The sequence below is a fragment of the Kitasatospora sp. NPDC004723 genome, from assembly GCF_040609255.1.
Taxonomy (GTDB): domain Bacteria; phylum Actinomycetota; class Actinomycetes; order Streptomycetales; family Streptomycetaceae; genus Kitasatospora.
The window spans coordinates 1-56,126 of sequence record NZ_JBEXJT010000010.1 but is presented as its reverse complement, the minus strand read 5'-3'; the positions used below and the strand labels follow the sequence as shown (position 1 = coordinate 56,126).

The 56,126-nt window shown below is 75.1% G+C and carries 51 protein-coding genes and 2 pseudogenes (1 of these 53 running past the window's edge); 23 read left to right on the top strand and 30 right to left on the bottom strand.

What is annotated here, in order from left to right; all coding sequences use genetic code 11:
- Positions 1-8 carry the 5' end (the start) of a PadR family transcriptional regulator gene (locus ABZW10_RS13780; protein WP_355363741.1) on the bottom strand. 631 nt of this gene lie to the left of the window's left edge, so 8 of the gene's 639 nt are visible here — the first part of the coding sequence; its start codon is at positions 6-8; the stop codon falls past the left edge of the window.
- 117 nt (positions 9-125) lie between these two features.
- Between ABZW10_RS13780 and ABZW10_RS13775 the strand changes: the two genes are divergently transcribed.
- Positions 126-1,097 carry an endonuclease/exonuclease/phosphatase family protein gene (locus ABZW10_RS13775; RefSeq protein WP_355363737.1) on the top strand — a complete coding sequence of 324 codons (972 nt, stop codon included), beginning with the start codon at positions 126-128 and terminating at the stop codon, positions 1,095-1,097.
- Between the two features lie 13 nt (positions 1,098-1,110).
- Here ABZW10_RS13775 and ABZW10_RS13770 read toward each other — a convergent pair whose 3' ends face one another.
- The 4 genes from ABZW10_RS13770 to ABZW10_RS13755 all read right to left on the bottom strand — a co-directional run bounded on the left by ABZW10_RS13770 (position 1,111) and on the right by ABZW10_RS13755 (position 9,790).
- Positions 1,111-2,379, bottom strand: a complete 1,269-nt coding sequence (locus ABZW10_RS13770; RefSeq protein WP_355363734.1) for a PP2C family protein-serine/threonine phosphatase — start codon at positions 2,377-2,379, stop codon at positions 1,111-1,113.
- Positions 2,380-2,570: 191 nt separating this feature from the next.
- Positions 2,571-5,783 carry an ATP-dependent DNA helicase gene (locus ABZW10_RS13765; RefSeq protein WP_355363732.1) on the bottom strand — a complete coding sequence of 1,071 codons (3,213 nt, stop codon included), beginning with the start codon at positions 5,781-5,783 and terminating at the stop codon, positions 2,571-2,573.
- Between the two features lie 96 nt (positions 5,784-5,879).
- Positions 5,880-9,302 (bottom strand): ATP-dependent DNA helicase, encoded by a 3,423-nt coding sequence (locus ABZW10_RS13760; protein WP_355363730.1) that lies wholly within the window; start codon positions 9,300-9,302, stop codon positions 5,880-5,882.
- Between the two features lie 131 nt (positions 9,303-9,433).
- Positions 9,434-9,790, bottom strand: a complete 357-nt coding sequence (locus tag ABZW10_RS13755; RefSeq protein WP_355363728.1) for an MGMT family protein — start codon at positions 9,788-9,790, stop codon at positions 9,434-9,436.
- Between the two features lie 134 nt (positions 9,791-9,924).
- Between ABZW10_RS13755 and ABZW10_RS13750 the strand changes: the two genes are divergently transcribed.
- Positions 9,925-12,711: a lysylphosphatidylglycerol synthase transmembrane domain-containing protein gene (locus tag ABZW10_RS13750; protein ID WP_355363726.1), complete on the top strand. Its 2,787-nt coding sequence runs from the start codon at positions 9,925-9,927 to the stop codon at positions 12,709-12,711.
- A gap of 54 nt (positions 12,712-12,765) precedes the next feature.
- Here the strand turns inward: ABZW10_RS13750 and moeZ are convergent, their stop codons facing one another.
- From moeZ to ABZW10_RS13725, 5 genes are all read right to left on the bottom strand, one after another.
- Positions 12,766-13,944, bottom strand: a complete 1,179-nt coding sequence (gene moeZ, locus ABZW10_RS13745) for an adenylyltransferase/sulfurtransferase MoeZ (protein ID WP_355363725.1) — start codon at positions 13,942-13,944, stop codon at positions 12,766-12,768.
- A 264-nt stretch (positions 13,945-14,208) separates the two neighbouring features.
- Positions 14,209-15,207 (bottom strand): NAD-dependent epimerase/dehydratase family protein, encoded by a 999-nt coding sequence (locus tag ABZW10_RS13740; protein ID WP_355363724.1) that lies wholly within the window; start codon positions 15,205-15,207, stop codon positions 14,209-14,211.
- A 157-nt stretch (positions 15,208-15,364) separates the two neighbouring features.
- The gene (locus ABZW10_RS13735) at positions 15,365-16,369 is read right to left on the bottom strand and encodes a hypothetical protein (RefSeq protein WP_355363722.1); all 1,005 of its coding nucleotides are present in this window, start codon (positions 16,367-16,369) and stop codon (positions 15,365-15,367) included.
- Positions 16,369-18,006 (bottom strand): DUF3492 domain-containing protein, encoded by a 1,638-nt coding sequence (locus tag ABZW10_RS13730; RefSeq protein ID WP_355363720.1) that lies wholly within the window; start codon positions 18,004-18,006, stop codon positions 16,369-16,371. Before ABZW10_RS13730 ends, ABZW10_RS13735 begins: the two co-directional genes overlap by 1 nt.
- 439 nt (positions 18,007-18,445) lie before the next feature.
- Complete coding sequence (locus tag ABZW10_RS13725) at positions 18,446-19,372, bottom strand: alpha/beta hydrolase (protein ID WP_355363718.1); 927 nt, start codon at positions 19,370-19,372, stop codon at positions 18,446-18,448.
- Between the two features lie 233 nt (positions 19,373-19,605).
- Here ABZW10_RS13725 and ABZW10_RS13720 point away from each other — a divergent pair, with 233 nt between their 5' ends.
- The 3 genes from ABZW10_RS13720 (at position 19,606) to ABZW10_RS13710 (ending at position 21,115) form a co-directional block, all read left to right on the top strand.
- Positions 19,606-20,268, top strand: coding sequence for a TetR/AcrR family transcriptional regulator (locus tag ABZW10_RS13720; protein ID WP_355363716.1), 663 nt, complete (start codon positions 19,606-19,608; stop codon positions 20,266-20,268).
- A 131-nt stretch (positions 20,269-20,399) separates the two neighbouring features.
- On the top strand, positions 20,400-20,627 hold the full coding sequence (locus ABZW10_RS13715) for a DUF3107 domain-containing protein (RefSeq protein WP_355363714.1): 228 nt from the start codon (positions 20,400-20,402) through the stop codon (positions 20,625-20,627).
- A gap of 158 nt (positions 20,628-20,785) precedes the next feature.
- Complete coding sequence (locus ABZW10_RS13710) at positions 20,786-21,115, top strand: hypothetical protein (protein WP_355363712.1); 330 nt, start codon at positions 20,786-20,788, stop codon at positions 21,113-21,115.
- Between the two features lie 40 nt (positions 21,116-21,155).
- On the opposite strand, the gene ABZW10_RS13705 is transcribed toward ABZW10_RS13710, so the two are convergent.
- A complete protein-coding gene (locus tag ABZW10_RS13705; RefSeq protein WP_350546751.1) occupies positions 21,156-21,887 on the bottom strand; it encodes a ferritin-like fold-containing protein in 732 nt (243 codons plus the stop codon).
- A 540-nt stretch (positions 21,888-22,427) separates the two neighbouring features.
- Between ABZW10_RS13705 and ABZW10_RS13700 the strand changes: the two are divergent.
- The 5 genes and pseudogenes from ABZW10_RS13700 to ABZW10_RS13680 all read left to right on the top strand — a co-directional run.
- Positions 22,428-24,257, top strand: a pseudogene (locus ABZW10_RS13700) (DEAD/DEAH box helicase); the annotation flags it as partial.
- Positions 24,258-24,421: 164 nt separating this feature from the next.
- Positions 24,422-25,327 (top strand): alpha/beta fold hydrolase, encoded by a 906-nt coding sequence (locus tag ABZW10_RS13695; RefSeq protein ID WP_355363709.1) that lies wholly within the window; start codon positions 24,422-24,424, stop codon positions 25,325-25,327.
- A gap of 371 nt (positions 25,328-25,698) precedes the next feature.
- Positions 25,699-25,845 carry a hypothetical protein gene (locus tag ABZW10_RS13690; protein ID WP_350563393.1) on the top strand — a complete coding sequence of 49 codons (147 nt, stop codon included), beginning with the start codon at positions 25,699-25,701 and terminating at the stop codon, positions 25,843-25,845.
- 388 nt (positions 25,846-26,233) lie between these two features.
- Positions 26,234-26,872 carry a DUF6758 family protein gene (locus ABZW10_RS13685; protein WP_355363707.1) on the top strand — a complete coding sequence of 213 codons (639 nt, stop codon included), beginning with the start codon at positions 26,234-26,236 and terminating at the stop codon, positions 26,870-26,872.
- A 98-nt stretch (positions 26,873-26,970) separates the two neighbouring features.
- Positions 26,971-27,831 carry a PHP domain-containing protein gene (locus tag ABZW10_RS13680; RefSeq protein ID WP_355363705.1) on the top strand — a complete coding sequence of 287 codons (861 nt, stop codon included), beginning with the start codon at positions 26,971-26,973 and terminating at the stop codon, positions 27,829-27,831.
- A gap of 33 nt (positions 27,832-27,864) precedes the next feature.
- Here ABZW10_RS13680 and ABZW10_RS13675 read toward each other — a convergent pair whose 3' ends face one another.
- Positions 27,865-28,506, bottom strand: a complete 642-nt coding sequence (locus ABZW10_RS13675; RefSeq protein WP_355363703.1) for a suppressor of fused domain protein — start codon at positions 28,504-28,506, stop codon at positions 27,865-27,867.
- 490 nt (positions 28,507-28,996) lie between these two features.
- Here ABZW10_RS13675 and corA point away from each other — a divergent pair, with 490 nt between their 5' ends.
- Complete coding sequence (gene corA, locus ABZW10_RS13670) at positions 28,997-30,121, top strand: magnesium/cobalt transporter CorA (RefSeq protein WP_355363701.1); 1,125 nt, start codon at positions 28,997-28,999, stop codon at positions 30,119-30,121.
- Here the strand turns inward: corA and ABZW10_RS13665 are convergent.
- The gene (locus tag ABZW10_RS13665) at positions 30,118-31,011 is read right to left on the bottom strand and encodes a DMT family transporter (protein ID WP_355364029.1); all 894 of its coding nucleotides are present in this window, start codon (positions 31,009-31,011) and stop codon (positions 30,118-30,120) included. The genes corA and ABZW10_RS13665 overlap by 4 nt on opposite strands.
- 233 nt (positions 31,012-31,244) lie before the next feature.
- Between ABZW10_RS13665 and ABZW10_RS13660 the strand changes: the two genes are divergently transcribed.
- The 4 genes from ABZW10_RS13660 (at position 31,245) to ABZW10_RS13645 (ending at position 35,156) form a co-directional block, all read left to right on the top strand.
- A complete protein-coding gene (locus tag ABZW10_RS13660; RefSeq protein ID WP_355363699.1) occupies positions 31,245-31,805 on the top strand; it encodes a hypothetical protein in 561 nt (186 codons plus the stop codon).
- A gap of 186 nt (positions 31,806-31,991) precedes the next feature.
- Complete coding sequence (locus ABZW10_RS13655) at positions 31,992-33,311, top strand: CBS domain-containing protein (RefSeq protein ID WP_355363697.1); 1,320 nt, start codon at positions 31,992-31,994, stop codon at positions 33,309-33,311.
- Positions 33,301-33,939, top strand: coding sequence for a DUF1003 domain-containing protein (locus ABZW10_RS13650; RefSeq protein ID WP_355363695.1), 639 nt, complete (start codon positions 33,301-33,303; stop codon positions 33,937-33,939). Before ABZW10_RS13655 ends, ABZW10_RS13650 begins: the two co-directional genes overlap by 11 nt.
- Before the next feature lie 56 nt (positions 33,940-33,995).
- Entirely contained in the window at positions 33,996-35,156 is a 1,161-nt protein-coding gene (locus ABZW10_RS13645; RefSeq protein ID WP_355363693.1) for an Mrp/NBP35 family ATP-binding protein, read from the top strand.
- 72 nt (positions 35,157-35,228) lie between these two features.
- Here ABZW10_RS13645 and ABZW10_RS13640 read toward each other — a convergent pair whose 3' ends face one another.
- From ABZW10_RS13640 to sigE, 4 genes are all read right to left on the bottom strand, one after another.
- Entirely contained in the window at positions 35,229-35,903 is a 675-nt protein-coding gene (locus ABZW10_RS13640) for a hypothetical protein (RefSeq protein ID WP_355363691.1), read from the bottom strand.
- 255 nt (positions 35,904-36,158) lie between these two features.
- A complete protein-coding gene (locus ABZW10_RS13635) occupies positions 36,159-36,611 on the bottom strand; it encodes a sec-independent translocase (RefSeq protein WP_355363689.1) in 453 nt (150 codons plus the stop codon).
- A gap of 141 nt (positions 36,612-36,752) precedes the next feature.
- Positions 36,753-37,754, bottom strand: coding sequence for a zf-HC2 domain-containing protein (locus tag ABZW10_RS13630; RefSeq protein ID WP_355363687.1), 1,002 nt, complete (start codon positions 37,752-37,754; stop codon positions 36,753-36,755).
- The gene (gene sigE, locus ABZW10_RS13625) at positions 37,751-38,608 is read right to left on the bottom strand and encodes an RNA polymerase sigma factor SigE (RefSeq protein WP_355364026.1); all 858 of its coding nucleotides are present in this window, start codon (positions 38,606-38,608) and stop codon (positions 37,751-37,753) included. The genes ABZW10_RS13630 and sigE overlap by 4 nt, the downstream gene beginning before the upstream one ends.
- A 218-nt stretch (positions 38,609-38,826) precedes the next feature.
- Between sigE and ABZW10_RS13620 the strand changes: the two genes are divergently transcribed.
- On the top strand, positions 38,827-39,459 hold the full coding sequence (locus ABZW10_RS13620; protein WP_355364023.1) for an O-methyltransferase: 633 nt from the start codon (positions 38,827-38,829) through the stop codon (positions 39,457-39,459).
- Between the two features lie 133 nt (positions 39,460-39,592).
- On the opposite strand, the gene ABZW10_RS13615 is transcribed toward ABZW10_RS13620, so the two are convergent.
- The gene (locus tag ABZW10_RS13615; RefSeq protein WP_014137929.1) at positions 39,593-39,760 is read right to left on the bottom strand and encodes a DUF3117 domain-containing protein; all 168 of its coding nucleotides are present in this window, start codon (positions 39,758-39,760) and stop codon (positions 39,593-39,595) included.
- Positions 39,761-40,057: 297 nt separating this feature from the next.
- On the opposite strand from ABZW10_RS13615, the gene ABZW10_RS13610 reads away from it, so the two are divergent.
- Positions 40,058-40,858, top strand: a complete 801-nt coding sequence (locus ABZW10_RS13610; RefSeq protein ID WP_355363685.1) for an enoyl-CoA hydratase-related protein — start codon at positions 40,058-40,060, stop codon at positions 40,856-40,858.
- A gap of 3 nt (positions 40,859-40,861) precedes the next feature.
- On the opposite strand, the gene ABZW10_RS13605 is transcribed toward ABZW10_RS13610, so the two are convergent.
- Entirely contained in the window at positions 40,862-41,455 is a 594-nt protein-coding gene (locus ABZW10_RS13605; RefSeq protein WP_355363683.1) for a DNA-3-methyladenine glycosylase I, read from the bottom strand.
- On the bottom strand, positions 41,452-41,904 hold the full coding sequence (locus ABZW10_RS13600; RefSeq protein ID WP_355363681.1) for a DivIVA domain-containing protein: 453 nt from the start codon (positions 41,902-41,904) through the stop codon (positions 41,452-41,454). Before ABZW10_RS13600 ends, ABZW10_RS13605 begins: the two co-directional genes overlap by 4 nt.
- A 156-nt stretch (positions 41,905-42,060) precedes the next feature.
- Here ABZW10_RS13600 and folP point away from each other — a divergent pair, with 156 nt between their 5' ends.
- A complete protein-coding gene (gene folP, locus ABZW10_RS13595; RefSeq protein ID WP_355364020.1) occupies positions 42,061-42,873 on the top strand; it encodes a dihydropteroate synthase in 813 nt (270 codons plus the stop codon).
- 18 nt (positions 42,874-42,891) lie between these two features.
- Here folP and ABZW10_RS13590 read toward each other — a convergent pair whose 3' ends face one another.
- Together ABZW10_RS13590 and dapE are read right to left on the bottom strand one after the other, a co-directional pair.
- On the bottom strand, positions 42,892-43,701 hold the full coding sequence (locus ABZW10_RS13590) for a TIGR00730 family Rossman fold protein (protein WP_355363679.1): 810 nt from the start codon (positions 43,699-43,701) through the stop codon (positions 42,892-42,894).
- Between the two features lie 99 nt (positions 43,702-43,800).
- A complete protein-coding gene (gene dapE / locus ABZW10_RS13585) occupies positions 43,801-44,874 on the bottom strand; it encodes a succinyl-diaminopimelate desuccinylase (RefSeq protein WP_355363677.1) in 1,074 nt (357 codons plus the stop codon).
- A 136-nt stretch (positions 44,875-45,010) separates the two neighbouring features.
- Here dapE and ABZW10_RS13580 point away from each other — a divergent pair, with 136 nt between their 5' ends.
- On the top strand, positions 45,011-46,033 hold the full coding sequence (locus ABZW10_RS13580; protein ID WP_355363675.1) for a hypothetical protein: 1,023 nt from the start codon (positions 45,011-45,013) through the stop codon (positions 46,031-46,033).
- Positions 46,034-46,345: 312 nt separating this feature from the next.
- Positions 46,346-46,459 (top strand): annotated as a pseudogene (locus ABZW10_RS13575) (ATP-binding protein); the annotation flags it as partial.
- Positions 46,460-47,242: 783 nt separating this feature from the next.
- On the opposite strand, the gene dapC reads toward ABZW10_RS13575, so the two are convergent.
- Positions 47,243-48,406 carry a succinyldiaminopimelate transaminase gene (gene dapC / locus ABZW10_RS13570; protein ID WP_355363673.1) on the bottom strand — a complete coding sequence of 388 codons (1,164 nt, stop codon included), beginning with the start codon at positions 48,404-48,406 and terminating at the stop codon, positions 47,243-47,245.
- Between the two features lie 20 nt (positions 48,407-48,426).
- Positions 48,427-48,753, bottom strand: a complete 327-nt coding sequence (gene fdxA, locus ABZW10_RS13565) for a ferredoxin (RefSeq protein WP_030061559.1) — start codon at positions 48,751-48,753, stop codon at positions 48,427-48,429.
- Between the two features lie 265 nt (positions 48,754-49,018).
- On the opposite strand from fdxA, the gene ABZW10_RS13560 reads away from it, so the two are divergent.
- Positions 49,019-49,930, top strand: coding sequence for a GNAT family N-acetyltransferase (locus ABZW10_RS13560; protein WP_355363671.1), 912 nt, complete (start codon positions 49,019-49,021; stop codon positions 49,928-49,930).
- A 91-nt stretch (positions 49,931-50,021) separates the two neighbouring features.
- Positions 50,022-50,903, top strand: a complete 882-nt coding sequence (locus ABZW10_RS13555; protein WP_355363669.1) for a transglutaminase-like domain-containing protein — start codon at positions 50,022-50,024, stop codon at positions 50,901-50,903.
- A gap of 26 nt (positions 50,904-50,929) precedes the next feature.
- On the opposite strand, the gene ABZW10_RS13550 is transcribed toward ABZW10_RS13555, so the two are convergent.
- Entirely contained in the window at positions 50,930-51,562 is a 633-nt protein-coding gene (locus ABZW10_RS13550; protein ID WP_355363667.1) for a response regulator transcription factor, read from the bottom strand.
- A gap of 11 nt (positions 51,563-51,573) precedes the next feature.
- Positions 51,574-51,756 carry a hypothetical protein gene (locus ABZW10_RS13545; protein ID WP_355363665.1) on the bottom strand — a complete coding sequence of 61 codons (183 nt, stop codon included), beginning with the start codon at positions 51,754-51,756 and terminating at the stop codon, positions 51,574-51,576.
- Positions 51,757-51,828: 72 nt separating this feature from the next.
- Between ABZW10_RS13545 and ABZW10_RS13540 the strand changes: the two genes are divergently transcribed.
- Complete coding sequence (locus ABZW10_RS13540) at positions 51,829-52,776, top strand: MerR family transcriptional regulator (protein ID WP_355363663.1); 948 nt, start codon at positions 51,829-51,831, stop codon at positions 52,774-52,776.
- Between the two features lie 48 nt (positions 52,777-52,824).
- Here ABZW10_RS13540 and ABZW10_RS13535 read toward each other — a convergent pair whose 3' ends face one another.
- The 4 genes from ABZW10_RS13535 to ABZW10_RS13520 form a co-directional block, all read right to left on the bottom strand.
- Positions 52,825-52,953 (bottom strand): hypothetical protein, encoded by a 129-nt coding sequence (locus tag ABZW10_RS13535; protein ID WP_355363661.1) that lies wholly within the window; start codon positions 52,951-52,953, stop codon positions 52,825-52,827.
- Positions 52,954-53,038: 85 nt separating this feature from the next.
- Entirely contained in the window at positions 53,039-54,280 is a 1,242-nt protein-coding gene (locus ABZW10_RS13530; protein WP_355363659.1) for a histidine kinase, read from the bottom strand.
- A gap of 8 nt (positions 54,281-54,288) precedes the next feature.
- A complete protein-coding gene (locus ABZW10_RS13525; RefSeq protein WP_355363657.1) occupies positions 54,289-55,011 on the bottom strand; it encodes an ABC transporter permease in 723 nt (240 codons plus the stop codon).
- Entirely contained in the window at positions 55,008-55,994 is a 987-nt protein-coding gene (locus tag ABZW10_RS13520; RefSeq protein ID WP_355363655.1) for an ABC transporter ATP-binding protein, read from the bottom strand. Before ABZW10_RS13520 ends, ABZW10_RS13525 begins: the two co-directional genes overlap by 4 nt.
- Positions 55,995-56,126: the final 132 nt, after the last annotated feature.

Below are 56,126 nucleotides of genomic sequence, written 5' to 3'. Positions count from 1 at the left end.
ATGGACATACCGAGTATGTATACCGGGTATGCTCGACGGGTCAAGCCGGAGGGGTCCGTCCGGGGGCCGGTCAGGGAGCCGACCGGGGGTCCGGCCGTCACCGGCGCCGGGTAACGTCGGGGGGCGTGAGCCAGTTGCGCATCGCCACCTTCAATCTGTTGCACGGTCAGCCGCTCGCGCCCGACGGCGCCCCGCGGCCCTTCCCCGCCGACCCCGGCGGGCCGCTCGCCGAGGCCGTGGCCGCGCTGGACGCCGACGTGCTGGCGCTCCAGGAGGTGGACCGCGGCCAGGCCCGCTCCGGCGGCACCGACCAGACCGCCGTCGCCGCCAAGGCGATGGGCGCGGCCGACTGGCGGTTCGCCGCCGCGCTGCACGGCCGCCCCGCGCCGGTGGCCGGCTGGCTGCCGGAGGCCTCGGCACCCGCCGGGATCCGGGTGTACGGACCGGCCGAGGTCGGCGACGACGCGCCGCCCGCCTACGGCACGGCACTGCTGACCCGGCTGCCGGTACAGCACTGGCGGGCCCGCCGGTTCGCGCCGGCGCCGTTCGGACTGCCGCTGCGGGTGGCCGGGCGGCGCGGGCTGACGCCGGTGCCGGACGAGCCGCGGGCCGCGCTGGCGGCCGTCCTGGAGGGCGCGCACGGCCCGTTCACCGTGGTGGCCGCGCACCTGTCGTTCGTGCCGGGCTGGAACATGGCGCAGCTGGCGGCGATCCGCCGGTGGATCGCCGACCTGCCGCAGCCGTACCTGGTGCTGGGGGACTTCAATCTGGTGGGCGCGGTGCCGCGCACGGTGCTGGGCGGGGCGAGCGCGCTGGAGCGTTCGGCGCCGCGGGTGCGGGTGCGGGAGCTGCGGGCGGCCCGCCGGGCCCGGCCGGCGCTGGTGGAGCCGCGCCGGCGGCGGGTGCGGGAGCCGCGGGCGCGGCTGCAGGGCTGGTCGGACCTGGTGCGCACGCCGACCTACCCCTCGCACCGGCCGGCGGTGCAGTTCGACCACGTTCTGGCGGTGGGGGTGCCGCGCTCCGCGGTGGGGGCGACGTCCGCGCCGCGCACGGGGGTCTCGGACCACCGGCCGCTGCTGGTGCGGGTGTCCCTCTAGGCCTCTGCCCCGGTCACTGCCGGGACAGGTGCCCGTTCTGCTGGGGGACCATCGGCAGGGGCGGGGCGGGCGGGGTGAGCGGGCGGTCAGGGTCGGCGGGGGCGTGCGCGGCGGTGACGGCGGCGGCGGGGGCTCCGGCGGCCGGCGGGGGCTCGTACTGGAGGAGCAGCATGGCGGCGTCGTCGCCGAGCTGGCGCCCGACGTGGCGCACCACGTCCTCGTGCAGGCGGCGCAGCACGTCGACGGGGCCGCCGCCGTGGGCGCAGCGCGGGAGGCGTTCGGCGAGCGGGTAGAAGGCGCCGGCCCGGTCGCGGGCCTCGATGACGCCGTCGGTGAAGAGCAGGACCCGGTCGCCGTGGTGCAGCGGGACGCGGTGGACCGGGGGGCGGACGTCGGCGGGGTCGAGGACGCCGAGCGGGGGCACCGTCTCGGCGAGTTCGAGCGGGCGGGCGGCCTCGGTGCCGCGCAGCAGCAGCGGGGCGGGGTGGCCGCAGTTGACGATCTCGGCGGTGCCGTCGGGGCGCACGCCGATGAGGACCAGGGTGACGAACTCCTCCTCGACACCGGGGTGGTCGTTCTCGTGCAGGGCGCGGTCGAGGCTGTCGGCGAGCCAGCCGGCGACCCGGTCGAGGGCGGCCTCCTGGTGGGCGGCCTCGCGGAAGGCGCCGAGCACGGCGGCGGCGGTCTCGACGGCGCCCAGGCCCTTGCCGCGCACGTCGCCGACGACGGCGCGCACGCCGTGCCGGGTGTTGACGACCTCGTAGAGGTCGCCGCCGATGCGGGCGTGGGCGGCGGCGGCCGCGTAGTGGACGGCGGCGCGCACGGTGCCGATCCGGTCGGGGACGGGGCGCAGCAGGACGCGGCGGGCGATCGAGGCGACGAGCTGGGCGTCGGCGAGCAACTGCTCCTGGCGCAGCCTCAGGGTGGCGCTGACCCAGCCGATCGCGGCGACGAGGACGATGGCGAAGACGGTGGCGCTGTGCACGGACTCGCCGAGCACGCCGTTGCGGAAGGCCATCAGGAACGCGGCGGCCTCGGTGAGGGCGCCGATGGCGAGGGGGTACCAGGTGCGGCGGCTGACCACGGCGGCCAGCGCGGGGACGGCGGTGAGCGCCGGTTCGACGGTCACCGCGGCGTCGGTGAAGTAGTCGAGGACGACGACCAGCACCATGCCGATGAACGGCAGCGACAGTGCCGTCCTCGGCCAGGTGCCGGTCGCGCCGGGTGCGGCCCCCGGGGCCGGCCCGGCGAACCGTTCTCTGATCCATCCGGTCGCGCTCAACTTCGGTTTCTCCAGCAGAAGACGCCGATGCCCTGGGGCACCTGCGGTGATGACTGAGGGTTAGGGAATGCGGGCGTCGCTGGCGGCCGGAGTTCGGGGGTTGACCGGTTACCGACCCCACAATATGCGCGAAACGTGCACTACGCACAGGTTTCGCCCGATGCCGTGATGACTTGAATGCTCTCCGTGACTCATTCTTCACTGTTCCCGATCAGGAGCCGTTCCAACTCTTTTCGGCCGGGAAGTCCTGCGGGTTGTTCGATTCGGCCGCTGCGGACGTACAGGAACGAGGCCGTGACCTGCTCCAGGGGAACGCCCGCCTGTTCGGCCCAGGCCAGCCGGTAGACGGCGAGTTGGAGCGGGTCGGCGGTCTCCTCCCGGTGCGTCTTCCAGTCCACCACTTCGTAGCGTGACGCGCCGCCGATTTCTGACCCGTCGTCACCGTCACGATAGACCGCGTCGATCCGGCCGCGCACCACCCGGCCCGCCAGTACCAGGTGGAAGGGCGCCTCGACCCGCAGCGGCTCGCGGTGCGCGTACGGGGTGCGCAGGAACGCCTCCTTGAGGCGCTCCAGGTCCTGCTCGTCCTCGATGCCGTCGTCGTCGGCACCGGGCAGCGCACCCGGGCCGATCAGCATCAGCGGTTCGATCCGGGACTGCACCCAGGCGTGGAAGCGGGTGCCGCGCCGGGCGGCGGGCTGCGGCGGGCGGGGCATCGGGCGGGCGAGGTCGTGCGCGAAGCCGTCCGGGTCGGCGGCCAGCCGCATCAGCTGGGTGGCGGAGAGCGAGGCGGGCAGCGGCACCTGCCGCACCCGGGTGCGGGAGCGCTCCAACTCGCCGAGCAGCGCGGTCAGGTCGCGGTCCCAGGACTCCACCAGCCGGCGGTCCTCGGGGGCCATCGGCTCGGGCTCGGGGGCGGGCTCCCCGGCCAGCCGGCGGTGCACCACCCCGGCGACCCGGCGGCGGGCGTGCTGGGCGGCCGGGTCGAGCGGCAGCGGCCAGGGGCGTTCGACGGGCGCGGCGAGCGCCGGGTTCTCCTCGCCGTCGGCGGGCGGCTCGGCCCAGGCCGCGATCTCGCCGTTGCCGGGCCGCTCGGCGTGCTCGCGCACCTGCTCCAGGAAGGCGGACGGGCCGCGCGGGGACTTCTGGCTGGGCCCCCACCAGTGGCCGGAGGCGAGCAGCAGGGCGCGCGGGCGGGTGAAGGCCACGTAGCCCAGGCGCAGTTCCTCGACCGCGGAGTGCTCGGCGAGAGCGGCCCTGAACTCCTTCACGGACTTGGCGTTCCAGCCGCCGCGCACGTCGGGCAGGGTGGCGGCGTCGCCGCGCAGGGCGTGCGGCAGGACGCGCTTGGTACTGGTCCAGCGCTCGCGCGGGGACGAGGACGGGAAGGCGCCCTTGACCAGACCGGGGACGGCGACGACGTCCCACTCCAGGCCTTTGGACCTGTGCGCGGTGAGCACCTTGACGGTGTCCTCGCCACCGGGCAGGCCGGCGTCCAGGCCGCGGTCGTGCTCCTGGGCGGCGCGCAGGAAGCCCAGGAAGGCGGCCAGGCCGGGGTCGCCGTCGAGGTCGGCGAAGGAGGCGGCGACGTCCAGGAAGGCGTGCAGGGTCTCCCGGCGGCGGGCGGCCAGCGCCTGCGGGGAGGCGGCGAGTTCGACCTCCAGGCCGGTGACGGCGAGGACCCGGTGCAGCACGTCCATCAGCGGCTCGGCGAGCGAGCGGCGCAGCTCGCGCAGTTCGCGGGCGAGCCGGGCGAAACGGACCCGGGCCTCGGCGGAGAAGGGCAGCTCGTCGGCCTCCCGCGCGTCCAGGAAGGTCTCCAGGGCGTCGGCGAGCGAGACGACCTCGGTGGGGTCGGTCTCGGCGACGGCGGCGGCGAGCGCCTCGACGCCCTCGGGGCGCTCGGTGCGCACGAGTTCGGCGGCGCGCCGGCCGAGCAGGGCGAGGTCGCGCGGGCCGATCCGCCAGCGCGGGCCGATCAGCAGCCGCACCAGCGCGGCGTTGGCGGTCGGGTCCTGGAGCACCTCGCAGACCGCGACCAGGTCGGCGACCTCGGGCAGGTGGAGCAGCCCGCCGAGGCCGACCACCTCGACCGGCACCTCCCGGGCGACCAGTGCGGCGTGCACGTCGGGGAAGGCGGCGCCGCCCCGGCACAGCACGGCGATCCGGCCGGGGGCGGTACCGGTGCGCACCAGGTGGGCGATCTCGTCGGCCAGCCAGTCGATCTCCTCGGCGTGGCTGGGCAGCAGCGCGGCCCGCACCCGGCCGTCGGTCTCGGCGCCGGGGGCGGGGCGCAGCGCCTCGACGCCCTCGTGCATGGCGCGCAGCGGCGCCGCGAGTTCGTTGGCGAAGGCGAGCAGCCGTCCGCCGCTACGGCGGTTCTCGCTGAGCGCGTACCGGTCGGCGAGGGTCCCGTCGGCGTTCGGGAAGTGGCGGGGGAAGTCGTCGAGGTTGGCGACGGAGGCGCCGCGCCAGCCGTAGATGGCCTGGCAGGGGTCACCGACGGCGGTGACGGGGTGGCCGGGGGCGGTGCCGTCGGGGCCGGCGCCGAACAGTCCGGCGAGCATCAGGCGCTGGGCGACGGAGGTGTCCTGGTACTCGTCGAGCAGCACGACCCGGTACTGGTCGCGCAGCAGGGCGCCGACCTCGGGGCGCTGCTGGGCGAGGCGGGCGGAGGCGGCGATCTGGTCGCCGAAGTCCATCAGGCCGGCGGCGGTCTTGCGGCGCCGGTAGTCCTCGACCAGGCGCAGCAGTTCCAGCCGGGCGCGGGCGGTGGCGGGCACGGCCCGCAGGTCCTCGTTGCCGAGCCTGACGCCGGCGAGGGCGTCGAGCAGGTCCTCGTCGAAGGCGCGCAGGGCGGCGGGCTCGACGAGGTGCTCGGCGAGTTCGCCGTCGAGGGCGGTGAGGTCGGCGACCAGGTTGGTGAAGGTGCCGGTGAGCGCGGGGAAGGGGCCGCGGGCGGTGCGCAGCACCTTGGCGGCGAGCTGGAAGCGGGTGGCGTCGGCGAGCAGCCGGACGTCGGGTTCGATGCCGATGCGCAGGCCGTGTTCCTTGAGCAGGCGGCCGGCGAAGGCGTGGTAGGTGGAGATCTCGGGTTCGCCGAGCGCCTCGCCGTCCTCGGGATCGGTGACCTCGGCACGGTGCAGGGCGGCGCGGACGCGTTCGGCGAGTTCGCCGGCGGCCTTGTTGGTGAAGGTGAGACCGAGGACCTGTTCGGGGCGCACCGCGCCGGAGCCGACCAGCCAGACGACCCGGGCGGCCATCACGGTGGTCTTGCCGGAGCCGGCGCCGGCGACGATGACGGCCGGCCGCAGCGGGGCGCCGATGGCCGCCATCTGCTCCCGGTTGAAGGGGATGCCCAGCAGCTCCTTGAGCTGGTCGGGATGGCTGAGCACGGCGGTCACCACGCAACGGTAGCCGGGGTCACCGACAGCCGGGGGGCCGCTGTGGCGACGGCCACGTGCCGCGTCCGCCACATCCGGTGTCCACCGGCCGTTGCGCTACTCGACGAGCTGGGCGCCGTCGCGCTGGGCGGAGCAGCTGCGGCGGAAGGCGCAGCGGTCGCAGCCGCCGCCGGTCTGCGGGACGAACCGCTCGGCGAGGATCCGCCCGGCGGCGTCGGCGAGCAGGTTCTCGATCCACGGCTCGCCCTCGGGCGGGTCCTGGCGCTGCACCTTGGGCGCGTCGGCGGCGGCCTTGTCGGGCTTGCGCAGCTGGACGAGTTCGGCGCCGCCGGACTCGGGGGAGGCGGCGTCGAAGCCGGGCAGCCCGTTGAGGGCGCCGGAGCGCACGGCGAGCTGGTAGACGGCGAGCTGCTTGTGCTCGGGCAGGGACTTGTCGGTGGGCGTCTGCTTGCCGGTCTTGAAGTCGACGACGTAGGCGCGGCCGGCCTCGTCCTTCTCGACGCGGTCCATCGAGCCGCGGATGCGCACCTGGACGCCGCCGGCGTCGAGGGTGACGTCGAAGCCGTGCTCGGTGGCGACGACGTCGCGGCCGCGGGCCATCACGTGCCAGGCGAGGAAGCGCTCCAGGGCGGCGCGGGCCTCGGTCTTCTCCTGCTGGGACTTCCAGGGGGCGTCGAAGGCCAGCGCGTCCCAGACGGTGTCCAGGCGTTCCATCAGCACGGCGAGGTCGGCGGGGGTGCGGCCGGAGCCGACCTCGTCGGCGAGGGCGTGCACGACGTTGCCGAAGCCCTGCGCGGCGGAGGAGGTGCCGCGGGCCTTGACCTCCTTGTCGAGGAACCACTGCAGCGAGCAGTTCTCCAGCTGTTCCAGGCCGCTGCCGGACAGCCGCACCGGCAGGTCGGCGGAGCGCAGCGGGTCGGGGGCCGCGGTCGGGTCCTCCAGGCCCCACCAGCTCTCGGGGCGGGCGGCGGGCACCAGCGGGCGGTCCTCGTCGTCGGTGGCGAGGGCGAGGACGGCGAGCCGTTCGGCGGCGGCGCGGCGCAGTTCGGGCGAGCGGGCGGGGTCGACGGTGACCGCGCGCAGCTCGGCGACCAGCGCGGGCACGGCGAGCGGGCGGCGCGGGCGGTGGGTGACGTCCTCGACGGTGACCGGCGGGGTACGCCGCAGGACGCGGCCGGTGCGCGGGTCGACGTCCTCGCGGTAGAGCTCGCGCAGGAAGCGGGACGGCTGGTCGCCGTCGTCGGCGGGGGCCTTGACGGCGGTGACGACGAGCCGGTCCTTGGCGCGGGTGGCGGCGACGTAGAAGAGGCGGCGCTCCTCGGCGAGCAGCGCGGCGGGGGTGAGCGGTTCGGCGAGGCCGTCGCGGCCGATCCGGTCGGCCTCCAGCAGGGAGCCGCGGCGGCGCAGGTCGGGCCAGAGGCCGTCCTGGACGCCGGCGACGACGACCAGGCGCCATTCCAGGCCCTTGGCGCGGTGAGCGGTCATCAGCCGGACGGCCTCGGGGCGCACGGTGCGCACGGTGAGGGTGTCGGCGGCGATGTCCTGGGCCTCCAGTTCGGCGAGCAGGTCGAGGGCGCCGCGGTGGCCGGTGACCTGCTCCTCGGCGCGGGCGGCGGTCTCGAACAGGGCGCAGACCGCGTCGAGGTCGCGGTCGGCGTTGCGGCCGGCGGCGCCGCCGCGCAGGGCGGCCCGCTCCAGGCGCTCGCGCCAGCGCCGGGAGCCGTCCCACAGCTGCCAGAGGGCGTCCTCGGCGGTGCAGCCGCCGGCCAGGGACTCGCGGACCTTGCGCAGCAGGGTGCCGAGGTCGTGGGCGCGGCGGGCGTACGGGGCATCGATGACGGCGAGGCGCTCGGGTTCGGCGAGGGCCTCGCGCAGGAGTTCGCCGGCCGGGCGGGGCACGGCGGCGGGCGCGCTTCCGGCGCCGTCGGCGGACCCGTCCGCGGACCCGGCGCGCAGGGCGGCGCGCTCCTCCTCGCGCAGGGTGCGGCCGAGGCGGCGCAGGTCGGCGCCGTCGAGGCCGCCGAGCGGGCCGGTGAGCAGGGCGTGGGCGAGGTCGGTGGTGAGCGGGTCGGGCGTGCCCGGGCCGCCGCCGTCCGCGGCCTCGCCGTCCTCCCCCTCCTCGCCGTCCCCGCGGTCCTCTCCGCCGTCCTGCCGGTTCCGGACGGCCTGCTCGGCGCAGACCCGCAGCGCGAGCAGCAGCTGGGCGACGGCCGGCTCCTCGCGCAGCGGCAGGTCGTCACCGTCGATCTCCAGCGGGACGCCGGCCGCGCCGAGCGCCCGCCGCACCCCGGGGATGGACCGGGCGCCGGCCCGGACCAGGACGGCCATCTCGCCCCACGGCACGCCGTCCTCCAGGTGGGCGCGGCGCAGCAGGTCGGCGACGGAGTCCAGTTCGGCGCCGGGGGTCGGGTAGGTGGAGACCTCGACCCGGCCGCCCTCGCGGGCGGGCAGCGGGGCGCGGTGCTGGGCGAGCTTGTCGGCGGGCAGCCGGCCCATCGGCATCCGGCGGGTGAGTTCGCGGGCGGCGGCGAGCAGCACGGCGCCGGAGCGGCGCGAGACCCGCAGCACCTTGACGTCGGCGGGGCGGCCGTCGGCGTGCCGGAAGGTCTGCGGGAACTCCAGGATGCCGTTGATGTCGGCACCGCGGAACGCGTAGATCGACTGGTCGGGGTCGCCGACGGCGACCAGTTCGCGCCCGCCGCCGGCGAGCCGGCTCAGCAGCCGGACCTGGGCGGGGTCGGTGTCCTGGTACTCGTCGACGAAGACCGCGTCGTAGCGCTCGCGCAGGTCCCGCTCGACCTCGGGGCGTTCGGCGAGCAGCACGGCCCGGTGCACCAGCTCCGCGTAGTCGAGGACGCCGCGCAGGTCCAGCACGTCGAGGTAGTCGGCGAGGAAGTGCGCGGCGGCGGCCCAGTCGGGGCGCCGCACGCCCTCGGCGAAGCGGGCCAGCTCGGCCTCGCCGAGGCCGAGCTCGCGGCTGCGGGCGAGCACGGCGCGGACCTCGTCGGCGAAGCCGCGGGTGGTGAGGCAGGCGCGCAGGTCGAGCGGCCAGGCGATCCGGGACCGGCCGCGCCGGGCGTCCTCGGCGCCGCCGGCGAGCAGCTCGCGGACCATGACGTCCTGCTCGGGGCCGGAGAGCAGGCGCAGCGGCTCGGCGTAGTCGGCCGGGTCCTGGTGGGCGCGGAGCAGGGCGTAGCAGAAGGAGTGGAAGGTGGTGGCCTGCGGGGCGGCGGCGCGGGCGCCGGCGGCGGTGGCGGAGAGCCGCCCGGCCATCCGGTCGCGCAGCTCCATGGCGGCCTTGCGGCTGAAGGTGAGGACGAGGATCCGCTCGGGGTCCGCGCCGTTCTCGATCCGCCGGGCGACGGCCTCGACGAGGGTGGTGGTCTTGCCGGTCCCCGGCCCGGCGAGCACCAGCAGCGGGCCGCCCGCGTGCTCGACCACGGCGCGCTGGTAGGCGTCGAGCTCGGGCGGGGCGGGCGGCACGAGGGGGCTGCGCACCAGACGGTAGGGGGAGGTCACGGACGTCCTGGGGGTCGTGCTCGGGCAACTGCGGGCGGGCCCGCCGAGGGGCCCGCCGTATCGAGCCTACGGTCCTGCTCCGTCATTCCCGTCCGCGCACGGGATTCCGCCGGTCCCGGCCCCGGCCCCGGTCATCCCTCGACGGGCCCGCCGTCCCAGCGGGCGCGCCGCAGGTCGACCCGGGGCGGGTCGGCGAGCTCGCGCAGCGGGGTGCCCTCGTCGCCGTAGTGGGCGAGGGCGCGGTGCTCGTGGCCGGGCAGCAGCCGGCCGTCGGCACGGATCACCCGCCACCAGGGCACGGCGCCGCCGTACAGGGCCATCACCCGGCCGACCTGCCGGGGGCCGCCCTGGCCGAGGTACTCGGCGACGTCTCCGTAGGTCATCACCCGGCCGGGTGGAATCCGCTCGGTCAGGTCGAGCACCAGTTCGGCGAAGGGCGGCAGCTCGCCGGGGCCAGCGTCGTGGGTGTCGTCCGTCACCTGCGGCATTCTTCCGCATCCGGCCGCTCCGCGGGCCCGGTGGGCAGGATCCGCCGCGCCCGATCCGGCCCCTGTCCAGCGCGGGGAGCCGAGGCATGCCACCATCTTCGGGGCGGTGAGTGGTGATACGAGGACAAGACCAGATGACCGGGACGGCTGACGTGGGTGTGGACGAGGGCTCCGACGAGTCCTCCGACAGCATGCCCGCAGGCGGCGGCGGTGACGCCGACGCCGCGACACCACCGGAAGTCTCCCTGATCAAGGACCGGACGATCAAGAGCCCGCAGCCGGCCCGCCCCGCGACCGGGGCCCCCGCCGTTGTACCGAACCAGCCGACCGCGCCCGAGGCGGCGGGGCCCGCGCCGTCCGCGCCCGTGCCGTCCGCGACCGCCCCGTCCGCGTTGGTCCCGCCGGACGACCCCGGCCCGCGTCCCGGCCACGACCCGCTGGACGACGCCCCGCACCTGGACGTCGACGAACCGCTGCTCGCCGCCCGCGCGCACCGGCCCTCCGACCTCATCCGCTTCCTGGCCGGCGTCTTCGGCATCGTCGCGGTCTTCGTGCTGGCCGGGGTGGCGACCTCCACCACCACCGGCATCGAGATCGACATCGCCGAGAACGCGCCCCGTTTCTCCCCGGTGCTCTCCACCATCACCGGCCTGATCTCCAACGTCGCGGTGCTGGCCGTCCCGCTCGCCTTCGCGGTCGAACGGCTGATCAAGCGCGACGGCCTGCGGGTCGCCGACGGCGTGCTCGCCTCGGTGCTGGCCTACGGCGTCTCGCTGGGCATCGACTGGTGGGTCGCCGAGGGCGCCTCCGAGCACATCCGGGACGCCCTGACCCGCTTCCCGCTGGACTCCGTCGGCACCCTCACCGACCCGGTGCACGGCTACCTCGCCCCGGTGATCGCCTACATGACGGCCGTCGGCATGTCGAGCAGACCACGGTGGCGGGTCGCCCTGTGGGTGGTCGTCGTCTTCAGCGGCATCACCGAACTGCTCGGCGGCTACACCACCCCGCTGTCCTTGCTGCTCACCGTGCTGATCGGCTGGTCCGTCGCCTACGGCACCCTCTACGCGATCGGCTCGCCGAACATCCGGCCCACCGGCCAGCACCTGATGATCGGCCTGCGCAAGGTCGGCTTCACCCCGGCGAGCGCCCACCGCGCCCCCGACGCCCCCGGCGGCACCCGCCGCTACCTGGTCGCCCAGCAGAGCGGCCCGCCGCTGGACGTCCACATCGTCGACCGCGAGCAGCAGGCCTCCGGCTTCTTCTACCGGGCCTGGCGGCGGCTGCGGCTGCGCTCGGTGGCCGTGCGGCGCAGCCCGCAGTCGCTGCGCCAGGCGCTGGAGCAGGAGGCGCTGATCGCCTACGCGGCCGCCGCCTCCGGGGCCCGCGCCCCGCAGCTGGTCGCCACCTCCGAGCTGGGCCCGGACGCCGCGATCCTGGTCTACGAGAACGTCGAGGGCCGCACCCTGGACGACCTCGCCGACGAGGAGGTCACCGACCAGGTGATGGCCTCGCTGTGGGAGTCGGTCGCCGCCCTGCACGAGCGCCGGATCGCCCACCGCCGGCTGACCGGCGAGTCGCTGCTGGTCGTCGACGAGAAGGCGGCGTGCCTGGTCAACCTCTCCGGCGGCGACATCGCCGCCACCGACCTGACCCTGCGCATCGACGTCGCCCAGCTGCTCACCACCTTCGCGCTGCGGATCGGCCCCGAGCGGACCGTCGCCACCGCCAACGCGGTGCTCGGCGCCGAACGGGTCGCCCAGGCGCTGCCGCTGCTGCAGCCGGTCGGCATGAGCCGCTCGACCCGCGTCGACCTGAAGAAGGTCACCAAGGAGCGCAAGGCCGCCGCCCGGGCCCGGGCGCTGGAACAGGTCGCCGCGGGCGAGCGGACCCAGCAGCAGGCCGAGGAGGACATCGCGGCCGCCGGCGAGGACCTGCTCAGCCGGATCCGCGCCCAGATCCTGCAGATCGCCCCCGAGGCGCCGATGGAGCCGGCCAAGCTGGAGCGGCTCAAGCCGAAGAGCCTGATCATGGTGGTCGCGCTCACCTTCGCCGCCTACCTGACGCTGACCACCGTCAAGCCGGCCCAGCTCAAGCTCTCCCAGATGGACTGGGCGTGGGCGGCGGCGGCGCTGGCCGCGGCCGCGTTCTCCTACGTCGCCGCGTCGATGAGCCTGACCGGCTTCGTCCCGGAGAAGCTGCCGTTCCGCCGCACCGTGGCCGCCCAGCTCGCCGGGTCCTTCGTGAAGCTGGTCGCCCCGGCGGCGATCGGCGGCATCGCGCTGAACACCCGCTACCTGCAGAAGGCGGGCATCCGCTCCGGCCAGGCGGTCGCCTCGGTCGGCGCCTCCCAGCTGGCCGGCCTGGCCGGGCACCTGCTGCTGCTGTTCAGCTTCGGCCTGATCACCGGCAGCCAGACCAACGGCGACCTCTCCGCCTCCCGCGCGGTGATCATCGGTGTGCTGAGCGCCGCCGTGCTGGCCCTGGTGGTCGCGGCGGTCGCCCCGCTGCGGCGGTTCGTGCTGAACCGGCTGCGCTCGCTGTTCTTCGGCGTGGTGCCCCGGATGCTCGACCTGATGCAGACGCCCAGCAAGCTGATCACCGGCTTCGGCGGCATCCTGCTGCTGACCCTGTCCTTCACCGCCTGCCTGGACGCCTCGGTGCGGGCCTTCGGCGGCTCGATCTCCTTCTCGGCGGTCGCCGTGGTCTTCCTGACCGCCAACGCGGCCGGCTCCGCGATCCCCACCCCCGGCGGCATCGGCCCGATCGAGGTCGCGCTGATCAGTGCGCTGACCTTCGCCGACGTGCCGACGTCCGTCGCCACCCCGGCGGTCTTCCTCTACCGGGCGCTCACCTTCTGGCTGCCGGTGCTGCCCGGCTGGATCTCCTACAACGTGCTCCAGCGCAAGGGCGCGCTGTAGGTCGCCGGACATGCGGAAGGGCCCGCCGGAGCGGGCCCTTCCGGACGTTCGGGATCAGTACACCGGCTTGTGCGGCTCGATCTGGTTGACCCAGCCGAGCACGCCGCCGCCCAGGTGGACGGCGTTGGCGAAGCCGGCCGACTTCACCACGGCCAGCACCTCCGCCGAGCGGACGCCCGACTTGCAGTGCAGCACGATCTTCTTGTCCTGCGGCAGCTGCTCCAGCGCGTTGCCCATCAGGAACTCGTTCTTCGGGATCAGCACCGCGCCGGGGATGCTGACGATCTCGTACTCACCGGGCTCGCGGACGTCGATGAGGTAGATGTCCTCCTCGTCGTCCTGCCACTGCTTGAGCTGCTTCGAGGTGATCGTCGAACCGGCGGCCGCGGCCTGCGCCTCCTCCGACACGACGCCGCAGAAGGCCTCGTAGTCGATCAGCTCGGTGACGGTCGGGTTCTCGCCGCAGACCGCGCAGTTCGGGTCCTTGCGGACCTTCACCTGGCGGTAGTTCATCTCCAGGGCGTCGTAGATCATCAGCCGGCCGACCAGCGGGTCGCCGACCCCGGCCAGCAGCTTGATCGCCTCGGTGACCTGGATCGAACCGATCGACGCGCAGAGCACGCCCAGCACGCCGCCCTCGGCGCAGGACGGGACCATGCCCGGCGGCGGCGCCTCCGGGTAGAGGCAGCGGTAGCAGGGGCCGTGTTCGGCCCAGAACACGCTCGCCTGGCCGTCGAAGCGGTAGATCGAGCCCCACACGTACGGCTTGCCGAGCAGCACCGCGGCGTCGTTCACCAGGTAGCGGGTGGCGAAGTTGTCGGTGCCGTCCACGATCAGGTCGTAGCCGGAGAAGATCTCCATGACGTTGGAGTTGTCGAGGCGCTCCTCGTGGAGGATCACGTCGACGTAGGGGTTGATCTCCTTGACCGAGTCCCGCGCCGACTCGCCCTTCGAGCGGCCGATGTCCGACTGGCCGTGGATGATCTGGCGCTGCAGGTTCGACTCGTCGACCACATCGAACTCGACGATGCCGAGCGTGCCCACACCCGCCGCCGCCAGGTACATCAGCGCGGGCGAGCCCAGGCCGCCGGCGCCGACGCACAGCACCTTGGCGTTCTTCAGCCGCTTCTGCCCGGCCATGCCCACATCGGGGATGATCAGGTGGCGGGAGTACCTGCGGACCTCGTCAACGGTGAGCTCGTCGGCCGGCTCGACCAGGGGTGGCAGCGACACGGGGACTCCGATGGTCGTCAAGTTCAGGTGGCCAGGGCCAACCTCTAGGGGCTTGTTGCTCCGCCACCGAGGTGGCTCTGCTACGCCAACAGTGTCATGCCGCTCCGGTATTCCGAGACAGCTCGTCCGGTGGGCGAGACGGGCCGAGCCGGATGGTGGGACCACGGAGCAGGCCCCGAAGCGGCCCCCGTGGGGGCGTCCGGGGCCTGTCGGGGCCCTGCGCGCGGGCTCGCGGGTCCGGCCGGGACCCGCGGTGCCGGAGGATCAGACCCGGCAGGCCGTCTCCAGCCAGACGTCGCCCAGCGACTCCTCCAGCGGCACCTGCGTCCGCCAGCCGAGACGGTCCCGGGCGGTGCGCACGTCCGCCTGCCGCCACGGCACCGGCTCGCCCGGGGCCGCCCGTCCCTCGCCCGGCCGCGACTCCGGACGGTGGCCCGGCAGGTGGTGCGCGAGCACGTGCCCCGGCACGTGCTCGACCGGCCCGCCGGCCTGCGCGGGCAGCACGACCTGCCGGTTCTCCTCCACGATCGCCCCCTCGAAACCCGACGCCCGGACCAGCAGCTGGGCCGCCTCGCGCGCCCGGACGGCGTGCCCGCTCCCGATGTTGATCACCCCCGTCGCCGCCGACACCGCCGCCGCCTGGATCGCCCGCGCGACGTCCCGCACGTCCACGAAATCCCGGTATCCGGACAGGTCCGGCATCCGCACCTGCGACTCCTCGCGCTCCAGCGCCCGCCGCAGGCCCTCCGCGAGGCGCCCGAACAGCGAGGCGGTCGGCGCCCCCGGCCCCACCACGTCGAACACCCGCAGCACCGCCGCGTCCAGCCCCGAGGCCAGCACCAGCTCCGTCCCGGCCAGCTTCGACACCCCGTACGGACCCACCGGGCGCGGCTCGGCGCTCTCCGGCACCGGGACCCCGCCCGGCACCGGCCCGTACTCGGCCGCCGAGCCGACGTGCACCAGCCGGGCGGGCTCCCGGCTGCGCCGGATGCCCTCGCAGACCGTCGCCACGGCGAGCGTGTTGGCCCGGATCAGCGTGCGCGAGCTGCCGTAGGTGGCGCCCGCGCAGTTGATCACCACCTGCGGCGCGACCGCGTCCAGGAACCGGGCCAGGGCCCCCGGACTGCCGGTGGTCAGGTCGAAACGGATGTCGGCGGAATCACGCCGGCCGAGCACCGTCACCTGCAACTCCGGATCCACGAGCAGGCGGTCGGTGACCCGGCGGCCGATGAAGCCGTCGGCGCCCAGCAGCAGCACCCTCATCGGGGGGTGTCCTTCCACGAAGCCAGACCTGGTGCGGCCTGGCGGGTCCGAGTGAACAACGGGAGATCGAGCGGAACGAACGGACGGAACGGGACGAGCGGAACGGGCGGAACAGGCGGGTCGGCCGGTCGGCGCGCACGGGCGTGCGCGGGGCGGGTCACCGGTGCGCCTCGGGACGGGCCAGCACCGGCCACGCGTACACCAGCAGGGCCAGCGCCACCGCGCCGCCCGCGAACGGTGCGGACACCGCCGCGCCCGCCGCCCCCGCCAGCGCGCCCAGCCCGGCCGCCCCCGTCCGGCCGCAGCCTGCCAGCAGCACGGTCAGCACCAGCAGCAGGCCGAGCACCCCCTGCCCCGCCCACTGCGCGGGCCCGGCACGCTCGACCGCCAGCTGCAGCAGCCCGCCGCCGTGCCCCGGCCCGGGGCGCGGCGCGAGGGCGGTCAGCACGGCGAGCGCCGCGAAGGTCAGCACGGCCAGCACCGCCAGGTGCAGCGCCAGCGCCACCGGGAGCACCGGCCGCATCCGGGAGCGGAACTCGGCCAGCGTCGCCGCCGCCCCCAGATGGCCCCGGCCGACCTGCCGGAACCACCGGGCCGCCCACTGCGCCGACCCGGCCGACAGCGCCGCCGCCAGCACCAGCGCCACCGCCACCCGCCGCTCCCCCGGCCCGCCCGCCGTCACCGCCGACGGCACCAGCAGCAGCGCCGCCACCCCCGCCCTGCGCAGGCGCCCGGCCGGGCCGGACGGCCCGGCGGCCACCGGCACGAACGCGAGCGGAACGGCCGCCGCCGCCAGAACGGGCCGGCCCCCGCCGAGGGAGACCGCCGCCGCACACGGCAGCACGGCCGCCACCGCCGTCCGCGCCGCGGCACCGCACCGCCGCTGCCAGCTCTCCTCCGGCCCTGCCGCCGCCTCGGCGGGCGGGCGGCGCGGCACCCGGGCGTACAGCTCCTCGGCGAGCGAGAACAGATCGGCGTGCCGGCACCGGGCCGCGACCGCCGGGCCCAGCCCGGCCTCCTCCAGCCCGGCGGCGATCTCCAGCGGGTCGACGGCCCGCTCGCAGAGCAGCCGGTACTCGGCCATCACCTCCCGGACCGGGTCCCCCGACACCTCCCCGGACCGCACCGCCTCCCCCACCCCGGCACCCCCGCCCCCCGCCATCAGACCGCCTCCGCAAACGCCCCGGCCCACCCGGCCGCCCCAGCCGCACCGGCCCGCCCACCGGAGGGAACACCCTCCACCCCACGGCCCCCGCTCGACGCACCCGCCGAGGCCGTGGCGGCGCCTGCCCGCGGCACGATCGCGGGACCGGCGGCCGGGGCCGGAGTCACCGCGGCGGGGCGAGCGGTCACCGGGGCAGGGCCGCGGTCGGTGAGCCAGTACTCGGCGGGGCGGGTGAAGGGGCGGGGGGCGGGGGCCGGGGTCGGGAAGGCCGGCCAGTGGGAGACGAGTTCCAGGTAGATCTCCCGGAAGGCCCCGGTCACCGGCTCGACGGCGAAGCGTTCCTGCGCCCGCAGGCGGCCGGCCAGCCCCAGGCGGGCCCGGCGCTCCTCGTCGCGCAGCAGGGCGAGGCAGGCCCCGGCCAGGGCCCGCGGCTCGCGGGGCGGGACGAGCAGCCCGGTGGGGCCGAGCACCTCGCGGGCCACCCCGACGTCGGTGGCGACCACCGCGCGGCCGCTCAGCATCGCGTCGGCGAGCGGCCCGGGCCGGCGCTGGGAGAGCGCGGAGAAGACGACGACGGTGCCGTCGGCCCAGACGCCGTCCGCCGAGCGCGGCCGGCCGGCGAACTCGACCGCCCCGGCCACCCCGAGCCGTTCGGCGACCGCCGCGCAGTGCGCCCGGTAGCCGGGGACGGTCTCCTCGCCGTGGACGACCAGGCGCGCGGCGGGCAGCTCGGCGCGGACCCCGGCGAAGGCGTGCAGCGCGAGTCCGGGGTCGCGGCCCGGTTCCAGGGCGCCCGCCCAGACCAGGGTGGGTGCCGCCGGTTCGGGGCCGGCGGCGGGGCGGTCGACCGCCGGGGTGCCCTCGTACACCACCCGGGTGCGCGCCGGATCGGCCCCGCAGCGCACCTGCCACCGCTGGTCGTGGGCGCTCCCGGGGGTGAGTATCGCGGCCTGCCGGTAGGTCTCCTCGGTGAGTGCCCGGAAAAAGGCGAGCAGCAGCGCCCGCACCGGCCACCGGTGGCGGGCCCCGTGGTGGTCGAGGTACTGCTCGCGCAGGTGCGGCCCGTGCTCGGTGACCACGAACGGGACGCCGTGCAGCTGCTTGGCTACCAGCGCGGGCAGCGCGGCCGGGCCGCCGCCGACGACGTGGCAGAGGTCGGCGGCGCCCAGGCCGCCGGGGGCGGTGCCGTACCAGGGGGCGGACAGCGGCCGCAGGCACCGTTCGAGGAGGTCGGCGGCGACCAGGACGTCGCAGACCAGGGGCCGTCCGGCGGAGGTGTCGGCGCCGGGCGCGCGCCAGACCCGCTCCAGCACGCGGCGGGCGTGGGCGGAGACCAGGAAGGCGGGCAGGGCGCGGTCGGCGCGGGCGAGGTCGGCGAGCCGGTACAGGCGTGGGCCGAAGGCGGCGCGGTCGGCGGGGTGGAGCAGGGCGCGGACGAACTGCTCGTAGGCGGCGGCGTGGCGACGGCCGCGCAGCGCGCCGGGGGTCCGGCCGGCCGGGCGCGGCACCCCGGTGCGGACGTCGTACCGCTCGAAGTCGTGCTCGCGCAGGCCGTCCACCAGCCGGTCGCACCAGCCGCCGGTGCCACGCGGGGCGTGCGGGCGCACACCCTCGGTGAGCAGTGCAACGCGCACGGGGGACCTCCAGAGCAGAGCGGATCGACGGGTGGCTGGGCGGACCTGGCGGATGTGGAGGGCTGAGCGGGCCGAGCGGGCGACGCGTCGGGCGCGTGCTCCGCGGGGGCGGTCCGGGGGAAGGCTGTCCGTCGCAGGGCACCGCGGCCGGGCCGGCGACCGCCACCGGCTGCCGGAGTCCCCCGCGCGGCCGCCCTCCGGGTTCTCCGGCGGCCGCGGCTCCCCCACACCTGTTCGGTCCGACAGCAGAAAGGTAGGTCCGGCCCGGGGCAATCCATCGGTCACATGCCTGGCTGCCACCTGAACGAGTGAACCGGAGTGACCTCGTCCCGATCATGGCGTTAACGCCGGCCGATCACGGGGTGTCCGTCGGGCCCCGCCGTCGGGCCCCACGGTCGGGCCCCACGGTCGGGCGCAGCGGTTCCGCCGGGAGCGGGCGTCAGGCCCGGAGCAGTTCGCGCACGGCGCGGGCGACCGCGTCGGGGTGCTCGATCATGGCGACGTGCCCGGACTCCGGGAGCACCAGCAGCCGGGAGTCCGCGAAGGCCGCGCAGGCCCGGCGGGCGGAGCGGTAGGAGACGAGCTTGTCGCGCAGCCCGTAGACCAGCAGGACCGGGGCCTCGACCCGGGTCGCCTGCCGCCACAGCGCCTGGTCGCCGCGCTCGGTATAGGCGGAGACGATGCCGCGCACCGAGCCGACCAGTGCCGGCAGCGCGTGGGGCAGCTCGACGCGCCGCCGGTACTGGGCGACGGCCTCGGCGCGGGCGGCCGCGGAGACCCCATCGGGGTCGCCGTGGACGAGCCGGAGCAGGTCGTCGGTGGCCTCCTCGGGGCCGCGCCGACCGGCGGGCAGCCGGCGCAGCAGCGCGGGCAGGCCGGGGACGGCGAGCAGCCCGGTGGACCAGGCGGTGCGCTGCGGGGGCAGCTCGGGCAGGGCCGGCGAGACGAGGGTGAGGCTGCGGACGAGGTCGGGGCGCAGGGCGGCGAGCCGGACGGCGACCGCGCCGCCGAGCGAGTTGCCGAAGAGGTGGACGGGGCCGCGGCCGGTGGCCTCCAGGTAGCCGATGACGGCGCGCACGTGCCCGGAGAGGCCGAGGTTGCCGTCGGCGGGCGGGGCGGAGTCGCCGAAGCCGGGGAGGTCGACGGCCTCGGCGTCGAGCTGTCCGGCGAGCCGGGCCATCAGCTCCGTCCAGTTGGCGGCCGAGCCGCCGAGCCCGTGCACGAACAGCGCCGGCGCCCGCCCGCCGTCCGGGGCGGGGTCCCCGGCGGGCCGGTGCACGGCCAGGGTGGCGCCGGGCACCTCGACGGTGCGCAGCGGCGCCAGGGCGGCCGGTGCCGGGAGTATCTGCTGCTCAGCGCTGTCCATGAGGGACGATGGTAGTGAGCCGGTGCCGCCGCGGCCCCCGGGCCGCCCGGGGCCCCGGAGTTCCCCGTTCAGGGCCCCTCGGCACTGCCGACGGCCGTGGTGGGCGCCGTATTGTGGGCTCCTGACAAGGGGGATCGCCGCTTTTCTCGTGCCTGGCAAGCGCGAACGCGGTTACCCGAAAGTAGAATCGGTCATCTTGCCGACCCCGTACGACCCGTGAAGTGAGGAGCGCCGTGACGGCCATCCAGGAGGCGCAGGAGCGCCCGCGCGGTGCCCGCCTGCCGCGAAGCGCCCGCCGTGAACAACTGCTCGGTGCCGCCCAGGAGGTGTTCGTCGCGCAGGGTTACCACGCGGCCGCCATGGACGACATCGCCGACCGTGCCGGGGTGAGCAAGCCGGTCCTGTACCAGCACTTCCCCGGGAAGCTGGAGCTCTACCTGGCGCTGCTGGACAAGCACTGCGACGCCCTGGTCGACTCGACCCGGGAGGCCCTGGAGACGACCACCGACAACAAGCTGCGGGTCGCCGCGACGATGGAGGCGTACTTCAACTACGTCTCCAGCGAGTCGGGCGCGTTCCGGCTGGTCTTCGAGTCGGACCTGACCAACGAGCCGGCCGTGCGCGAGCGGGTCGAGCGGGCCGCCGAGGCCAGCGCGACGCTGGTCAGCAAGGTGATCCAGGAGGACACCGACCTGCCGGAGGCGGAGTCCAAGCTGCTGGCCGCGGGCGTCTGCGGACTGGCCCAGATCACCGCCCGCTACTGGCTGTCGCAGGGCCTGGAGATCCCGCGCGACGAGGCCGTGCGGCTGGTCGCCAGCCTGGCCTGGCGCGGGCTGAAGGGCTTCCCGATGCACCCGAACGGCGACGCCCCGGAGGGCCCCGCGGCGGACCGGTGATCCACCGACCGTCGTCGGGGCGCCGATCCGGTGCTCTATGGTGAAGCCGTACGGCGCGGTCGCCGCGACCGCTTGTCCCAGGCGGTGCGGTACCGCGCGTGGATGACTGCAACCCCGGAGGGACGGAAGCCGTGGAGGTCAAGATCGGCGTGCAGAACGCGCCGCGCGAGATCGTGATCGAGAGCTCGCAGACTGCCGATGAGGTCCAGAGCGCGGTCGCGAAGGCGCTGGAGGGCACCGAGAAGGTGTTCTCCCTGAGTGACGAGCACGGCCGTCGCATCATCGTCCCGGCCGACCGCCTGGCGTACGTGGAGATCGGCGAGCCGGCCGCGCGCAAGGTCGGCTTCGGCACGCTCTGAGCCACGGGCCTCGGCCGGTGCCCCGCTCCCTCCGCCGTGAGGGAGCGGGGCACCGTCGTTTCCGCACCGGCCGGGCCGGGTGTACGGGTGGTGCGACCGGGGTACGGCGACAGTACGGCCGGCCGCGCGCCGGACGCCCGTCCCCCGGGGAGGCATCCTTGTTGGTCGAGACGTTCGCCTTCGCCCTCGTCGGCGTGGTCGTCGGCGCCGCCGCGCTGCTGTCGTGGCCCGCGTACTTCCGCGCCGGGCGGCCACTGACGCTGGGCACGGCCCTGGGTTCGGCGCTGCTCACCGGGGTGATCGCGCACTTCACCCTGGACGGCCGCTACCCGGCGGCGAGCATCGCGGTCTCGGCCCTCGCCTCGGCGCTGCTCACCTCGGTGCTGGCCCGGCCCGACCTGGCCGCCGGACGGGCACCGGCCCACCGGCACCGGCCGCAGCAACGCCCGCACCGGGCGGGCGCGCACCGGCGCCACCGGCACGCCTGAGCCGCCCCGCACGCGCCGTCCGTCCGCGTCGGCCGCCGGGTCAGGACGCCAGGCCGAGCGCCGCCATCCGGCGCGTGTGCGCCTCGGTGATCCGGTTGAACATCTTGCCGACCTCGACCAGGTCGAAGCCCTGCACCCGGACGCCGCCGACCAGCAGGTTGGAGAGGGCGTCGCGCTCGGCGACCACCCGCTGCGCCTGGCTGAGCGCCTCGCCCATCAGCCGCCGGCCCCACAGGGCGAGCCGGCCGCCGGCCCGCGGGTCGGCCTCGATGGCCTGGCGGACCTTGTCGACGGCGAACTGCGCGTGCCCGGTGTCGGACATGACGCCGAGGACGAGGTCCCGCGTGTCGTCGTCGAGCCGGACGGCCACCTCGCGGTAGAAGTCGGTCGCGATGGCGTCACCGACGTAGGCCTTGACCAGGCCCTCCAGCCAGTCCGAGGGCGCGGTCATCCGGTGGAAGAGCTCCAGCGGCTCGACGAACGGCCGCATCGCCTCCTGCGGGTCGGCGCCGATCTCGGCGAGCCGGTCGTGCAGCCGCTGGTAGTGCTGGAACTCGGCGGAGGCCATCCGGGCCAGCGCCGCCTTGTCCGCCAGGTCGGGCGCGAGCTTGGCGTCCTCGGCGAGCCGCTCGAAGGCGCTCAGCTCGCCGTACGCGAGGGCGCCGAGCAGGTCCAGTACGGCGGCCCGGTACCCGGGGTCGGCCGAGCAGGCCGCCCAGTCGCCGATCGAGCCGGCCGCCACGTCGTCCTGCGTCTCACCACGGTTCTCCATGACCCGCCACCTTAGTGCCGCTCCGTCCCCGGGCACCCCTTCCACCGCTCCGACCTGCGATGTCGCCCGCGTCACGTGTTCGAGTCGTCGGGTGACTGTATGGTGGTACGGAGGCCCGTCGTGCTCGCACGGTGTCACCGCCGTCTCGGTGTCCCGGGCAAGCCCGCCCCGCAGCGGCTCCGTCCCCTCGGACGCGCCGCGCGGAAGCCGGGTTCTCAACGTACGCGGATGCCCGGTCGGAGAGCCGATCGGCTCCGACCAGGGTTTGGACCTCAAGCCTTGGCACCGCATGTGGCCGAGCGAGGGCCGCCGAGACCGCGCCAGTCGGCGCAGGTCCCGCGCAGGTCCCTCACGGGAATCCTCCCCGACGCCGCCGGCGACGCGCCCCCTTGACCGGGCCGCGCGCACCGGCCGGCCGCAGGGACCGGCGCGGTTGTGCGTCCGCGCAGCTGTATTCGGGGCCGTCCAGGCCCGTACGCAGCCGCGCGGCTGCCCGCCCGCCGCTCGCTCTCGGCCCCTCCACACGGAAGAGGCAGCACCCTGTCCACCACCGCTGAACCCACGAAGACCACTTTCCGGGACCTGGGAATCCTCCCGGAGACCGCCGAGGCCCTCGAGTCCGTCGGCATCGTCCACCCCTTCCCGATCCAGGAGATGACCCTGCCGGTCGCGCTGACCGGCCACGACGTCATCGGCCAGGCCAAGACCGGCACCGGCAAGACCCTCGGCTTCGGCCTCCCGCTGATCGAGCGGGTCGTCGTGCGGGCCGACGTCGACGCCGGCCGCGCGCAGGAGGAGCAGCTCTCCGACTGCCCGCAGGCGCTGATCGTCGTACCGACCCGCGAGCTGTGCACCCAGGTCACCAACGACCTGCAGACCGCCGGCAAGGTCCGTGACGTCCGCGTGCTCGCCGTCTACGGCGGCCGTGCCTACGAGCCGCAGGTCGAGGCGCTGAAGAAGGGCGTCGACATCGTCGTCGGCACCCCCGGCCGCCTGCTCGACCTGGCCGGCCAGAAGAAGCTGAACCTCTCCAAGGTCCGCGCGCTGGTCCTGGACGAGGCCGACGAGATGCTCGACCTCGGCTTCCTGCCGGACGTCGAGAAGATCATCACCATGCTGCCCGCCAAGCGGCAGACCCTGCTGTTCTCGGCGACCATGCCGGGCCAGGTCATCAACCTCGCCCGCCGGTACATGAGCCAGCCGACGCACATCCGCGCCGCCGCGCCGGACGACACCGGCACCACCGTCGCCAACATCGAGCAGCACATCTTCCGCGCGCACTCGCTGGACAAGGTGGAGATGGTCTCGCGCATCCTGCAGGCCGACGGCCGCGGGCTGGCGATGATCTTCTGCCGCACCAAGCGGACCGCCGCCGACGTCGCCGACCAGCTGACCCAGCGCGGCTTCGCGGCCGGCGCCGTGCACGGCGACCTCGGGCAGGGCGCCCGCGAGCAGGCGCTGCGGGCGTTCCGCAACGGCAAGGTCGACGTGCTGGTCTGCACCGACGTCGCGGCCCGCGGCATCGACGTCGAGGGCGTCACGCACGTGATCAACTACCAGTGCACGGACGACGAGAAGACCTACCTGCACCGGATCGGCCGCACCGGCCGGGCCGGCGCCTCGGGCACCGCCGTCACCCTGGTCGACTGGGACGACATCCCGCGCTGGCAGCTGATCAACAAGGCGCTGGACCTGCCGTTCAACGAGCCGGAGGAGACCTACTCCACCTCGCCGCACCTGTACGAGCTGCTGAAGATCGCGCCGGGGACGAAGGGCATCCTGCCGCGCTCGGAGCGGACCCGGGCCGGGCTCGGCGCGGAGGAGGTCGAGGACCTCGGCGAGACCGGCGGGCGCGGTTCGCGTTCCGGTGGGCGCGGACGGGGCGGGCGGAGCGGCTCCGGCCGGGCCGCCACCGAGCCGGCCGCCGCCGAGGAGAAGCCGGCCCGCCAGCCCCGCGAGCGTCGGCGCACCCGCCGGGGCAGCGCGGTGGACGAGGTCGCGGCCGTCGTGGACGGGGCGCCCGACGCACCTGTCGCGCCCGGCGCGCCGCAGGCTCCGGCCGCCGTCGAGGGCGCCGAGGGCGAGGGGGCGGCGCCGCGCCGCCGCCGTCGCCGCTCGCGCGGTTCGGCGTCGGGCGAGGGCACCGCGGCCGAGGCCGCCACCACCGTCGCGGAGGCCGCCGTCGTGGAGGCCGCCCCCGCCGAGGCCGCGACCGGGACCCCGGCCGCCGAGAAGCCGAAGCGCACCCGCACCCGCTCGCGGGCGAAGGCCGAGGCTCCGGCCGAGACCGTGGCCGCCGCCCCTGCCGAGGCCGTCGTCGAGGCCCCGGCCGCCGACGCCCCGGCCGCCGAGAAGCCGAAGCGCACCCGCACCCGGACCCGCCGCCCGGCGGCCGCCCCCGAGGCGACCCCGGAGAGCTGACCCGCATCCCCGAAGGGGCGGCCCGGACCCCCGGGCCGCCCCTTCGGCGTTCCCGGGGAAGATCTAGGCTCGGGGTTACCTGCCAGTTCGCCCCGGTCGCCGGAGGTCCGTTCATGAGCACGCCGCCGTTCCTCGCCCTCCCGTCCTGTGCGCGTGCCCGGAGGGTGGTGACGGCGCGCGGGGAGTTCGCGGCGCTGCGGGCCGAGCCCGCCGGGGCCGTGCGCGGCTCGGCGCTGCTGGTGCCCGGGTTCACCGGCAGCAAGGAGGACTTCATCGCGCTGCTGGAGCCGCTCGCCGCGGCCGGCTACCGGGTGACCGCCATCGACCAGCGCGGGCAGTACGAGACGGGCGGGCCGGACGACCCGGCCGCCTACGAGCCGGCCGCGCTGGGCTCGGACGTGCGGGCGCTCACCGCCGCGCTGCTGGCCGAGGACGGCGCCGGGCCGCTGCACCTGCTGGGCCACTCCTTCGGCGGCCAGGTGGTCCGCGAGGCCGTTCTGGCGCAGGCTGTTCCGGCGCAAGCCTCGGCAGGCGGCGAGGCACTGCCGTGGGCCTCGCTGACGCTGATGTCCACCGGCCCCGGGGCGATCGACCCGGCCGAGGCGGAGCGGACCCGGCTGCTGATCGGCGCCCTGCCCACGATGGGCCTGGAGGAGATCTGGCGGCTGATGCAGGACATGGAGGAGGGCGGCGGGGACCGCGCCCGCCGCCCGTCCCCCGAGGTGGCCGCCTTCCTGCACCGCCGCTGGCTGGCGAACGTACCGCAGGCGCTGATCACCACCGGCGGCCACCTGGTCGCCGCGCCGGACCGGGTGGAGGAGCTGGCCGCCGTGGTCGCCGCCGGCCTGCCCGCCCTGGTGCTCTCCGGCGTGCGGGACTACGCCTGGCCGGTGCCGGAGCAGACCGCGATGGCACGGCGGCTGGGCGCCCGCCGGGTCGTGGTCGCGGACGCCGGGCACTCCCCGAACGCCGAGCGGCCGGCCGCCACCGCCGAGGCCCTGCTGGCCCTCTGGGGCTGACCCCCGGGCCCCTTCGGGCCGGCCCCGGGGCCCCACCTCGACGGTTCCCGGAGGTCCCTGGTACAAGAGGGGCGACAAAATTCGTTAGTTGCGGTAATATTTGATTCGGTCCTGGAAACATCGTCGACAGTGCCGTCGGCGTTCCGTCGACGCGATCCATCCGAAACCAGGACTTCACGGACGGGCAACGACCCGGTAGCAGCGCCACCGCAGCGTGGTTCACGAGGGACCGCGCGCCTTTGGCGAGCAGGGGGGAGCCCTCTTTGTCGCGACAGCGGTCGGCCGACGAACCGACCCGACGGACCCCGAACAGGCTGATACCGACTCAGCCACGACCGCCCCGCCCGACGGGGTCAGAAAAGGACAGGCCCATGCGTTTCGAGATCCTCCGACTGGACGACGCCCACGGCACCGCCACCGACCGCCTCATCGCCGACGCCGAGACCGTCCGCGAGCTCGTCCAGGCCGCCGCCCGCACCGGCGAACGCCTGCTCATCCGTCCGTGCCCGACCGTCTGACCGGGCGCGGCCCCCGGGAGCCCGAACACTCCCCGGCCGCCGACGAGCCCGGCCCGTCCGACCCGGACGTTCCGATACCCGACTGACGCCCCGTCATCGCAGCAGCGACAACGGGGCGTCAGTGTTTTCCGGGCCACGGCGGCGCCGCCGCGCACCCCCGCGCACGTCAACCCGGTACGACGCGCCGGGCGCCGTCCGGAGGGCGCACCCCGGCGCACGCGGCCGACGTTTGCCGCCGCTCCGCACTGGACATTTCCCAACAGGAGCCGCCCGCACGCGCCCACCCCGCGCCGCGCGGGCACCCGCCGCCGACAGGTGCCGCCGAGCCGCCCTCCGTACGGGTGACCGTCCTTGACGCGGCGGTCCGGAGGGAGGAGCGTTGACGGCTATGAGGGGCGAGCCAAGCTGCCCGAGGTGCGCCGGTCGGGTCCGCGCCCCCGGTCTGTTCTCAGACACGTGGCAGTGCGACCGGCACGGCGCCGTGCACCCGATGCAGCCGGTGCTGCCCCCGAGCGTGGAGGCGCTCGGCGTCGCCGTCGCCCGCTCCCAGGTCCCCGTCTGGCTGCCCTGGCCGCTGCCGGTCGGCTGGCTGTACACCGGGATCGCGCACGTCGGCGACGACGTCTCGGGGGCCCGGGCCACCGCCGTCGCCTGCTCCGGACCGGCCCCGCTGGGCGGTTTCGGCGAACTGGTGCTGGTCGCCGAGGAGTTGGGGGTGGGGCTCGGCGCCCGGTACGCGGGGCTGTCCGGCCCGGACCCGGGTGACTCGGTCGGCCTCTACAAGCCCGCCGACGCCAAGCTGATGGCGGCCGGCCGGCCGACGCCGATGTTCCACGTACCGGACGCCCCGGCGGACCGGGCGGTGTTCGTCGGCGAGGCCCGCGGCCTCTGGCTCTGGGCGGTGGCCTGGCCGGAGCAGTCGGCCCTGGTGATGTACGACGAGCTGGTGCTGACCGATCTGCGGGATGCCGGCGCGGAGCTGGACCTGCTGCCCTGCGGGGCCCTGTCGCCCCAACTGCTCGGCTGAGCGGCCCCCCGCCGCGGTCGCACTATCCTGGGCGTCACCCCGCCGGCAGGCCGTGCCGGCGACAGCGCCGCCCGCGCCGACCGAGGGAGCCACCACCCGTGCGCATCGACCTCCACGCCCACAGCAACGCCTCCGACGGCACGGACAGCCCGGCCGAACTGGTCGCGGCGGCCGTCGGGGCCGGGCTGGACGTGGTGGCGCTGACCGACCACGACACGGTGGCGGGCCATGCCGAGGCGGCCGACGCGGTGCACGCGCTGCCCACCGGCACCCGGCTGACGCTGGTGCCCGGCGCGGAGCTGTCCTGCGTGGTGGACGGCATCTCGATGCACCTGCTCGCCTACCTCTTCGACCCGGCCGAGCCCGACTTCGCGGCGGAGCGCGAGCTGGTGCGCACCGACCGGTTCCGGCGCGGGCGGGCGATCGTCGAGCGCTGCCGGGAGCTGGGCGCGGACATCAGCTGGGAGCAGGTGCAACGGATCGCCGGGGAAGGTTCGGTGGGCCGTCCGCACATCGCCAGCGCGCTGGTGGAGGCGGGCGTGGTGGCCACGGTGTCGGACGCGTTCACCGCGGACTGGCTCGCCAACGGCGGCCGGGCGGACGTCCGCAAGCACGAGACCGACCCGGTGACGGCGGTCCGGCTGGTCCGGGCGGCCGGCGGGGTGCCGGTCTTCGCCCACCCGGGAGCGGTCAAGCGCGGGCGGACCGTCTCCGACGAGGTCATCGCCGGCCTCGCGGCGGCCGGACTGGCCGCGCTGGAGGTCGACCACATCGACCACGACGAGCCGACCCGGGATCATCTGCGGGGCCTGGCAGCCGAGTTGGGGCTGCTGACCACCGGGTCCAGCGACTACCACGGCAGCCGCAAGACCGTCCGCCTCGGCGAGTTCACCACCGACCCGGCCGTCTACGAGGCGATCGTGGAGCAGGCGACCGGCGCCAAGCCGATCGGCGGCTGAGCGCCCCCGCCCTCCCGGCGTCGTGACGCCGGGTCAGTCCAGCCGCACGCCCCGGCGCTCCGGGTCGCGCAGGTCGGTGCCGTGCTGGAGCCAGCGCTCCTGCAGCGCCGCCGCGCCGTGCACCCGCTTCCAGCCCGCCTCGTTGGGCGTCATCGGCAGCAGCGGCAGGAAGCGCACCGGGTCGGCCGGCCCGTCCAGCTCCAGGTCCTCCACCAGGCCGCCGGGTTCGGCCGCCAGGACGGAGGTGAACGGCGCGCCGTCCCAGAGCGGGGCGCCGAGGTCCAGCGAGCCGCCGGGGGCCACCACCAGGCCCTCCACCTGGGGCGTCGCGGCGAAGGTGGCGAGCGCGCGGAGCACGCCGTGGCGCCCGCCGCGGATCGTCAGGACCAGCTCGGCGCGCGGCCCGCGGACCTGGTCGACGACCGCCGCGGTCGGGTCGGCCATCGGCGCGGCGGACATCCCGAGCGTCGCGTAGCGCACCAGGCCCTCGGCGTCCGGGCCGAAGCGCAGCACCTCGATGCGGTCGGCGCCGAGGAAGGTGACGGCGGCACGGCCGTTCGGCTCGCCGAAGACGGTGAGCAGCCGGGCCTCGACGGCGGCCAGCACCGCGGTGCGGGAGGGGCCGTGCGGGCTGCCACCGGAGGGGTCGCCGAAGAGCGGGAAGTCGTGGGCCATGCCGGTGAGCGTAACCCGCGGACCGCGGGGTGTTGGCACGGCCTTTACGTGAACGCGGGCGCGGTAAAGGCGGATCGGATGTTAGTGTGAGCGACTGGCTACCGGGGATTCCGTCCTCGGGGCAGCGGCGCGAAGGAGGTGGTTGCGGTGGATACCAGCCGACCATGCAGTACCGGCAGCTCTACCCGGCCCGATCGCCTTCCCCGTACCCCTCGGAACGCGGGCTGAAACAGCGGGCCTGAGAGCCCCGGCAGCCGCCGGGCCTCCCCCCAGCACCGCGGACCCCAGCCTCCCGTGCCGACGCGCGGCGGAACTCCGGTCCGGCCGGGAGAGCACCCCACCGACGTCCGGTCGTTCCGTTCCCCGTGCCCCGGCAAGGCACTCAGGGGCGGCCGCAGGCGCCGGAGTCCATCGGTGTTCCTCCGCCGTCGCACCGCGGCCGCCCGTTGCCGCGTCACCGTGCGTCGGTTCCTGCCCAAGGGAGCCTGCCATGTCGATGATCAGCAGCCTGCGCGCAGCCGTCCGCACCAACCGCCGCCGTTCCGCCGCGGCCCTGTTCGACTCCATCCACCCGGGCCAGACGCCGTCGGCGGTCGTCGACTGCGCGGTCTACCAGCACGGGAAGCGCCAGGGCGAGACCTGCAGCCCGCGCGAGGCGGCCCGGCTGGTCAAGGCCTCGAAGCAACTTCCGGACGGCGAGGGCTCGTTCAGCTGGATCGGGCTGCACGAGCCGACCGAGGCGGAGTTCGAGGGCATCGCGCAGCGGTTCGGGCTGCACCCGCTGGCGGTCGAGGACGCGGTGCACGCGCACCAGCGGCCCAAGGTCGAGCGCTACGACGACGTGCTGTTCGCCGTCTTCCGGACGATCCGGTACGTCGACCACGACCAGCTCACCCCGACCAGCGAGGTGGTCGAGACCGGCGAGCTGATGGTGTTCGCCGGGCGGGACTTCGTGATCACCGTGCGGCACGGCGGGCACAGCTCGCTGCAGGAGCTGCGGCACCGGCTGGAGACCGACGCGGACGGCACCGGGCTGCTCGGCAAGGGCCCGTCGGCGGTGCTGCACGCGATCGCCGACCACGTGGTGGACAACTACCTGCTGGTCGCGGACCAGTTGCAGACCGACGTGGACGAGATCGAGTTCGAGGTGTTCTCCAACCGCGGCGGCCGGGGCGCCGACGTCGGGCGGGTGTACCAGCTCAAGCGCGAGGTCCTGGAGTTCAAGCGGGCGGTGGCGCCGCTGCTGCGGCCGATGCAGCAGCTGTCGGAGCCGCTGCAGCGGCTGGTCGACCCGGAGATCCAGAAGTACTTCCGGGACGTCGCCGACCACCTGGCCCGGGTCACCGAGCAGGTGCACGGCTTCGACGAGCTGCTGAACTCGCTGCTCCAGGCCAATCTGGCGCAGGTGTCGGTGGCGCAGAACGAGGACATGCGCAAGATCACCGCGTGGGCGGCGATCTTCGCCGTGCCGACCATGATCACCGGCGTGTACGGGATGAACTTCGAGTACATGCCCGAGCTCCAGTACAAGTACGGCTATCCGGTGGTGCTCGGCAGCGTGGTCCTGATCTGCGTCGGGATGTACCGGGGCTTCCGCCGCAACGGCTGGCTCTAGGTGTTCCGGCCACCGGCCGTCCGGCGCCGGTCGGCGCGGGCCACCAGGACCAGGCCGGCCAGGATCAGCAGCACCGCCGGGTAGGCGGCGGCCGGGGGCCACTGGCCGAGCCAGAGCGCGGCGATCAGCGCGGCGCCCGGGGTCTCCAGCAGGATCGCGGTCGAGGTGACCGAGGGGCCGAGGGTGCGCACCACCCGGTTGCTGAGCGAGTGGCCGAGCAGCTGGGCGGTGACCATCAGCAGCACGATCTGCCACCAGGCCCCGGCGGGCCAGCCGGACAGCGGCGTCCCGGCCACCAGGCAGATCGCCAGCAGCACGACCGCCGTGGCGGCGTAGCAGACGAGCGTGTACGCGGTGGTGCTGACGGTGCGCCGGACCTCGGCGCCGAGCAGCAGGTAGCCGGCCGCGGCGAGGCCCGCGGCGAGCGCGAGGGCGTCGCCGGCCAGGGCGCGCGGTGAGAGCGAGAGGTCCACGCCGGTGAGCACCAGGACGCCGGCGAAGGCCACCGCCGTGCCGAGCCAGACCATCCGGGGCGCCCGCACCCCGAGCAGCCGCATCAGCACGATGGTCCACAGCGGGGTGGTGGTGACCAGGGCCGTCGCGGAGGCCACCGAGGTCATCCGCAGGCTGGGCATCCAGAGCGCGAAGTGGGCGGCGAGCAGCACGCCGGCCGCCATGGCCAGCAGCAGCGCCCGGCGGGGGACGGCGCGCAGTTCGGCGCGGTGGCGCAGCAGGGCGTAGGGGCCGAGCACGCCGACCGACATGAGGTTGCGCCAGAAGGCGATGGCCAGGGCGGGCGCGGCGGTGGCGCTGATCAGCGGGGCGGAGAGCGAGATGCCCGCGACGGAGACGGCGAGGAGCAGCAGGTCCGTCCTGGGGAGCGGGCGTATCGGGCCGGCGGCTGCGGCGGGTGCGGGGGCGGGGACCGCGACGGGGGCGGCGGTCTCGGGCCGGGCGGCGGGCACGGCGCTCCTCGGTTCGGCGGGGGCTGGGCGGGCGAGCTGGGCTGGGCTGGGCTGGGCTGGGCTGGGCGGCTCCTACGGTAAGGCCCGTGCGCCGTCCACGGAACTGTCGCCCGAACCGTGGACGATCGCCGCACCGCACAGGCCGTACGCTGTGCGCCATGGACCGTACGCCTGCCGCAGCCGCGACCGCCGACGACTTCCTCGACCGGGCCCTGCTGGAGGAGGCCGCGAAGAAGTCCGGCCTGCTCTGGGTCCGGGCGGACGGCCAGGAGCACGCGCGGGCGCTCTGGCACGCCTGGCACGACGGCGCGGTGGTGGTGGTCGGCGACGGCGCCGAGCAGCCGCTGCACGGACTGGCCGGCGGCGCGGGCGCGACAGTGACCGTGCGCAGCAAGGACAAGGGCGGCCGGCTGACCGGCTGGCCGGCCCGGGTGGTCGAGCTGACCCCGGGCGGCGTGGCCTGGCTGGGCGCGGTCGAGGAGCTGAAGGGCAAGCGGCTGAACGCGCCGGACACCGACGCCATCACCGACCGCTGGGCCCGCGAGTGCCGGGTGCTGCGGCTGGAGCCGGCCGGTACGGCGGGCGCCGAACTCGCCGAGCGGCCCGGCGCGATGCCGGAGGACTCGCACGTCGCGGCCCCACTGCCCACCCCGGCCACCACCCGCCGTCCGATCCCGGCCGGCCTGCCGAAGCTGCTGCTGGGGCGTCGCAAGGGCTGACGCCCCGGCACGCGTCCCGCCCTCCCCCTCGCCCCTCCCCTTCCCCTCTCCCTCTCGCCTCTCCCCCGCCGACCGATTCGCCCGCTTTCGCCGAGCCCGGGCGGAGATGCCCGAGTACGCTTGGCCGCGGGGCGTGGCCGCGCGCCCGACCAGGCGTCGAGCGAGGCGAGGGGAGTCCAGGAGTCCATGGCAGGGCCAGGCAACCGGGTCTTCATCTCGCACCTCTCCGGCATCGCGGTCTTCGACCCCAACGGCGACCAGGTCGGCCGGGTCCGGGACGTCGTGGTCGCCCTGCGGATCGGCGGGCGCCCGCCCCGGGTGCTCGGCCTGGTGGTGGAGGTGGTCGGCCGGCGCCGGATCTTCCTGCCGATGACCAGGGTGACCAGCCTGGAGTCCGGCCAGGTGATCACCACCGGTGTGATCAACATGCGCCGGTTCGAGCAGCGCCCCGCCGAGACGCTCGTCCTCGCCGAGCTGCTGGACCGCACCGTCACCTGGACCAAGAACGGCCAGGACGTCACCGTCCTGGACGTCGCGATGACCCAGACCCGGCTGCGCGAGTGGGAGATCGGCAAGGTCTTCGTCCAGGTCGGCCGGGTCGGCCGGCTGCGCAAGGCGCGCGGCGAGACGCTCACCCTGGACTGGCAGGACGTCACCGGCTTCACGCTGCCCGAGGAGAACCAGGGCGCCGCCAACCTGCTCGCCACCTTCGACCAGCTGCGCCCCGCCGACCTCGCCAACGTCATGCACCACCTGTCCGCCAAGCGCCGCGCCGAGGTCGCCGCCGCCCTCGACGACGAACGGCTCGCCGACGTCCTGGAGGAGCTGCCCGAGGACGACCAGGTCGAGATCATCGGCAAGCTGAAGGACGAACGGGCCGCCGACGTCCTGGAGGCGATGGACCCGGACGACGCCGCCGACCTGCTCTCCGAGCTGCCCGGCGACGAGGCCGAGCGGCTGCTCCAGCTGATGGAGCCGGACGAGGCCGAGCCGGTGCGCCGGCTGCTGACCTACGAGGAGAACACCGCCGGCGGTCTGATGACCACCGAACCGATCGTGCTGGAGCCGGACGCCACCGTGGCCGAGGCGCTGGCCCGGGTGCGGGTCTCCGACCACAAGCCGGCGCTGGCCGCGCAGGTCTTCGTCTGCCGCCCGCCGAACGAGACCCCGACCGGCAAGTACCTGGGCACCGTGCACTTCCAGCGGCTGCTGCGCGAGCCCCCGTACATCCTGGTCGGCTCGCTGGTCGACGACGATCTCGACCCGCTGCCGCCGGACACCCCGCTCTCGCTGATCACCAGCTACCTGGCGACGTACAACATGGTCGCCGCGCCCGTCGTCGACGACGCGGACCACCTGGTCGGGGCGGTCACCGTGGACGACGTGCTGGACCACCTGCTGCCGGAGGACTGGCGGGAGGCCTCGCTGCACGGCGTACCCGCCGCGGGCCCCGCCGGCGGGCCGGCCGACGGCCGCGACGAGAAAGAGGTGACCGGTGGACGCTGACCGCAAGGGCCGGCGGGACGAGTCCCCGCGCCAGCGGCTCCAGGGCGAGCTGCGTCAGCTGCGCCAGCTGCGCGAACTGCGCGCCCGCGAGGGCGCCCGGGACCGCCGCACCGAGCCCGCCACCGGCAGCAGCCCGGTCGCCCGCAGCCGGCTCGACCAGCCGCGCACCGCCCGCCCCGGGCTGATCACCCTGCCGTCCTACGACCCGGAGGCCTTCGGCAAGCTCTCCGAGCGGATCGCCCGCTTCCTGGGCACCGGACGGTTCATCGTCTGGATGACCGTGGTGATCATCATCTGGGTCGCCTGGAACACCCTGCTGCCCGACGCCGCCCGCTTCGACGACTACCCCTTCATCTTCCTGACCCTGGTGCTCTCCCTGCAGGCCTCCTACGCGGCGCCGCTGATCCTGCTGGCGCAGAACCGGCAGGACAACCGGGACCGGGTCAACATGGAGCAGGACCGGGCCCGCAGCGACCGCAACATCGCCGACACCGAGTACCTGACCCGCGAGGTCGCGGCGCTGCGCCAGGGCCTCGGCGAGGTCGCCACCCGGGACTTCGTCCGCTCCGAACTCCAGTCGCTGCTCAGGGAGATCGACGAGCGCCGGGAGGCCTCCGAGGTGCTGTGACCCGCAGCACGCTACCGACCGGTTATGCACCCCGCGCGGCGCCGTACCATCAAGGCATGGCCAACGAGACAGAGGTCGCGGCCGGCGCCACGGAGGAGTCCGTGCGCCAGGCGCTGGCGACCGTCAACGACCCGGAGATCAACCGTCCGATCACCGAGATCGGCATGGTGAAATCGGTCGAGATCGGCGAGGACGGCGCCGTGCGGGTCGCGGTCTACCTGACCGTCTCGGGCTGCCCGATGCGCGACACCATCGTCACCCGGGTCCGCGAGGCCGTCGGCCGCGTCCCCGGCGTGACCGGCGTCGAGGTCGAGCTCGACGTGATGAGCGACGAGCAGCGCAAGGAGCTCTCCCAGCTGCTGCGCGGCGGCGCCCCCGAGCGGGAGATCCCGTTCGCCAAGCCCGGCACGCTGACCCGCGTCTACGCGGTCGCCTCCGGCAAGGGCGGCGTCGGCAAGTCCTCGGTGACCGTCAACCTGGCCGCCGCGATGGCCGCCGACGGCCTGAAGGTCGCCGTGGTCGACGCCGACATCTACGGCCACAGCGTGCCGCGCATGCTGGGCGTCGAGGGCCGGCCCACCCAGGTCCAGGACATGATCATGCCGCCGCAGGCGAACGGCGTGAAGGTCATCTCGATCGGCATGTTCACCCCGGGCAACGCCCCGGTGGTCTGGCGCGGCCCGATGCTGCACCGCGCCCTGCAGCAGTTCCTCGCCGACGTGTACTGGGGCGACCTGGACGTCCTGCTGCTGGACCTGCCGCCCGGCACCGGCGACATCGCCATCTCGGTGGCCCAGCTGGTCCCCAACGCGGAGATCCTGATCGTCACCACCCCGCAGATGGCCGCCGCCGAGGTCGCCGAGCGGGCCGGCACCATCGCGGTGCAGACCCACCAGAAGATCGTCGGCGTGATCGAGAACATGTCCGGCATGCCGTGCCCGCACTGCGACGAGATGATCGACGTCTTCGGCACCGGCGGCGGCCAGACCGTCGCGGAGGCGCTCACCCGGACCGTCGGCGCCACCGTCCCGGTGCTCGGCTCCATCCCGATCGACGTCCGGCTGCGCGAGGGCGGCGACGACGGCCGCCCGGTCGTCCTGGCCGCCCCCGATTCCCCCGCCGGCGCCGCCCTGCGCGCCGTCGCCGGCAAGCTCGGCGGCCGGCAGCGCGGCCTGTCGGGCCTGTCCCTCGGGCTCACCCCCAAGAACAAGTTCTGACGCGCCGCCAACAGACGCGCGCAGGGGCCCGCCGGATCGTCCGGCGGGCCCCCGCGCGCGTCCGGCGCGGTGCTACGGGCGGGTGTAGGCGGTCAGGTCGGGGACGGCGGTGAAGCCGGCGCCGTAGGCGCTGACGCCGCGGCCGTAGGCGCCGAGCAGGACACCACGGGCCTCGCCCGCGAGCACCCAGCCGTACTCGGACTCGCGGTAGCGGAACGGCTGCGGCAGACCGTTGACCGGGAGGCTGAGGGTGGACCAGCAGGGGCCCTCCAGGTCGTCGGCGAGGTCCCAGGCGAGCGTGGACTGCTGGTCCAGCCAGTCCTGGCGCCGCGCGCGGTCCAGCTGGCCCGGCCAGGTGGCGGCCAGCAGGCCGGAGCTCGCCAGCCAGGCCGCGGAGGAGGCGGAGGTCGCCTCCAGGGTGCCGGTGTTGTCGGCGCTGCGGCGGCTCTCCCGGCGGGCGACGGTGACGACGACGGCGAACTTCCGCACGTCCCGCGGCTCGTACTGGCGGGCCGGCTCCTCGCCGTGGCCGAGGCTGCCGTAGTCGACGGTGCCGTGGGCGCCCGACCGCGGGCCGCCGAAGCCGCTCGGCAGCAGGAAGCGGCGGCCGGTCCAGCCCTCGTCGAGGCCGTACCAGGGGAAGTCCGCGGACAGGTACGGCACCAGCGGGTCCGCCGGGCCGGCCTGTCCGCCGACCACGGGTCCGCCGGCCGTGGCCGTCCCCGCCGCCTGACTCGTCGCGTCCATCCCCGGGCCTCCTCAACGACGTGTGCCTGCCGTGGCGCGCTCCCATCGTGGCGTACCGCGGCCTCCCCACCGGCCGTCTTCGGCCCGGAAGGGACCGGAAAGTGACAGACGGCACAGCGGGAACAATCAGCACAATAGCGGCGCACACGCCGCCGCCCCGCTCAACCCTGTGGTCGGCGCCCCGATTCCTCCCGCCTCAGGACGGGCCGAAGGCCACCGCCCCGAGCCGAAGCGACCTGGAGGCGAGCGGGCGGGTCACGTCGCGTCGGGGTCGAACGGGGGGCGTTCGCCGGGGGCGAGCGGGGCACCGGCCGGGGCGGCGGAGGCGGGGGCCGGGGCGGCGGACTTGTCGAAGGAGACGCTGCCCGCGCGGCCGGTGCCGTTGACCACGGCGGCCGGCTTGTCGTCCAGCACGGAGCGGATGTCCAGGGTGTCCCGCATCTCCTTGAGGCCCAGCGGGTCCTCCTCGCCGCCCATCAGCTGCTTGCGCACGAAGGTCTTCGGGTTGAGGTCCTCGAACTCGAAGTCCTTGAACTCCGGCCCCAGCTCGCTGCGGATGTCCTCCTTCGCGGTGTCCGCGAAGGACCGGATCTTCCGGATGAAGCCCATCGTGTCCTGGATCAGCTTCGGCAGCTTGTCCGGACCGAAGATCACGATGGCCATGATGGCCAGGGTCAGGATCTCCAGTGTGCCCACGTCGCTGAACACCAAAGCTCCCTAAGCTCGCGATCGGATCGGACGGACGCTCCTCACAGGGTAATGGCCATCGACGGGTCCATGACCCCTGATGTGATGAAGCCGTGGTGAAGACCCGCCGATGATCCCTGCCGCGAGGGGCCGGTGCTGCGGCTATCTGTTCTCGTGGTGCAGACCGGCGACGCCGGAACTCGGCGACCGTTCCGGCAAGTCGTACGGCGGGAGCGCGCCCCGGGTGACCGCCACCGGGCGCAGCGGCAGGTCCACCGCCGGCACCTGGGCGTTCATCGGGACCATCCCGCCCCGGCCGCCCGCCGGGCTGACCGTGGTGCCGTGCTGCTCGTCGCCCGGGCCGGCGACGCTGCCGACGCCGCCGAGCGTCACCGCGGCGACCGAGAAGGCGCCGGCCGCGGCGAAGACGAAGCGCCGCCCGCGCGCCGGGACCTGCCGGGCCACCGGGGCGGCGGCGGCCGCCGCCAGCGGCTGGACCGGGTCGACCGGACGGGCCGAGCGCCGCCCGATCAGCGGGCGCAGCACCGAACCGCGGCCGAACGCCCGGGGGTCGACGCCGGGCACCGGCGTGTCCGCGCCGAGCGCGCCCGCGCCGAAGGAGGCTCCGGCGCCGCGGCCGAACGAGCCGCCGTCCAGCCGGCTGCCGCCGAGCGTGCCGGCGGACGGGACACCGCCGCCGGGCAGGTCGTCGTCGTCCCGGCGCGGCGACTCGGCGCGCGGCGGGGAGTCGTCCTCCGGGAGCGCTCCGACGGCCAGCAGCCGGGCCATCAGCCCGGCGGACGGGCCGGGCGTGCCGGTGCGGGTGAGCAGGTGCTTGACGTTGCGGCCCTCGTCGGCCTCGGCGAGGCACTGCGGACAGGTCGCCAGGTGGGCCTGGACGCGCTCGCGCGAGTCGTGGCCGAGTTCGCCGTCGACGAAGGCGGACAGCCGGTCGCCTAGGTGGTGCTCCTCGGCTGCGGGCTCGACGCCCCGTACGGCCACGGCGCGCAGCGCCGGCTCGCCCGGGGGTGCCGGCTGCGGCGCGGGGTCGGCCGCGGTGCCGTCCTGGCCCCGGCGGCCCAGGGCGGGCCAGCCCGCGCGGCGGGTGGTGGTGCGGCCGGGCGTCTCCGGGTGGCCCGGCCCCGATCGGCCGGTTCCGCTCACGATCGCCTCCGTCCGCGCCCGCCCGGTGCGACCGCGGCCCCGCCGGCGGCGGCGCCGACCGGCACCGGCAGCTCCTCGGCACTGCCGCCGCGGCGCTCGCGGCCGGGGGCCGAGCCGGGGGCGCGGTGCTTGAGCGCGGCGCGCAGGTGCGAGCGGCCGCGGTGGATGCGGCTGCGGACGGTGCCGAGCTTGACGCCGAGCGTGGCCGCGATCTCCTCGTAGGAGAGGCCCTCGATGTCGCAGAGCACGACGGCGGCGCGGAACTCGGGCGCCAGGGTGTCCAGCGCGTGCTGGACGTCGGCGTCGAAGTGGGTGTCGCTGAAGTGCTGGGCCGGGCTCGGCTCGCGGGAGGCGAGGCGCTCGGCCGCGTCCTCGCCGAGCGCGTCGAAGCGGATGCGCTGGCGGCGGCGGACCATGTCCAGGAACAGGTTGGTGGTGATCCGGTGCAGCCAGCCCTCGAACGTGCCGGGGGTGTAGGTGGACAGCGAGCGGAACACCCGGACGAAGACCTCCTGGGTGAGGTCCTCGGCGTCGTGCTGGTTGCCCGTCAGGCGGTAGGCGAGGCGGTAGACGCGGGCGCTGTGGGCCTCGACGATCTCCTCCCACGTGGGGGGAGTCCAGGTCTGCGCGTCGGGTCCCTCGGCGAAGGTCGCGAGGGCGGGAGCCTCGGCGGTACCGGCGGCCGGCGCCTGGTGCGCGGGGGCCGGCTGGTCCAGGGTGGAGTGCGCAGGCTGGTTCATCACGGGCTTCGGCGTACGGGTCGACGCGGTGCCGCGGGAGTGCCGCCGCACAGGGACGTCGCCCTCGGCCACACCTCCTCGGTCGGCTCTTCTGCCCAGCAGGGCCACCACCATATCCACCTCGCCCGTCAAGCCCGGATAAGAAGCGTCCGGGACCGGCCGACCCGGATGACCCGGTCCGGAGGGTGTCCGGGAGGTCATGTTCCCCCGGTCCCTGCTCGACCAACGGCCCGCCGCCGTACGCGGTTCCCGTCCGGCCAGTAATCTGTGGCAGGAAATATCGACATCCGCTCCGCGCCGGGCCGTCACCCGGGGCTCCGAAAGAGGCAGCCATCAGCGAGTTCGGGCCCGCGCGCGCGGCCCTCGCCGACACCTACGTCGGCGAGGACGCGGTGCTGACCTACGCCCGGGCACAGTCCGCGCGGACCGGGATACGGGCGATCGGGCCGAGCGGCGGGGCCTGCCTGCGCCTGCTGGCCGCGGCGCTGGACGCCAAGGCGGTGGCCGAGATCGGCACCGGGACGGGCGTCTCCGGGGTGTACCTGTTGCGCGGGATGCGGCCGGACGGGGTGCTCACCACCGTCGACTCCGAGCCGGTGCGCCAGCAGCTGGCGAAGGAGGCGTACCAGGCGGCCGGGTTCGCGGCCAACCGCTCGCGGTTCATACCGGGCCGGGCGCTGGAGGTGCTGCCCCGGCTCGCGGACGGCCAGTACGACCTGGTGTTCTGCGACGGGGACCCGGCGGAGTCCCGGGAGTACCTGTCCGAGTCGCTGCGGCTGCTGCGGCCGGGCGGGATGGTCTGCTTCGAGGGCGTGTTCCAGGAGGGCCGGCTGGCCGAGCCGGAGCTGCAGGACCCGCAGACCCAGTCGGTGCGGGACATGGTCCAGGCCGTCCGGGAGAGCGAGGCGCTGCTGCCCGCGCTGCTGCCGGTCTCGGACGGGCTGCTCTGCGCCGTGAAGCGCTAGAAGGACCGGAAGGGCCGGAAGGGCCGGAAGGGCTTTCCGGCGGCGTCCGGAAAAGTACGGGGCCCGGGCCGACGCGATGGTCGTACCCGGGCCCGGCAGCACATCTCCAGGAGATGGCGAGCACCTGCTGCGGTCAGCCGCAGGCCTTCTTCAGGGCCTCGCCGAGGGCGTCGGCCTCGTCAGGCGTGAGCTCCACCACGAGGCGTCCGCCGCCTTCGAGCGGAACGCGCATGATGATGCCCCGCCCCTCTTTGGTGACTTCGAGCGGGCCGTCACCCGTCCGCGGCTTCATGGCCGCCATGCTCGTTCCCCTTCCTGCAACCGCTCAGCTACGCACCGGCAGTCCGTCCACCGCCGGTATCGAACGCATTGATCGGAAGCCATTATCCCGCATGCGACGGCCTGATGACCAACATCACTCTCGGCGCAACCTCGTCCGGATCACCGCAATCCCGCACATTTTCCGGCATAAGCCCCGGCGCGGCGCCGGTCCGCAGGGCGCCGAAAGGTGCGATACCTCACACTCCCCAGGCGGCCGGGGACTCCGGCATCCTGGCAGCGACGATCAGAGCCGATCACGAGCAGGGAGCCCTCACCCATGTCCGATTCCGTGCTGTACGAGCTGGACGGCGGCCTGGCCGTCATCACCCTCAACCGCCCCGAGGCGATGAACGCGCTGGACGTGGCGACCAAGGTGGCGCTGCGCGACACCGTGACCGCCGCCGCCGAGGACCCGGCGGTGCGGGCGGTGCTGCTGACCGGCGCGGGTGACCGGGCGTTCTGCGTCGGGCAGGACCTCAAGGAGCACCTGGGCCTGCTGAAGCGGGCCGAGGAGACCGGCGAGGGCGCGCTGAGGACCGTCGCCGAGCACTACAACCCGCTGCTGCGGGCGCTGGCCGGGATGCGCAAGCCGACGGTGGCGGCGGTCGGCGGGGTGGCGGCCGGCGCGGGCGCCTCGCTGGCCTTCGCCTGCGACTTCCGGATCCTCGCGGACTCCGCCGGCTTCAACACGGCGTTCGCCGGGATCGCGCTGACCGCCGACTCCGGTGCGTCCTGGACGCTGCCGCGGCTGGTCGGGCACGCCAGGGCGACCGAGCTGCTGATGCTGCCGCGCACCGTGAAGGCGGCCGAGGCGATGGAGCTGGGCCTGGCCACCAAGGTCGTGCCGGCCGCCGAACTGGCCGCCACCGCCCGGGTGTTCGCCAAGGAGCTGGCCGAGGGCCCGACGGTGGCGTACGGCGCGATCAAGGAGTCGCTGGCGTACGGCGCCGCGCACTCGCTGAGCGAGCTGCTCGACAAGGAGGACGAGCTGCAGACACTGGCCGGCGAGAGCGAGGACCACCGGATCGCGGTGCGCGCCTTCATCGCCAAGGAGAAGCCGAAGTACCTCGGGCGGTAGGCGCTACCCCCGCAGGGCGGTGCGGACGTGGCAGTCGGCGAGGTGGTCGTCGACCAGTCCGCAGGCCTGCATCAGCGCGTACGCGGTGGTCGGGCCGACGAACCGGAAACCGGCCTTCTTCAGGGCCTTGGCCAGCGCCGTCGACTCCGGCGTGACGGCCGGCACCTCGCCGAGCGTGCGGGGCGCCGGCCGGTCCGGGTCACCGGCGAACTGCCAGATCAACGCGTCCAGTCCGCCGTCGAGGTCGCGGGCGACCCCGGCGTTGGCGATCGACGCCTCGATCTTGGCCCGGTTGCGGATGATGCCGGTGTCGGCGAGCAGCCGCTCGACGTCGGCCGCGCCGAACTCCGCCACCTCGGCGATCCGGAAGCCGGCGAAGGCGGCCCGGAAGCCCTCCCGGCGGCGCAGGATGGTGATCCAGGACAGGCCGGACTGGAAGGCCTCCAGGCAGACCCGCTCGAACAGCGCGTCGTCGCCGTGCACCGGGCGGCCCCACTCGGTGTCGTGGTAGACCCGGTAGTCGTCCGTCGAGTCGCCCCAGGCGCAGCGGCGCAGCCCGTCCGCGCCGAGCACGGCGCCGCCGGGCTCGGCGCTCACTCCCGGCCCTCGGGCTCGGCGTCCACGGGCCTCGCGTCCTCGGGGCCCGGTGCCGCAGCGGCCTTGGCGAGGGCGACGGCGGGCTCGACGACCCGGGCGAACTCCTCCAGGCCGGGCAGCGGCTCGGCCCCGGGCTCCGGGCGGTCGTCGGCCACGACGGCGCCGCGCACCGCGGCCAGCGCCTCCAGTTCGGCGATCCGGGCGTCGCGGTGGGCGAGTTCGGCACCCAGCCGGTCGAGGACGTCGTCCACCTCGTCCATCCGGTAGCCGCGCACGGCCATCGGCAGGCGCAGTGCCTCGACGTCGCCCTGGCCCAGCGGACGGTCCTGCGGCAGGCGGGCGGAGATACGGTCCTGCACGGCCTCCGGCAGCGAACCGCCGCCGCCCAGCGCCACCAGCGCGGCACCGCCGACCACCACGGCCATCGCCGCCACGATCACCCAGAACACGAGCGGTCCTCCCGATTTTCCGGCCGGCCCCGACAGGAGTGGGATCATGGTCCCGATGGGCCGGGGGACATCATCGCACCCGCAGCAGCTGTGGAGGAGACATCGGTGGCACTGCGCCTGGGACCACGGGAATTCGGCGACGACGAGCTGGTGATCATGGCGATCGTCAACCGGACGCCCGACTCCTTCTTCGACAGGGGCGCGACTTTCGCCGACGAGGCCGCGTTCGCCGCGGCCGACCGCGCGATGGCCGAGGGCGCCGCGATCCTGGACATCGGCGGGGTGAAGGCCGGCCCCGGCGACGAGGTGACCGTCGAGGAGGAGCTGCGGCGCACCGTGCCGTTCGTCGCGGAGCTGCGCAAGCGCCACCCGGAGGCCGTGATCAGCGTCGACACCTGGCGGCACGAGGTCGGTGAGGCCGTCTGCGAGGTGGGCGCGGACCTGCTGAACGACGCCTGGGGCGGGGTGGACCCGCGGCTGGCCGAGGTGGCCGCCCGCCACGACGCCGGGCTGGTCTGCACCCACGCGGGCGGCGCCGAGCCGCGCACCCGGCCGCACCGGGTCGGTTACCAGGACGTGATGGCGGACATCCTGCGGGTGACCGTCGGTCTGGCCGAGCGGGCGGTGGAGCTGGGCGTGCGGCGGGACGCGGTGATCATCGACCCGGGGCACGACTTCGGGAAGAACACCCGGCACTCGCTGGAGGCGACCCGGCGGCTGCCGGAGATGACCGCGACCGGCTTCCCGGTGCTGGTGTCGCTCTCCAACAAGGACTTCGTCGGCGAGACCCTCGACAAGCCGGTGGACGAGCGGCTGCTCGGCACGCTGGCCACCACGGCGGTCTCCGCCTGGCTGGGCGCCCGGGTGTACCGGGTGCACCAGGTGGCGGAGACGCGGCAGGTGCTGGACATGGTCGCCTCGATCCGCGGCACCCGCCCCCCGGCGGTCGCCCGCCGGGGACTGGCCTGAGGCCGGAAGGATCCGGATCTAGATCTCGTCCGCCGGGCGGCGGGCGTCGGCGAGGATCTTCATGACCTCGTCGATCTCGTCGGTGACGTGGAACAGCTCCAGGTCGTGCGGGGCCGCCTTGCCCTGCGCGACCAGGGTGTCGCGCAGCCAGTCGACCAGCCCGCCCCAGTAGGCGCTGCCGAAGAGGATCACCGGGAAGCGGGTGACCTTCTTCGTCTGCACCAGGGTGAGCGCCTCGAACAGCTCGTCCAGCGTGCCGAGTCCGCCCGGCAGGACGACGAAGCCCTGGGCGTACTTCACGAACATCGTCTTGCGGACGAAGAAGTAGCGGAAGTTCAGCCCGAGGTCGACGAACTCGTTGAGCCCCTGCTCGAAGGGCAGCTCGATGCCGAGCCCGACGCTGAGCCCGCCGGCGTCCGAGGCGCCGCGGTTGGCCGCCTCCATCGCGCCCGGACCGCCGCCGGTGATCACCGCGTAGCCGGCCTCGACCAGCGCCCGGCCGATCGCCACCCCCGCCGCGTACTCGGGTGAGTCGACCGCGGTCCGGGCCGAGCCGAAGACGCTGACCGCGGGCGGGAGTTCGGCCAGCGCGCCGAAGCCCTCGACGAACTCGGAGGTGATCCGCAGCACCCGCCACGGGTCCGTGTGCAGCCAGTCGGTGGGACCGGTGGTGTCCAGCAGGCGCTGGTCCGTGGTGCTCTCGCCGACCTGGTCCCGGCGCACCAGCACCGGGCCCTTCTGCTTCTCGGGCCACGCCTTCTTCGCGCGTGGCTCGCCCACCTGCTCGGGGCCGTGCCCGTAGCGCTTCTCGTCTCCAGTGCCTGTCATGACGAAACCCTACGCCCGCCCCTCCCCTTTTTCAGGCAACGGTGGAAGGTCGGTTGGACGACCGGAAGGTGGCCTGCCGCCGATGGCCGGACGGCCGGCTCAGGCCGTCAGCCAGGCGCGCAGCCGCTCCTCGGTCCGCGCGATGGCGCTCAGCGAGCAGTGCTCGTCCCGCTTGTGCGCCATGTTCGGGTCGCCTGGGCCGTAGTTGACCGCCGGGACGCCGAGCGCGCTGAACCGGGCCACGTCCGTCCAGCCGAACTTGGCGCGGGCGGTGCCGCCGGTCGCGGCGAGGAAGGCCTGCGCGGCCGGCTGGTTGAGGCCGGGCAGCGCCCCCGGGGCGAAGTCGGTGACGGTGACCTCGAAGCCGTCGAAGACCTCGCGCACGTGCTTCTCGGCGTCGGCCTCGTCGCGGTCCGGCGCGAAGCGGAAGTTGACCGTCACCACGCACTCGTCGGGGATGACGTTGCCGGCCACGCCGCCGTCGATGCGCACCGCGTTGAGGCCCTCGTGGTACTCGAGACCGTCGATCTCGACCAGGCGCGCCCGGTACTCGGAGAGCCGGCGCAGCACCTCGCCGGCCTTGTGGATGGCGTTGTCGCCGAGCCAGCTGCGGGCCGAGTGCGCGCGGACGCCGCCGAGCCGGACCTGCGCGCGCAGGGTGCCCTGGCAGCCGCCCTCGACGACCGCCCCGCTGGGCTCCATGAGCACCGCGAAGTCGGCGGCGAGCCAGTCGGGGTGGACCCGGGCGAGGTGGCCGAGGCCGTTGCGGTCGGCCTCCACCTCCTCGCAGTCGTAGAAGACGAAGGTGAGGTCCCGGTTGGGCTCGGGCAGGGTGGCGGCGAGCCGGAGCTGGACGGCGACGCCGGACTTCATGTCCGAGGTGCCGCAGCCGTGGAGCAGGTCGCCCTCGACCCAGGAGGGCACGTTGTCGGCGATCGGCACGGTGTCGATGTGGCCGGCCAGCACGACGCGCTCGGCGCGGCCGAGGCCGGTGCGGGCGACCACGTTGTTCCCGTACCGGTCGACGGTCAGGTGCGGGTAGGCCCGCAGGGCGGCCTCGATCGCGTCGGCGAGCGCCTGCTCGTCGCCGCTGACGGAGGGGAAGTCGACCAGCTGGGCGGTCAGCGCGCCGCCGTCGAGGGTGAGGTCAAGGGGCGTCTTCGGGCTGCTCATGGTCGCCCAGCCTAGTCGGGTCGCCGGCACCCCCTGTGGCAGTGCTGTGACAGGGCCGGAGGCAACCACCCGTCACCGCACACCCGTCCGACTGGGTACGGTGTCGGTTCGGAGTGCTCGGCGGAGAGGGGCGGCGGTGGCGAGGCGAGAGGGCGGCGGCGGGGGCGAGGACGCGGCACCCCGGCGGCGCCGCAGGCCGCTGCGGGTGGTGCTGATCGGTCTGCTGGTGCTGGCCGTGGTCGCGGGGGCGCTGTTCTGGCTGCGCGACAACAAGCTGCTGACCCCCGAGGGCTGCTCGGTGAAGACACCGGCCGGCGAGGGCACGCTGGAGGTCCCGCAGGCGGCCAACGCGGCGACCATCGCCGCCGTGGCGCACGCCCGCGGCCTGCCGGACCGGGCGGTGACCATCTCGCTGGCCACCGCGATGCAGGAGTCCAAGATCCGCAACCTGGCCGGCGGCGACCGGGACTCGGTGGGCCTGTTCCAACAGCGGCCCTCGCAGGGCTGGGGCACCGTGCAGCAGATCATGGACCCGGTCTACGCGACCAACAAGTTCCTGGACGGCCTGGTCAAGGTGCCCGGCTACACCCGGCTGCCGCTGACCGACGCGGCCCAGCAGGTGCAGAAGAGCGGCTACCCGCAGGCCTACGCCAAGCACGAGACCAAGGCGACCCTGCTGGCCTCCGCGCTGACCGGCCGCGAGGCGGCCTCGCTGAACTGCGTGGTGCACGACTTCGCCGAGCCGGACACCGACGCGGAGAGCGCCCCGCCGGCCGGGGCCGCGCCCGCCACCGGTGCCGCGACGCCGGCCGGCCCGGACCGGGCCCAGGTGCTGAGCGACCGGGTGCGCCGCGAGTTCGGCCGGACGGTCACCCCGGCCACCGGCTACTCCTCCACCGTCAAGGGCGCGGAGAACGCCGTCTCGCTGACCCCGGACCCGACCGCGTCCACCGACTCCGGCCCGGACGCCGAGCGGCAGAACGGCTGGGCGGTGGCGCACTGGGCGGTGACGCAGGCGCAGAAGCTGGGCATCGAGACCGTCGCGTACGACGGGAAGATCTGGCGGAAGGCGAAGTCCGAGGACGGCTGGAAGCCGCAGCCGACCGGCACCTCGACCAAGCTGGTGCTGGTCTCGCTGGCCGCCCCCGCGAAGGGCTGACGGCCGCCGGAGGCGGCGGGCCCGGGGCATTGACGCACTGGTGTCCGGGTTGCCGCCGACCGGGTGATTCGCGTCCATCGCGGTGGACGGCGGGCCGGCCGGGGAGGGTGGCGCGCAGAACCGTCACTCCCCTTGGCCCGTCACGGGCGCGCACCTCGGTCCGGGGCCCGGAACACCCCTCCGCGCGGTCCTACCATCCGATCGTCGACCCGACGGTTTCCTTGCCCGGGCCGAAACCTTCTGGCTTCTCAAGCGGTAACAACGTCGTCCGCCCGGCGGACGGGACGGACCCAGACCCCTCCGAGGAGCCCCATGTCTCACCCCCTCACGCGCCGGATCGCCCAGGCCGCGCTGCTCGTCGCGGCCGGCGCGACCCCGCTGGTCGCGGCCGGCTCCGCGTCCGCCGTCGACGCCCTGCTGCCGAAGGGCGACCTGGCCGCGCCGCTGGGCCAGCTCACCAACACCGACGCCGGGTCCACTCTGCAGCACACCACCCACCAGCTGGGCCAGGCGGCCGGGAACACCGGCGCCGCCACGGTCGCCGCGGGCCTGCCCGCCGCCGCCGACGCGACCGGCAACATCGTCGCCCAGCAGCTGCCCGAGGCGAACGAGAAGGCCGGCTCGCTGACCGCCCCGGTCGACCAGACCGCCGCCACCACCGGCGAGCTCTCCCGCGTCGCCCCGCAGGTCGCCCAGGCGCTGGCCGGCAAGCTCGGCGAGGCCGTCACCGGCAAGAGCGCCACCCCGCAGCGCAGCTCGCACGCCGGCCTCGGCCCGGTCGGCGAGCTCGCCCCGGCCGCCGGCACCGTCACCAGCGCCGTGCCGGGCGGCAGCGGGGTCGCCCAGGCGATCCCCAGCACCACCACCGTCACCGACGCGCTGCCGCTCGGCACGGTCACCCGGGCACTGCCCGCCGACCTGCCCGGCGCCGACGTGCTGGGCCTCGCCGAGCACGGATCGGCCAACCGCCTCGGCGGTGCCGACCTCGGCGCGAACAGCCCGCTGAACGGTCTGGGCGGCCTCACCAGCGCGCTCGGCCCGCTCAGCGGCCTGCTGGGCGGCCTCAACGGCGGTTCGCTGAGCGGCCTGCCGATCGGCTGAGCCCGCACCGGCACCGGCTGGGCGCACACCGGCCGGACCCGCCCGCACAGCGGCGAGGGGCCGGCGTCCGGAAACCCGGACGCCGGCCCCTCGCACGTGCGCCTGCGGCTACCGCGCCCCGGCCGCCGCGCGCAGCCGCTCGACGGCCGCCGCGACCCGCTCGTCGGTCGCGGTGAACGCGACCCGCACGAACCGCCCGCCGGCCGGACCGTAGAAGTCGCCGGGCGCCACCAGGATGCCCAGCCCGGCCAGCTCGGCCACCGTCTCCCAGCACGGCCGGTCCTGGGTCGCCCACAGGTAGAGGCTGGCCTCCGAGTGCTCGATCCGGAAGCCGTACGCCTCCAGCGCCGCCCGCAGCGCCGCGCGCCGGGCCGCGTAGCGCTCCCGCTGCTCGGCCACGTGCGCGTCGTCCCCGAGCGCGGCGGCCGTGGCCGCCTGCACCGGGGCCGGCACGATCATGCCGCCGTGCTTGCGCACCTCCAGCAGCTCCCTGACCACCACCGGGTCGCCCGCCACGAAGGACGCGCGGTAACCGGCCAGGTTGGAGCGCTTGGACAGCGAGTGCACCGCGAGCAGGCCCTCGTGGCCGCCCTCGCCGCACACCTCGGGGTGCAGCACGGACACCGGCTCGGCCTCCCAGCCGAGCTCCAGGTAGCACTCGTCGCTGACCAGCAGCGCCCGGTGCTCGCGCGCCCACTCCACCGCGCGGCGCAGCTCCGGCGCGCCGAGCACCCGCCCGGTCGGGTTGGACGGCGAGTTGACCCACAGCAGGCGCACCCGGGAGCCGTCCAGCTCGTCCACCGAGTCGTACTCGACCGGCTCGGCGCCGCACAGCCGCGCGCCCACCTCGTAGGTCGGGTAGGCCAGCCGCGGGTAGGCGACCTGATCGCCGGGGCCGAGGCCCAGCTGGGTCGGCAGCCAGGCGACCAGCTCCTTGGAGCCGACGGTCGGCAGGACGGCCTGCGGGCCGATCTCGGCGCCGAGCCGGCGGTGCAGCCAGCCGGCGATCGCCTCGCGCAGCTCCGTCGGCCCCCAGACGGTCGGGTAGCCGGGTGTGTCGGTGGCGGCCGCGAGGGCCTTCTGGATCACCTCGGGCACCGGGTCGACCGGGGTGCCGACGGAGAAGTCGCAGAGCCCGCCGGGGTGGGCCAGCGCGGTCGCCTTGTACGGCTCCAGCTTGTCCCAGGGGAACACCGGCAGCAGGTCGGAAACGCGGCGCGCCGCTCCCGGGTGGCCCGGGAACGGCGCGTGCGTGCTGTTCTTGGTAGTCACAGCTCAGTTGCCACCAGTCGTCAGTGGTCGGCGTTCTGCGGCGGCAGAGCGGCGATGAACGGGTGGTCGCGCTCGATCAGGCCGAGCTTCGAGGCACCACCGGGCGAACCGAGGTCGTCGAAGAACTCGACGTTCGCCTTGTAGTAGTCCTTCCACTCCTCCGGCGTGTCGTCCTCGTAGAAGATCGCCTCGACCGGGCAGACCGGCTCACAAGCGCCACAGTCGACACACTCATCCGGGTGGATGTAGAGCGATCGCTCGCCCTCGTAGATGCAGTCAACCGGGCACTCTTCGATGCACGCCTTGTCCTTGACGTCGACACAAGGCTGCGCGATGACGTAGGTCACGCTGTCGTTCCTCCTCGGAAGGGCTCGGCGGCCCATTCTGTTTTCTCGCGTGCGCGGGTGAGCGCGGCGTCGTCGATGCCCGCCCCTAGTATCGCGGGTCGGAGACCGCAAATGCACAGGAGGTGCCCAGATGGCCGCCGAAGGGCCGGTTCAGGACCGTCCGGAGGTCCGGATAGATCGCTCTGACGTGGGCCGCCGGGTCAGTGTTCGACGGCTCGCCGGGTTCGCCGACGACAACCGGCCAGTGTTCCGCGATGTGATCGGTGTGCTCGCATCCTGGGACGCCGACGGGCTCACGGTGGTGCCGCGGTCCGGCGATCCGGTCTCCTTCGACGAGAAGCTGCTGGTCGCGGGCAAGGCCGTGCCGCTCTTCCCGGCCCGGCGCGCACCGCTGCCGCCGACCGGTCCGGCCGAGCTCCAGCGGATCGCCGCCCGCGGCTGGCCCGCCGTCGAGCAGGAGCCGCTGGGCGCCTGGACGCTGCGCGCCTCGGCCGGGTTCACCCGGCGCGCCAACTCCGTGCAGGCGCTCGGCGACCCCGGCATGCCCCTGGACGAGGCGCTCACCACCGCGCGCCGGTGGTACGCGGCGCGCGGTCTGCCGGCCTGGGTGGAGGTCAGCACCCCCGGCTCGCCGGACGCGCTGCGCGCCGAGCTGGACCGGCTGGGCGCCGGGTACGCGCCGACCCTGGTCCGGACGGCCGGGCTGGCACCGCTGACCCGGCTCGGCGACCCGGCCGGCCGGGACCGGGTGCGGCTGGCCCGGACCGCCTCGCCCGACTGGATGTCGCTGTACCGGCGGGTGACCGACGACCCGGCGGTGGAGCGGGCCGCCCGCACGGTGATCCACGGCGGCCCCTCGGTCTGGTTCGCGACCGTGCACGACACCCGCGGCGCCGGGACCGGGGAGGGCGGCACCCCGCCGGTCCTCGCCGTCGGACGCTGCGTCATCGACGGACCGTGGGCCTGCTTCGGCGCCATCGAGGTGGCACCGGGGGCCCGCCGCCGGGGACTGGCCACGGCGGTGACGGCGGTGCTCGCCGCCCGGGCCGCCGAGGAGGGCGCGAGCGGCGCGTACCTGCAGGTGGAGGCGGAGAACGCCGGGGCGATCGCGCTCTACGACCGATTGGGCTTCACGACCAGTCACACTTACCACTACGCGCTCCTGCCCCAGGGGTAGGGCGCCGCCGCCGGAACCCGGGCCCCGGGAGCTGGAACCCGGAACCCGCGACCGCCTGTCCGCCCGCCCTACGAAAGCCGCCGCCACCGCCGTGACCGAGCAGAGCAGAGCACGCTTCCGGACCGAGGCCCGGGCCGAGCAGCCCGATCCGGTGCTGCTCTGCCTGCTCGCCGCCGCCGAGCACACCCCCGGCCCCGACCCCGCGGACCCCGACGACCTCCAGGGCCCGCCCTCCGTCGACGCCCTGCTCGCCGCCTGCGCGGCGGCCCTGGAACGGCACGCGGCCGCCGTCCGGCGCGCCGTCGCCGAACGGGCCCCGGCCGGTCCGGAGGAGACCGCCGCCCTGCTGGCCGCCGTCCTCGGCGGGCGGGAGCGCTTCCACGGGCGCAAGTCCGACTACCGGCGGCTGGAGTCCTCGCTGCTGCCCGACGTGCTGCGGCGCCGGCGCGGGCTGCCGATCATGCTCGCGCTGGTCTGGTCCGCCGTCGCCCGCCGGGCCGGACTCACCGTGCACGGCATCGCCCTGCCCGGCCACTTCATCGTCGCGGTCGGCGGGCCCGCCGGCGGCGAGGAGTACGTCCTGGCCGACCCCTTCCACGGCGGCCGGCTGCTCGACCTCGAGGACGTGGCCCGGCTGGTGCGCGCCGCCGGGCAGGAGTTCACGCCCGAGCTGCTCACACCCGCGCAGCCGCTGGACGTCGTCCTGCGGGTGCTCGGCAACATCCGCACCTGGGCCGCCGACCGCCCCGAGCACGCCCGCACCCAGCTGTGGGCCACCGAACTCGCCCTGCTGCTCCCCCGCCACCCGGCCCAGCTCCGCCTCGAACGCGCCGAGCTGCTGGTGCGCACCGGCGACTTCCTGGGCGGGGCGAAGGAGATGGACGAGTACGCCGGGATCCTGGACGCCTTCGACCCGGACGCCGCCGCCAAGGTCCGCCAGGAGGCCCGGGCCGCCCGCCACCGGCTGAACTGAGCCTCCCCGCCGCCCTGGGACGTGTCCTAGAGCCAGCCCTTCTCCCGGGCGATCCGGACCGCCTCGGTGCGGTTGCGGGCCTCGGTCTTCTGGATCGCCATCGAGAGGTAGTTGCGCACCGTGCCCTCCGACAGGTGCAGCCGCGCGGCGATGTCCGCGTTCACCGCGCCGTCCGCCGCGGCGGCCAGCACATCCCGCTCGCGGGCGGTCAGCGGGTTCGCCCCCTCGGCCAGCGCGGCCGCGGCCAGCACCGGGTCGATCACCCGCTCGCCGCGCAGCACCCGGCGGATCGCCTCGGCCAGCTCGGCGGCCGGGGCGTCCTTCACCAGGAACGCGTCCGCGCCCGACTCCATCGCCCGCCGCAGATAGCCGGGACGGCCGAAGGTGGTCGCGATCACCACCCTGGTCTGCGGCCGGTGCTCGCGCAGCAGCGCCGCCGCCTCGATCCCGGTCATCCCCGGCATCTCGATGTCCAGCACCGCCACCTGCACGTCGTGCGCGATCGCCGCGTCCAGCACCTCGTCGCCGCGCCCCACCTGGGCGACGACGTCGATGTCCCCCTCCAGCCCGAGCAGCGCGGCCAGCGCCTCCCGGACCATCCCCTGGTCCTCCGCCAGCAGCACCCGCACCGAGGGCCGGTCCTTCCGAATCTCACTCATGGCGCCCGACCCTACGGCGTCCCGGCCGGCAGCGGCCGGACCAGGAGCACCCCCGGCTCCGGGCCGACGACGGTCAGCCGGATCTCGGTCCCGTCCACCACGGCCGGCCGGGCCGGGGGCTGCTCCGGCTCCTCCGTGAACCGCGCCACCAGCAGAACCCCCGACAGCCCGGCGCGCCGGGTCCGTTCGTCCACCCCCGTGCCGACGCAGCGTACTCACCGCGGCCCCTTGAGTCTCCCCCGGGGGGAGACGCCAAGCTGGGAGCCATGCGGGACGACGAGCTCGACAACACCCTGTACTCCATCGGCGAGTTGGCCCGGCGCACCGGACTGACGGTGAAGGCCGTCCGGTTCTACGCCGACTCCGGGCTCGTCCCGCCCACCGCCCGCACGGCGGCCGGCTACCGCCGCTTCGACGTGCGGGCACTCGCCCGGCTCGACCTGGTCCGCACCCTGCGGGAGCTGGGTCTCGACCTGGCCACGATCCGGCGGGTGCTGGACCGTTCCGCCCCGCTGCGCGAGGTGGCCGCCGCGCACGCCGACGCGCTGGACGTGCAGATCCGCACGCTCCGGCTGCGCCGGACGGTGCTGCGGGCGATCGCCGAACGCGGTTCCACCACCGAGGAGATGAGACGCATGCACCAGCTCGCGAAGCTGTCCGACGCCGAACGCCGGCGCCTGGTCCACGACTTCATCGACGCCGTCTTCGGCGGCCTGGACGCCAATCCGGAGTTCGTCGCGATGATGCGCTCCGCGATGCCCGGGCTGCCGGACGAGCCGTCGGCCGAACAGATCGACGCCTGGGTCGAGTTGGGCGAACTCGTGCAGGACGAGGACTTCCGCGCCGCGGTCCGCCGGATGGCCGCCCACCAGGCGGCCGAGCGGGCGGCCGGCGACGACACCGGTCTGCACGGCGCCCTGTCCGAGACCGTCCGCACCACCGTGGCCGCCGCGCTCGCCGCCGGCGTCGCCCCCGACTCCCCCGCCGCCGCCCCCGCCCTCGACTCCCTGACCGCGGCCTACGCCGCCACCTTCGGCCGCCCCGACGACGCCGCCCTGCGCGCCTGGATCCTCGACCGCGTCGAGACCGCCGACGACCCCCGCGCCGAGCGCTACTGGCAGCTCCTCGCCGTCATCAACGGCTGGCCGGTCCAGGAGAGCCTCCACGACGTCTCCGCCTGGTTCACCACCGCCCTGCGGGCCTCGCTGGAGTAGGAAGTCGGACCGGCCGGCTTCCTGTTCCACGGGCCGGGTGTCACCCGGTCACCCGACGGGCCCGGTTCGAACTCCGGTGGGCGCCGCGCCTGCGGCGGCGTGGGCCTCGGTGAAGGCGGCGCAGAGGATCAGCGAGAGGAGCAGGACGACGAGCACCAGTGCGGCGGGCTTCGGCATGCCCGTCATGCTGCCCGCGACCGGGACCGGGACCGGCGGCACCACGCCGGTGCGGGGAGGGCGGAGGGTTCCTCCGCGCGGACCGCTAGGGCGTCGGGACGGAGGCCGTGCGCAGCGGTACCGCGGCCCGCAGCCGGAAGCCCCTGCCCCGCTCCCCCGGACCGGTCTCCAGCCGGCCGCCGACCAGTGCGAGCCGCTCCGCCAGGCCGGAGAGCCCGTTGCCCGGGTGGGACTTGCCCGGACCGGGGCCGTCGTCGGTGATCTCCAGGACGGCGTACCGCTCGCCGTCGCCCTCCCAGGCCTCGTCGGCCCGGACGGTGCAGACGGTGGCGCCCTCGCCGTGCCGGACGACGTTGGTGACCGCCTCGCGCAGCGCCCAGGCGAGCGCGCCCGCCTCCTCGGCGGCCAGGCCCGGCCAGGCGTCCGGCAGGTCCGGCGCGGCCTCCAGCGTGACCTGGGCGGCCGCCAGCGCGGTGCGGGCGGCCGCGAGCTCGACCGGCAGGGTGGGCCGGCGGAAGCCGGTGACGGCCTCCCGGACGTCGATCAGCGACTGCCGGGCGACCGTCTCGATGTCGGCGACCTGAGCCCGCGCCGCCTCGTCCTTGCCCGCGTCCATGAGGCGCCCGGCCAGCTCGCTCTTCAGGGTGATCAGCGACAGCGAGTGCCCGAGCAGGTCGTGCAGGTCGCGGGCGAGCCGCAGCCGCTCCTCGGAGGCGGCCAGGTGGGCGACGGCGGCGCGGGCCTCGCGCAGTTCCTTCATGGTGGCGACCAGGCGCTGCAGCCCGCTCATCGCGGCGCCCGCGAGGAAGGCGCTGAGCGTGAAGGTCCACACGCTGTCCATGTCGGCGTGGGTCAGCAGGCCGACCCCGGCGGTGAGCGCCGCCATGGCGAGCAGCGCGCGCAGGACGTACCGCGACGGTGTGATGATCGCGACGCAGACCGAGGCGTAGATGAACAGGGACAGGAAGGCGGTGCCGAGGACGAAGGTGGACGTCAGGGCGAGCCCCACCATCCCCGCGACGACCGCCCGGCAGGTCCGCGGCCGCATCCCGGGCATCGAGCGGAGGACCACCAGCAGGACGTAGCCGACGACGAAGGCCACCAGGCAGACCCAGCCGAGCACGGTGGCGCCCGTGCCGTGGCCGCCGTTCAGCAGGTCGCCCACCGGGTAGGCCAGGTAGATCATCCACAGCAGCATCCAGGAGACCTTGACCAGCAGCTGCCGCCCGGTCTCCACCGGGGCACCGGGGACGTTCATGAACGACACCCGCGCCACCTCCGCCTGCGGCTGTTCGTCGGCGGGGCGGGTCGGACGCGGGTCGCTCATGTCGATCATCATGCCTGCCGGGTGTCGCGGCGGTACAGCGCCGCCGCGGCGGCGGCGAACACGGCGAGGAAGGCGGCCAGCCCGGCGACGGCGGCGGTGTCCAGGGTGTGCCCGGGCCGGGTGAAGCTCGCCAGCTCGTTGTAGAGGTACACCGGGTTGAACCGGGCGAAGCGCTCCAGCGAGCCGCTCACCGGGAACCAGGTGCCGCCGAACAGCGCCATCACCATGTAGGTGATCATCACGATCGTCTGCACCGAGTCCGGCGCGGCCGCGTAGCCGAGCGCCACCCCGAGCGCGGCGAAGACGAAGCTGCCCAGCCAGAGCGCGAGCGCCAGGCCGATCCACTGCCCCGCGCCCAGCGAGACGCCCTGGCTCGCGCCGACCGCGAAGACCACCAGGATCGCGGGCAGCGTGGTCACCGCGCTGGCCGCGATCTTGCCGAGGGTGTACGCGCGGCCGGGCAGCGCGGTCAGCCGCAGCTGGCGCACCCAGCCGCTCTTGCGCTCCAGCGAGATCCGCTGGGCGCTGCCGGTCAGCACCGCGCCGACCGCGCCGAAGGTGGCCATCGAGACCATGAAGTAGGTCTTCACCGGCAGGCCGCCGGCGAGGTCCGTGGCGCCGTAGGCGTGGATGAAGAAGAAGTACATCAGCGCTGGGTAGGCGATGGTGAAGAGCAGGTAGCGGCGGTTGCGGAAGGTCCGCAGGATCTCCAGGCGGATCAGGGTGGTCATCGCGCACTCTCCAGGGCGGGCTCGGCGGACGAGGCCGACGAGGCGGACGGGACGGACCCGGCGGCGTCCTGCTCGCCGGTGATGGTCAGGAAGGCCTGCTCCAGGCCCAGTCCGGTGACCTCCAGGCCGCGCGGGTACAGGCCAGCCCGGTAGAGGGCGGCGACGGCGGCGTCCGCGTCGGCGGCCCGGATCCGCACCGTCCGCACACCGGGCACCCGGGCCGTGGTCTCCAGTCCCCGGACGCCGGGCAGCAGGCGCAGCGCGGCCTCGTCGAACGGGCCGTCCGCCTCGTGCAGCTCGAAGGCGATCCGGCGGGCGCCGGCCCGGGCCTTGATCTCGGCGGAGCTGCCGTCGGCGATCAGCCGGCCGCGGTGCAGGACGAGGACCCGGTCGGCGATCGAGTCCGCCTCCTCCAGGTAGTGGGTGGCGAACAGGACGGTGCGCCCGGCGTCGGCCTGCGCCCGCATGCTCGCCCAGAAGGCCTGCCGGACCGAGACGTCCATGCCGGTGGTGGGCTCGTCCAGGACGATGAGGTCGTTGGCGCCGGCGACGGCGAGGGCGAAGCGGACCCGCTGCTCCTGGCCGCCGGAGAGCCGGTCGACGCGGCGCTCGGCGAGGTCGGTGATGCCCGCGTCGGCGAGCACCTCGGCGACGGCCCGGCCGCGCGGGTGGACCTCGCAGGCGAGCCGCACCAGTTCGCGGACCTTGACGTCGGCCATCAGGCCGCCGCTCTGCAGCATCGCGCCGACCCGGCCGGCCGTGATCGCGGCCCGCGGGGTGCCGCCGAACAGCGTGACACTGCCGCGGTCGGGCTCGCGCAGGCCGAGCAGCAGGTCGAGACTGCTGGACTTGCCGGCCCCGTTCGGGCCCAGCAGGGCCACGGTCTCGCCCGGCCGCAGGACGAGGTCGAGGCCGTCCACGGCCCGCACCCGCCCGTAACTCTTGCTGACGCCCCGGAAGGCGGCGACTTCTCCCGCACCCATGGCCCTGGTCCTCCCTGCTGGTGCCGTGCTTGCCCCATCAGGGTCCCGCCGGCGTCTCGAAAAGGTATCCGGAATGAGGTCATGCCGTGGGCTCCCCCCTCATGGCCGAGCACTCAGGATACGGAACTGGTG

Excerpts from the sequence above, each read along its gene's own strand:
- ABZW10_RS13610 (WP_355363685.1), top strand. The coding sequence starts at position 40,058 with ATGTCCGATTCCGTGCTGTACGAGCTGGACGGCGGCCTGGCCGTCATC.
- ABZW10_RS13740 (WP_355363724.1), bottom strand. The coding sequence starts at position 15,207 with ATGAGGGTGCTGCTGCTGGGCGCCGACGGCTTCATCGGCCGCCGGGTC.
- ABZW10_RS13530 (WP_355363659.1), bottom strand. The coding sequence starts at position 54,280 with ATGAGCGACCCGCGTCCGACCCGCCCCGCCGACGAACAGCCGCAGGCG.
- ABZW10_RS13685 (WP_355363707.1), top strand. The coding sequence starts at position 26,234 with ATGAGGGGCGAGCCAAGCTGCCCGAGGTGCGCCGGTCGGGTCCGCGCC.
- ABZW10_RS13690 (WP_350563393.1), top strand. The coding sequence starts at position 25,699 with ATGCGTTTCGAGATCCTCCGACTGGACGACGCCCACGGCACCGCCACC.
- ABZW10_RS13725 (WP_355363718.1), bottom strand. The coding sequence starts at position 19,372 with ATGGACAGCGCTGAGCAGCAGATACTCCCGGCACCGGCCGCCCTGGCG.
- ABZW10_RS13540 (WP_355363663.1), top strand. The coding sequence starts at position 51,829 with ATGCGGGACGACGAGCTCGACAACACCCTGTACTCCATCGGCGAGTTG.
- ABZW10_RS13655 (WP_355363697.1), top strand. The coding sequence starts at position 31,992 with ATGGCAGGGCCAGGCAACCGGGTCTTCATCTCGCACCTCTCCGGCATC.
- ABZW10_RS13735 (WP_355363722.1), bottom strand. The coding sequence starts at position 16,369 with ATGGCGGGGGGCGGGGGTGCCGGGGTGGGGGAGGCGGTGCGGTCCGGG.
- sigE (WP_355364026.1), bottom strand. The coding sequence starts at position 38,608 with ATGGTGGTGGCCCTGCTGGGCAGAAGAGCCGACCGAGGAGGTGTGGCC.
- ABZW10_RS13520 (WP_355363655.1), bottom strand. The coding sequence starts at position 55,994 with ATGGGTGCGGGAGAAGTCGCCGCCTTCCGGGGCGTCAGCAAGAGTTAC.
- ABZW10_RS13590 (WP_355363679.1), bottom strand. The coding sequence starts at position 43,701 with ATGACAGGCACTGGAGACGAGAAGCGCTACGGGCACGGCCCCGAGCAG.
- ABZW10_RS13615 (WP_014137929.1), bottom strand. The coding sequence starts at position 39,760 with ATGGCGGCCATGAAGCCGCGGACGGGTGACGGCCCGCTCGAAGTCACC.
- ABZW10_RS13755 (WP_355363728.1), bottom strand. The coding sequence starts at position 9,790 with ATGCCGCAGGTGACGGACGACACCCACGACGCTGGCCCCGGCGAGCTG.
- ABZW10_RS13660 (WP_355363699.1), top strand. The coding sequence starts at position 31,245 with ATGGACCGTACGCCTGCCGCAGCCGCGACCGCCGACGACTTCCTCGAC.
- ABZW10_RS13750 (WP_355363726.1), top strand. The coding sequence starts at position 9,925 with ATGACCGGGACGGCTGACGTGGGTGTGGACGAGGGCTCCGACGAGTCC.
- ABZW10_RS13535 (WP_355363661.1), bottom strand. The coding sequence starts at position 52,953 with ATGCCGAAGCCCGCCGCACTGGTGCTCGTCGTCCTGCTCCTCTCGCTG.
- ABZW10_RS13695 (WP_355363709.1), top strand. The coding sequence starts at position 24,422 with ATGAGCACGCCGCCGTTCCTCGCCCTCCCGTCCTGTGCGCGTGCCCGG.
- folP (WP_355364020.1), top strand. The coding sequence starts at position 42,061 with ATGGCGATCGTCAACCGGACGCCCGACTCCTTCTTCGACAGGGGCGCG.
- ABZW10_RS13550 (WP_355363667.1), bottom strand. The coding sequence starts at position 51,562 with ATGAGTGAGATTCGGAAGGACCGGCCCTCGGTGCGGGTGCTGCTGGCG.
- dapE (WP_355363677.1), bottom strand. The coding sequence starts at position 44,874 with ATGAGCAGCCCGAAGACGCCCCTTGACCTCACCCTCGACGGCGGCGCG.
- ABZW10_RS13525 (WP_355363657.1), bottom strand. The coding sequence starts at position 55,011 with ATGACCACCCTGATCCGCCTGGAGATCCTGCGGACCTTCCGCAACCGC.
- ABZW10_RS13705 (WP_350546751.1), bottom strand. The coding sequence starts at position 21,887 with ATGGAGAACCGTGGTGAGACGCAGGACGACGTGGCGGCCGGCTCGATC.
- corA (WP_355363701.1), top strand. The coding sequence starts at position 28,997 with ATGTCGATGATCAGCAGCCTGCGCGCAGCCGTCCGCACCAACCGCCGC.
- ABZW10_RS13675 (WP_355363703.1), bottom strand. The coding sequence starts at position 28,506 with ATGGCCCACGACTTCCCGCTCTTCGGCGACCCCTCCGGTGGCAGCCCG.
- ABZW10_RS13645 (WP_355363693.1), top strand. The coding sequence starts at position 33,996 with ATGGCCAACGAGACAGAGGTCGCGGCCGGCGCCACGGAGGAGTCCGTG.
- ABZW10_RS13640 (WP_355363691.1), bottom strand. The coding sequence starts at position 35,903 with ATGGACGCGACGAGTCAGGCGGCGGGGACGGCCACGGCCGGCGGACCC.